Origin of the sequence: Streptomyces sp. NPDC051576, assembly GCF_040681835.1 — a bacterium.
Lineage (GTDB): Bacteria > Actinomycetota > Actinomycetes > Streptomycetales > Streptomycetaceae > Streptomyces.
In genome coordinates, this window is the sequence record NZ_JBFAZO010000007.1 from 399,090 (window position 1) to 455,148 (window position 56,059).

At 70.1% G+C, this 56,059-nt stretch carries 50 protein-coding genes and 4 pseudogenes (1 of these 54 running past the window's edge); 23 read left to right on the plus strand and 31 right to left on the minus strand.

Features of this window, described 5'->3' with window-relative positions; genetic code table 11:
- A protein-coding gene (locus AB0M63_RS25045) for an ATP-binding protein (protein WP_355911578.1) crosses the window boundary here: on the minus strand, positions 1-199 show its 5' end (the start). It extends 350 nt beyond the left edge of the window; the window shows 199 of its 549 coding nt (coding positions 1-199); its start codon is at positions 197-199; its stop codon lies beyond the left edge, outside the window.
- A gap of 215 nt (positions 200-414) precedes the next feature.
- On the opposite strand from AB0M63_RS25045, the gene AB0M63_RS25050 reads away from it, so the two are divergent.
- From AB0M63_RS25050 to AB0M63_RS25060, 3 genes are all read left to right on the plus strand, one after another.
- A complete protein-coding gene (locus AB0M63_RS25050) occupies positions 415-666 on the plus strand; it encodes a DUF397 domain-containing protein (RefSeq protein ID WP_355911581.1) in 252 nt (83 codons plus the stop codon).
- 159 nt (positions 667-825) lie between these two features.
- Positions 826-1,731, plus strand: coding sequence for a helix-turn-helix transcriptional regulator (locus tag AB0M63_RS25055; protein ID WP_366020954.1), 906 nt, complete (start codon positions 826-828; stop codon positions 1,729-1,731).
- 34 nt (positions 1,732-1,765) lie between these two features.
- Positions 1,766-3,109: an amidase family protein gene (locus tag AB0M63_RS25060; protein WP_366020955.1), complete on the plus strand. Its 1,344-nt coding sequence runs from the start codon at positions 1,766-1,768 to the stop codon at positions 3,107-3,109.
- Here AB0M63_RS25060 and AB0M63_RS25065 read toward each other — a convergent pair.
- Positions 3,106-3,588 (minus strand): GNAT family N-acetyltransferase, encoded by a 483-nt coding sequence (locus AB0M63_RS25065; RefSeq protein WP_366020956.1) that lies wholly within the window; start codon positions 3,586-3,588, stop codon positions 3,106-3,108. The genes AB0M63_RS25060 and AB0M63_RS25065 overlap by 4 nt on opposite strands.
- Positions 3,589-3,643: 55 nt before the next feature.
- On the minus strand, positions 3,644-3,817 hold the full coding sequence (locus tag AB0M63_RS25070; RefSeq protein ID WP_019068289.1) for a hypothetical protein: 174 nt from the start codon (positions 3,815-3,817) through the stop codon (positions 3,644-3,646).
- 321 nt (positions 3,818-4,138) lie between these two features.
- On the opposite strand from AB0M63_RS25070, the gene AB0M63_RS25075 reads away from it, so the two are divergent.
- From AB0M63_RS25075 to AB0M63_RS25085, 3 genes are read left to right on the plus strand one after another with little or no spacing between them, the layout of a single operon-like run.
- Positions 4,139-4,294: a hypothetical protein gene (locus AB0M63_RS25075; RefSeq protein WP_366020957.1), complete on the plus strand. Its 156-nt coding sequence runs from the start codon at positions 4,139-4,141 to the stop codon at positions 4,292-4,294.
- A gap of 3 nt (positions 4,295-4,297) precedes the next feature.
- A complete protein-coding gene (locus tag AB0M63_RS25080; protein WP_366020958.1) occupies positions 4,298-4,873 on the plus strand; it encodes an HD domain-containing protein in 576 nt (191 codons plus the stop codon).
- Positions 4,874-4,898: 25 nt separating this feature from the next.
- Entirely contained in the window at positions 4,899-5,702 is an 804-nt protein-coding gene (locus tag AB0M63_RS25085; protein WP_366020959.1) for an SDR family oxidoreductase, read from the plus strand.
- A gap of 8 nt (positions 5,703-5,710) precedes the next feature.
- Here AB0M63_RS25085 and AB0M63_RS25090 read toward each other — a convergent pair whose 3' ends face one another.
- The 8 genes from AB0M63_RS25090 to AB0M63_RS25125 form a co-directional block, all read right to left on the minus strand.
- Positions 5,711-5,944: a hypothetical protein gene (locus AB0M63_RS25090; protein ID WP_366020960.1), complete on the minus strand. Its 234-nt coding sequence runs from the start codon at positions 5,942-5,944 to the stop codon at positions 5,711-5,713.
- Positions 5,945-6,016: 72 nt separating this feature from the next.
- A complete protein-coding gene (locus AB0M63_RS25095; RefSeq protein ID WP_366020961.1) occupies positions 6,017-7,510 on the minus strand; it encodes an SDR family NAD(P)-dependent oxidoreductase in 1,494 nt (497 codons plus the stop codon).
- A 104-nt stretch (positions 7,511-7,614) separates the two neighbouring features.
- Positions 7,615-8,940: a wax ester/triacylglycerol synthase family O-acyltransferase gene (locus AB0M63_RS25100; protein WP_366020962.1), complete on the minus strand. Its 1,326-nt coding sequence runs from the start codon at positions 8,938-8,940 to the stop codon at positions 7,615-7,617.
- Positions 8,941-9,095: 155 nt separating this feature from the next.
- Positions 9,096-11,411, minus strand: coding sequence for a GH92 family glycosyl hydrolase (locus AB0M63_RS25105; protein WP_366020963.1), 2,316 nt, complete (start codon positions 11,409-11,411; stop codon positions 9,096-9,098).
- 17 nt (positions 11,412-11,428) lie between these two features.
- Positions 11,429-14,044, minus strand: a complete 2,616-nt coding sequence (locus tag AB0M63_RS25110; RefSeq protein ID WP_366020964.1) for a PA14 domain-containing protein — start codon at positions 14,042-14,044, stop codon at positions 11,429-11,431.
- A 132-nt stretch (positions 14,045-14,176) separates the two neighbouring features.
- Positions 14,177-15,397, minus strand: a complete 1,221-nt coding sequence (glgC, locus tag AB0M63_RS25115; protein ID WP_355911617.1) for a glucose-1-phosphate adenylyltransferase — start codon at positions 15,395-15,397, stop codon at positions 14,177-14,179.
- 51 nt (positions 15,398-15,448) lie between these two features.
- Positions 15,449-16,600, minus strand: coding sequence for a glycogen synthase (glgA, locus tag AB0M63_RS25120; RefSeq protein ID WP_366020965.1), 1,152 nt, complete (start codon positions 16,598-16,600; stop codon positions 15,449-15,451).
- 39 nt (positions 16,601-16,639) lie between these two features.
- Positions 16,640-17,395: a (2Fe-2S)-binding protein gene (locus AB0M63_RS25125; RefSeq protein ID WP_366021022.1), complete on the minus strand. Its 756-nt coding sequence runs from the start codon at positions 17,393-17,395 to the stop codon at positions 16,640-16,642.
- Between the two features lie 209 nt (positions 17,396-17,604).
- Here AB0M63_RS25125 and AB0M63_RS25130 point away from each other — a divergent pair, with 209 nt between their 5' ends.
- Complete coding sequence (locus AB0M63_RS25130; RefSeq protein ID WP_366020966.1) at positions 17,605-18,765, plus strand: DMT family transporter; 1,161 nt, start codon at positions 17,605-17,607, stop codon at positions 18,763-18,765.
- On the opposite strand, the gene AB0M63_RS25135 is transcribed toward AB0M63_RS25130, so the two are convergent.
- Entirely contained in the window at positions 18,755-19,969 is a 1,215-nt protein-coding gene (locus tag AB0M63_RS25135; RefSeq protein ID WP_366020967.1) for a transglycosylase family protein, read from the minus strand. The genes AB0M63_RS25130 and AB0M63_RS25135 overlap by 11 nt on opposite strands.
- Positions 19,970-20,143: 174 nt before the next feature.
- Between AB0M63_RS25135 and gndA the strand changes: the two genes are divergently transcribed.
- Positions 20,144-21,583, plus strand: a complete 1,440-nt coding sequence (gndA, locus tag AB0M63_RS25140; RefSeq protein ID WP_355911629.1) for an NADP-dependent phosphogluconate dehydrogenase — start codon at positions 20,144-20,146, stop codon at positions 21,581-21,583.
- 39 nt (positions 21,584-21,622) lie between these two features.
- Here the strand turns inward: gndA and AB0M63_RS25145 are convergent, their stop codons facing one another.
- The 3 genes from AB0M63_RS25145 to panD all read right to left on the minus strand — a co-directional run bounded on the left by AB0M63_RS25145 (position 21,623) and on the right by panD (position 23,149).
- Positions 21,623-21,976, minus strand: a complete 354-nt coding sequence (locus AB0M63_RS25145) for a VOC family protein (RefSeq protein ID WP_355911632.1) — start codon at positions 21,974-21,976, stop codon at positions 21,623-21,625.
- A gap of 385 nt (positions 21,977-22,361) precedes the next feature.
- The gene (locus AB0M63_RS25150; RefSeq protein WP_355911635.1) at positions 22,362-22,706 is read right to left on the minus strand and encodes a GNAT family N-acetyltransferase; all 345 of its coding nucleotides are present in this window, start codon (positions 22,704-22,706) and stop codon (positions 22,362-22,364) included.
- 8 nt (positions 22,707-22,714) lie between these two features.
- On the minus strand, positions 22,715-23,149 hold the full coding sequence (panD, locus tag AB0M63_RS25155; RefSeq protein WP_355911638.1) for an aspartate 1-decarboxylase: 435 nt from the start codon (positions 23,147-23,149) through the stop codon (positions 22,715-22,717).
- A gap of 621 nt (positions 23,150-23,770) precedes the next feature.
- On the opposite strand from panD, the pseudogene AB0M63_RS25160 reads away from it, so the two are divergent.
- Together AB0M63_RS25160 and AB0M63_RS25165 are read left to right on the plus strand one after the other, a co-directional pair.
- Positions 23,771-23,857: pseudogene (locus AB0M63_RS25160) on the plus strand (transposase family protein); the annotation flags it as partial.
- 348 nt (positions 23,858-24,205) lie between these two features.
- Positions 24,206-24,541: a cupin domain-containing protein gene (locus tag AB0M63_RS25165; RefSeq protein ID WP_366020968.1), complete on the plus strand. Its 336-nt coding sequence runs from the start codon at positions 24,206-24,208 to the stop codon at positions 24,539-24,541.
- A gap of 3 nt (positions 24,542-24,544) precedes the next feature.
- Here the strand turns inward: AB0M63_RS25165 and AB0M63_RS25170 are convergent, their stop codons facing one another.
- From AB0M63_RS25170 to AB0M63_RS25180, 3 genes are all read right to left on the minus strand, one after another.
- Positions 24,545-25,039: a transposase gene (locus AB0M63_RS25170; protein ID WP_366020969.1), complete on the minus strand. Its 495-nt coding sequence runs from the start codon at positions 25,037-25,039 to the stop codon at positions 24,545-24,547.
- 59 nt (positions 25,040-25,098) lie between these two features.
- Positions 25,099-25,317 (minus strand): transposase, encoded by a 219-nt coding sequence (locus AB0M63_RS25175; RefSeq protein ID WP_366020970.1) that lies wholly within the window; start codon positions 25,315-25,317, stop codon positions 25,099-25,101.
- A 102-nt stretch (positions 25,318-25,419) separates the two neighbouring features.
- On the minus strand, positions 25,420-26,043 hold the full coding sequence (locus AB0M63_RS25180) for a Crp/Fnr family transcriptional regulator (protein WP_355911648.1): 624 nt from the start codon (positions 26,041-26,043) through the stop codon (positions 25,420-25,422).
- A 101-nt stretch (positions 26,044-26,144) separates the two neighbouring features.
- On the opposite strand from AB0M63_RS25180, the gene AB0M63_RS25185 reads away from it, so the two are divergent.
- Complete coding sequence (locus tag AB0M63_RS25185; RefSeq protein WP_366020971.1) at positions 26,145-26,429, plus strand: YciI family protein; 285 nt, start codon at positions 26,145-26,147, stop codon at positions 26,427-26,429.
- Here AB0M63_RS25185 and AB0M63_RS25190 read toward each other — a convergent pair.
- Together AB0M63_RS25190 and AB0M63_RS25195 are read right to left on the minus strand one after the other, a co-directional pair.
- Positions 26,420-26,787 (minus strand): annotated as a pseudogene (locus AB0M63_RS25190) (IS701 family transposase); the annotation flags it as partial. The gene AB0M63_RS25185 and the pseudogene AB0M63_RS25190 sit on opposite strands and share 10 nt — an antisense overlap.
- Before the next feature lie 65 nt (positions 26,788-26,852).
- A complete protein-coding gene (locus AB0M63_RS25195; RefSeq protein ID WP_366021023.1) occupies positions 26,853-27,098 on the minus strand; it encodes a hypothetical protein in 246 nt (81 codons plus the stop codon).
- A 524-nt stretch (positions 27,099-27,622) separates the two neighbouring features.
- On the opposite strand from AB0M63_RS25195, the gene AB0M63_RS25200 reads away from it, so the two are divergent.
- The 3 genes and pseudogenes from AB0M63_RS25200 (at position 27,623) to AB0M63_RS25210 (ending at position 30,129) form a co-directional block, all read left to right on the plus strand.
- A complete protein-coding gene (locus AB0M63_RS25200; RefSeq protein ID WP_366020972.1) occupies positions 27,623-28,381 on the plus strand; it encodes a hypothetical protein in 759 nt (252 codons plus the stop codon).
- Positions 28,382-29,112: 731 nt separating this feature from the next.
- Entirely contained in the window at positions 29,113-29,589 is a 477-nt protein-coding gene (locus AB0M63_RS25205) for a winged helix-turn-helix domain-containing protein (protein ID WP_366020973.1), read from the plus strand.
- Positions 29,586-30,129: pseudogene (locus tag AB0M63_RS25210) on the plus strand (transposase). The gene AB0M63_RS25205 and the pseudogene AB0M63_RS25210 overlap by 4 nt, the downstream one beginning before the upstream one ends.
- Before the next feature lie 68 nt (positions 30,130-30,197).
- Here the strand turns inward: AB0M63_RS25210 and AB0M63_RS25215 are convergent.
- Complete coding sequence (locus AB0M63_RS25215; protein ID WP_355911660.1) at positions 30,198-30,878, minus strand: HAD-IA family hydrolase; 681 nt, start codon at positions 30,876-30,878, stop codon at positions 30,198-30,200.
- A 321-nt stretch (positions 30,879-31,199) separates the two neighbouring features.
- Here AB0M63_RS25215 and AB0M63_RS25220 point away from each other — a divergent pair.
- Positions 31,200-31,548, plus strand: a pseudogene (locus AB0M63_RS25220) (transposase family protein); the annotation flags it as partial.
- Between the two features lie 474 nt (positions 31,549-32,022).
- Complete coding sequence (locus tag AB0M63_RS25225; protein ID WP_355911663.1) at positions 32,023-33,474, plus strand: cytosine permease; 1,452 nt, start codon at positions 32,023-32,025, stop codon at positions 33,472-33,474.
- A gap of 324 nt (positions 33,475-33,798) precedes the next feature.
- On the opposite strand, the gene AB0M63_RS25230 is transcribed toward AB0M63_RS25225, so the two are convergent.
- Positions 33,799-35,676: an ABC transporter ATP-binding protein gene (locus tag AB0M63_RS25230; RefSeq protein WP_355911838.1), complete on the minus strand. Its 1,878-nt coding sequence runs from the start codon at positions 35,674-35,676 to the stop codon at positions 33,799-33,801.
- Between the two features lie 173 nt (positions 35,677-35,849).
- Between AB0M63_RS25230 and AB0M63_RS25235 the strand changes: the two genes are divergently transcribed.
- Positions 35,850-36,782 carry a lysylphosphatidylglycerol synthase transmembrane domain-containing protein gene (locus AB0M63_RS25235; protein WP_355911666.1) on the plus strand — a complete coding sequence of 311 codons (933 nt, stop codon included), beginning with the start codon at positions 35,850-35,852 and terminating at the stop codon, positions 36,780-36,782.
- 213 nt (positions 36,783-36,995) lie between these two features.
- Positions 36,996-38,093, plus strand: a complete 1,098-nt coding sequence (locus tag AB0M63_RS25240) for a mechanosensitive ion channel family protein (protein ID WP_355911669.1) — start codon at positions 36,996-36,998, stop codon at positions 38,091-38,093.
- Positions 38,094-38,126: 33 nt separating this feature from the next.
- Here the strand turns inward: AB0M63_RS25240 and AB0M63_RS25245 are convergent, their stop codons facing one another.
- On the minus strand, positions 38,127-39,671 hold the full coding sequence (locus AB0M63_RS25245; RefSeq protein ID WP_366020974.1) for a M1 family metallopeptidase: 1,545 nt from the start codon (positions 39,669-39,671) through the stop codon (positions 38,127-38,129).
- A gap of 211 nt (positions 39,672-39,882) precedes the next feature.
- Here AB0M63_RS25245 and AB0M63_RS25250 point away from each other — a divergent pair, with 211 nt between their 5' ends.
- Positions 39,883-42,102 (plus strand): NADP-dependent isocitrate dehydrogenase, encoded by a 2,220-nt coding sequence (locus tag AB0M63_RS25250; RefSeq protein ID WP_366020975.1) that lies wholly within the window; start codon positions 39,883-39,885, stop codon positions 42,100-42,102.
- 86 nt (positions 42,103-42,188) lie between these two features.
- On the opposite strand, the gene AB0M63_RS25255 is transcribed toward AB0M63_RS25250, so the two are convergent.
- Complete coding sequence (locus AB0M63_RS25255) at positions 42,189-42,530, minus strand: DUF5713 family protein (RefSeq protein ID WP_366020976.1); 342 nt, start codon at positions 42,528-42,530, stop codon at positions 42,189-42,191.
- Between the two features lie 83 nt (positions 42,531-42,613).
- Between AB0M63_RS25255 and AB0M63_RS25260 the strand changes: the two genes are divergently transcribed.
- Both AB0M63_RS25260 and AB0M63_RS25265 read left to right on the plus strand, forming a co-directional pair.
- The gene (locus AB0M63_RS25260) at positions 42,614-43,414 is read left to right on the plus strand and encodes an N-formylglutamate amidohydrolase (protein ID WP_366020977.1); all 801 of its coding nucleotides are present in this window, start codon (positions 42,614-42,616) and stop codon (positions 43,412-43,414) included.
- A 58-nt stretch (positions 43,415-43,472) separates the two neighbouring features.
- Positions 43,473-44,696, plus strand: a complete 1,224-nt coding sequence (locus tag AB0M63_RS25265; protein WP_355911683.1) for a cytochrome P450 — start codon at positions 43,473-43,475, stop codon at positions 44,694-44,696.
- Between the two features lie 3 nt (positions 44,697-44,699).
- Here the strand turns inward: AB0M63_RS25265 and AB0M63_RS25270 are convergent, their stop codons facing one another.
- From AB0M63_RS25270 to AB0M63_RS25280, 3 genes are read right to left on the minus strand one after another with little or no spacing between them, the layout of a single operon-like run.
- Complete coding sequence (locus AB0M63_RS25270; RefSeq protein WP_355911685.1) at positions 44,700-45,224, minus strand: hypothetical protein; 525 nt, start codon at positions 45,222-45,224, stop codon at positions 44,700-44,702.
- Positions 45,225-45,229: 5 nt separating this feature from the next.
- On the minus strand, positions 45,230-45,868 hold the full coding sequence (locus tag AB0M63_RS25275) for a sigma-70 family RNA polymerase sigma factor (RefSeq protein WP_355911688.1): 639 nt from the start codon (positions 45,866-45,868) through the stop codon (positions 45,230-45,232).
- Positions 45,865-47,301: a S8/S53 family peptidase gene (locus tag AB0M63_RS25280; RefSeq protein ID WP_355911691.1), complete on the minus strand. Its 1,437-nt coding sequence runs from the start codon at positions 47,299-47,301 to the stop codon at positions 45,865-45,867. The genes AB0M63_RS25275 and AB0M63_RS25280 overlap by 4 nt, the downstream gene beginning before the upstream one ends.
- A 109-nt stretch (positions 47,302-47,410) precedes the next feature.
- Here AB0M63_RS25280 and AB0M63_RS25285 point away from each other — a divergent pair, with 109 nt between their 5' ends.
- On the plus strand, positions 47,411-50,014 hold the full coding sequence (locus AB0M63_RS25285; protein WP_366020978.1) for a CHAT domain-containing tetratricopeptide repeat protein: 2,604 nt from the start codon (positions 47,411-47,413) through the stop codon (positions 50,012-50,014).
- 257 nt (positions 50,015-50,271) lie between these two features.
- On the opposite strand, the gene AB0M63_RS25290 is transcribed toward AB0M63_RS25285, so the two are convergent.
- Positions 50,272-52,149, minus strand: a complete 1,878-nt coding sequence (locus AB0M63_RS25290; RefSeq protein ID WP_366020979.1) for a LuxR family transcriptional regulator — start codon at positions 52,147-52,149, stop codon at positions 50,272-50,274.
- Positions 52,150-52,470: 321 nt separating this feature from the next.
- A complete protein-coding gene (locus AB0M63_RS25295) occupies positions 52,471-52,920 on the minus strand; it encodes a GNAT family N-acetyltransferase (protein WP_355911700.1) in 450 nt (149 codons plus the stop codon).
- 48 nt (positions 52,921-52,968) lie between these two features.
- Here AB0M63_RS25295 and AB0M63_RS25300 point away from each other — a divergent pair, with 48 nt between their 5' ends.
- Entirely contained in the window at positions 52,969-53,343 is a 375-nt protein-coding gene (locus AB0M63_RS25300) for a hypothetical protein (protein ID WP_366020980.1), read from the plus strand.
- 16 nt (positions 53,344-53,359) lie between these two features.
- On the opposite strand, the gene AB0M63_RS25305 is transcribed toward AB0M63_RS25300, so the two are convergent.
- Together AB0M63_RS25305 and AB0M63_RS25310 are read right to left on the minus strand one after the other, a co-directional pair.
- Positions 53,360-54,733, minus strand: coding sequence for an NtaA/DmoA family FMN-dependent monooxygenase (locus tag AB0M63_RS25305; RefSeq protein ID WP_366020981.1), 1,374 nt, complete (start codon positions 54,731-54,733; stop codon positions 53,360-53,362).
- 19 nt (positions 54,734-54,752) lie between these two features.
- Positions 54,753-55,979: an LLM class flavin-dependent oxidoreductase gene (locus AB0M63_RS25310; protein ID WP_366020982.1), complete on the minus strand. Its 1,227-nt coding sequence runs from the start codon at positions 55,977-55,979 to the stop codon at positions 54,753-54,755.
- Positions 55,980-56,059 lie beyond the last annotated feature (80 nt).

A 56,059-nucleotide genomic window follows, 5' to 3' on the forward strand; every position in this document is an offset into this window, starting at 1 on the left:
CATGGGCCGATTGAGGCATCGGCGGCACGACGAGGACGGAACAGAGCGCCGGGTCGCGCCCGTCCCCGACGACGGGGACCCGCGTGACGGTCTGCCCCAGCTCGGGCCGGCCCACCTCGTCGACGGCCCGGCACAGCCACTCCCAAGTCCCCTCGACCCGCAGGGTGTTGGCCGGTCGTACGACTTGCTCTGCGGACATCGCGACCCCTGAGACCCCATGGGAAGAGAACAACTGCGCGCACTGCACCTGTCCGGAGCATCGTCCTCCGTCTGCCCCCGCGAACGCAAGTGCATCGGCAATTACCGCTGCAATTGCAGACGATCTTGCGAGCGGTCTCCCCCGGGGCTATCGTCCTCCACATCACCAAGGGGTGCAATTGAAGCTGCAATTGCATCCGATCTTCCGGGGGAGCGATGAGGCCTCAGATCAAGCACGCGAACGGCATGGCGGCCACCCTGTTGAGCGGCGCGGAGTGGCGCAAGAGCCACCACAGCAACCCCGAGGGCAACTGCGTCGAGTTGGCCGCGCTCTCCGACGGCCACATCGCCGTGCGCAACTCGCGCCATCCCGAAGGTCCGGCGCTCGTCTACACCAGCGCCGAGATCTCCGCGTTCGTCCGCGGTGTGAAGGACGGCGACTTCGACGGCCTACTCCCCGGCCGCTGAGGTCAGGCAAGCCCGCGGATGGCCGGAAGACGCCGGACACAGGCCGGCGTCTTCCGGTCCCTTCACTCCCCGCAGTTATCCGGAACCTCGGTGCTACGATCCTCTTTTGAGTCCCGAAAACTTGCGGACGGTATCGGCGCGACCGCCGAGGGGATGAACATGACTTCAGCTCAACCGGAACACGCGCCCTCGGGTTCGGACGTACTGAGCCTTCAGCGCGGTGGTCCGACAGTCCAGCGCATCATGCTGGGCACCCGCCTGCGCCGCCTGCGCGAGTCTCTCAACATCACGCGTGACACGGCAGCTTCGGCGATACGCGCCTCGGACGCCAAGCTGTGCCGTATGGAACTGGGCCGCGTCGGCTTCAAGGAGCGCGATGTCGCGGACCTGTTGACGCTGTACGGCCTCCATGAGCCCGACGTACGCCAGGACTTCCTGGACTCGGTCCGCCGCGCCAACGAACCCGGCTGGTGGCGCGACTACGGTGATGTCTTCCCCAACTGGTTCGAGCAGCACCTGGGGCTGGAGGAAGCCACCTCCCTCATCCGTACGTACGAAGTCCAGTTCATCCCGGGCCTGTTGCAGACCGCCGCGTACGCCGAAGCCGTCGTCCGGCTCGGTCGCCCGGTCGACATGCCGGACTCGGTCCGGCGCCGCGTCGAACTCCGCATGATCCGGCAGGAGTTGCTCACCAGGCCGGACGGGCCGAAGCTGTGGTTCGTGGTGGACGAGGCGGCGCTGCGCCGTCCGCTGGGCGGAGCGGCGGTGATGCGTGAGCAGCTCCGGCACCTGATCGAGGCGGCTGCCCACCCGAACATCACGGTTCAGGTGCTGCCGTTCGAGGTGGGTGGCCATGCGGCGGCCGGCGGTCCGATCACCGTGATGCGCTTCCCGGTCCCGGACCTGCCGGACGTCGTCTATCTCGAACAGCTCACCAGCGCCCTGTACTTGGACAAGCAGGAAGAGGTCGACCACTACCTCGCGGTCATGGACCGGCTGAGCCTCGTCGCCTCACCGGGCCCCGAGTCGGTGGCCTTCCTGGAGAAGCTCCTCAAGGACATGTGAGGTCCCAGTGGAGGAGGCTCGAAGGAGCGCGCCCGTGACCGACTGGGTCGGCCGTACCGCCGCCGAGATCTCCGCCGCCGTACGCGAGAAGCGGGTAACGCCGCGTGAGGTGGTGGCCGCGCATCTCGCCCGGATCGAGCGGCTCGACGGGCGGATCGGCGCGTTCCGGGTGGTGCGGGCCGAGGCGGCGCTCGCGGAGGCCGACGAGGTGGGAGCCCGCGCCGATCTGGCCGAACTCCCGCTGGCGGGTGTGCCGTTGGCCGTGAAGGACAACCTCGCCGTGACGGGCGAGTCCAACCGGGTCGGCTCCGCCGCGACCCCGGACACCCCGGCCGACCACGACCATGACACCGTGGCCCGGCTGCGGGCGGCGGGTGCGGTGGTCGTGGGTCTCACGAACGTACCGGAGCTGTGCGTCTTCGGTACGACCGAGGGCGTGCACGGCATCTCCCGCAACCCGTGGGACACCACCCGCACCGCGGGCGGTTCCTCGGGCGGCAGCGCGGCGGCGGTCGCGGCCGGGATGGTGCCGATCGCGCTCGGCAACGACGGCATGGGCTCACTGCGCATCCCGGCGGCCAACTGCGGCCTGGTCACGATCAAGCCGGGGTTCGGGGTCGTCCCGGCGGGCATCGGCGACGGCGACTGGTTCGGAATGTCCGAGAACGGCCCCCTCGCGACGACCGTCGAGGATGCCCGGCTGATGTTTTCGGTCATCGCTGACACCGAGGTCGTACGGCCGGACGCGCCCGTTTCGCGGAAGGTCGCCGTGTCCGTGCGCAGCCCGCTCGCCGGAGTAGCCGTCAGCAAGCCGTATACGACCGCCGTGCGGGAGGCGGCCGGGCTGCTGGCCGGGGCCGGTCACGCACTGCACCGCGCCGATCCGCCGTATCCGCTGTCGCTGAGCACCACCTCGCTGGCGCACTGGACTGCGGGCACCTCGGTGGACGCGGCGGGATTCGATCCGCGGAGGCTGACGCGGCGGACGCGGGTGCACGCGGCCATCGGGCGCCGGTTCGTGAAGAGCGTCCGCACGGGGACGAGCCGGGAGCGGCTGCGGGAGCGCCTCACGCCGTTCTTCGCCGAGCACGACATCCTGCTGACGGCGGCGCTGGCCCGCCGTTCCCCCAAGGCCGGGCCGTGGCACGAGCGGGGCTGGCTGCGCAATGTGCTGGCCAACACCAACTACTCGCCGATGACTCCCCCGTGGAACCTCACCGGCTGGCCCGCGATGTCGGTCCCGTTCGGCACCCTTCCCTCGGGCGCGCCCTGCGCCGTACAGCTCGTGGGCCGGCCGGGTTCGGAGGCCGCACTGCTGGAGCTGGCGGCGGAGCTGGAGAGGCTGCGGCCCTGGCAGCGGACCGCGCCGCTCGACTAGAGGGCGCGGTACATGATGTGCAGGCCGACGCGTCCGTCCCGGGGATGGTCGAAGGCGTCCGGCACCGTGCCCAGGATCGTGAAGCCGAGGGAGAGCCAGAGCCTGACGGCGGGGTTGGTCTCGACGACCGCGTTGAAGACCATGCCCCGGAAGCCCTGGTCGCGGGCCTCGGTGAGGATGTGTTCGGCGAGGGCGCGGCCGATGCCGCGGCCGCCGTGGTCGGGGTCGACCATGAAGCCGGCGTTGGCGACGCGGTCGGCGGGGCCGCCGTAGTTGGGGGTGACGAAGGCGGAGCCGACGACGGTTCCGGTCTCGTCCTCGGCGACGTACACCCGCTTGGGTGAACTCGTCCACAGGGCCCGGGCCGCCTCTTCGGAGGTGTCCCGGGCCCAGGTGTAGGTGTCGCCGGCGGCGACGATCCGGTGCCAGAAAGGCCAGATCCGCGGCCAGTCGTCGGCCGCGGCTTCTCTGATCAGCATGGGCGTGATTTTCACACGCCCATGCTGTCGGCGATCGCGATGGGTCCCGTGGGCGTCAGTCCACGCTGGGCAGGATGTGGGGCTCGGCGAGGTCGTCCTCGTAGCCCGCGAGACGGATGGGGGCCGAGCGGGCCCACACGGCCAGGCTGCCGAGCTCGTCGGACCGGTGGCCCGCACGCTCCGTGGGTTCCTTGGGGCGTTGCTCGCGATTCGTCTTCTCCGGTGTCACCGCGCACTCCTTATGTGTCGGGTCACCCTCGGGGCGTACCAGCCATGCTCCGGTCCGGTACCTGAAGCCCGCTCGGGTGTGGGTTGAAGGCAGTTCGGACGCGGTGGCGCCGGTTACTCGTGTGAGAGCAGGCCGTTGTGACCGGCTTGTCCCGGGACGGACCATGGGTGTGGGTGGGACCCCTTGTCGCTGTCCGTCTGCCTCAGGTTAACCAAATGAGCGGGCCGCCGCTCGATGGGGCTGAAAACATGGGGTAACCATTGCAAGTCTCCCCGTGTTCTTCAGCCATGACCTGAACCGGTTTGTTACATCATGCGCGGTTTGGCAGCCCCCCGCACGGCCTACCTGTCCGTACGCACGAGCGAGAACATGACCTACGTCACTGATGGCGTCGCGCAGTTCAGGTCCCGTTGGCTGAGTCGCAAGCTCGCCATGATCTCCTGGCGTTCCGCACGGGCCGGCTCGCGGGAGGACTGACGCATGGAATTGCGCAGCGTCGAGGAGCTGATGGATCTGCTGTACGCGTGCCGGGGTGCCTGGGACACTCCTGACCGCAGCGGTGATCCGGTCGATCTGCACGACCACGCGCTGCAGACGGCCGCGCTGCTGCGCCGAAGTCGCCCCGCCGACAAGGAACTCCAGATCGCCGGCCTGGTCCACGACATCGGGCATCTCCTTCAGCCCGGCGACGATGCCGGGCACGCCGACCACGCGGCGGACGCGGTGCACGCCCTGCTCGGCGAGCGGGTCGCCCGCCTCGTCCGGCTGCACGTGCCCGCGAAGCGCTACCTGGCCGCCGCGGCGCCGGGCCACGATCTGTCCGCACAGAGCACGCTGACGCTCCGGGCGCAGGGCGGCGCGATGTCCCGCGACGAGGCAGCGGCCTTCGAGCGCGATCCCCTCGCGGACGACGCGATCACCCTGCGCCAGGCCGACGACGCGGCCAAGGTCGTCGGCCTCGACGCCGGGGTCCTGGAGGACTGGCGGACGGTGCTCGGCATCGTGGCAGCCCGGAACTCCCGACTGCCCAACTCCCGCCTGGGGGCTGTCGACTGACGGCCCGTCATGAGATCGTACGGCGATGACGTCGTCGTACGGTCTACGAGGTCGGGGCGTCCTGGTCACCGGGGGCACGCGCGGGATCGGGCGCGCGGTCGCCGAGGCGTTCGCCGGGGCCGGGGCGCTGGTGTGCGTGAGTGCGCGGGACGCCGGTGAAGTGGCGCGTGCCGCCGAGGAGTTGGGCGGTGTCGGTCTGGCCGGGGATGTCGCCGACCCCGATCATCTGCGGGAGTTGACCGAGTGCGCGCTGCGCGCCTTCGGGCGGATCGACGTGGTCGTCAACAACGCGGCGACGAACCAGCCGTACGGCCCGCTGATGGAGGCCGATCCGGACGTGTGGCGGACGGCGTTCACCGTGAACGTGGAGACGCCGCTGCGGCTGGTGCAGTGCGTGTGGCGGGCGTGGATGCGGGAGCACGGCGGTGCGGTGGTCAATGTCTGCACGGAGGGCGCCGGGCATGTCGGGCCGAACGTGGGTGCTTACGGGACCAGCAAGGCCGCCCTGCTGCATCTCACGCGGCAGCTCGCGGGTGAACTCGCGCCGGGGGTGCGGGTCAACTCCGTCTCCCCCGGTCTCGTCCGCACCGGGATGGCGCGGTTCGTGTGGGAGCCGGGCGAGGCGGAGGTGGCCGCCGGGCTGCCGCTCGGCCGGATCGGGGAACCTGCCGACATCGCACGGGCCGTGCTGTGGCTGGCCTCCGACCGGGCCGAGTGGATCACCGGGGCGGATCTGCTGGTGGACGGCGGGACGCGGGTGCGGGCGGCGTACACGTCGGGCGGGTACGCCGTCCACGACCGGCTGAGATCGTCCGCGCCGCCCTCATGACGGCTGTCTCACGGGAACAGGGCGATCCCCACGAGGATCAGCAGGACGATTCCGGCGACCAGTGCGACGGTGGCCCAGGTGCCGCGGTGCCTAACCGTGGTCCTGGATCCGCCGCCGCGCGGGCGGTCCTCCGGCAGTACGGGGTGCGCCGGACGGTCACTCGCGTAGAAGTCGTCGTCGGTCGGGTAGTGGTTGCGCGGGTCGTTGAAGGCCCTGGGATCAACGCCGTGTGAACTGGCCATGGCAACTCCTCGCGCGGTGCTCACCAGGGCCGGGGCCCGACCGGCGCCGGGCCGCCCGTCCGGGGTGGTGGGTCACCACTTCCCGGGCGCGTAGTCCTTCAGGAAGACGCCGTACAGGTCCTCGCCCTGCTCGCCGCGCACAATCGGATCGTAAACCCGGGCCGCCCCGTCGACCAGGTCGAGCGGTGCGTGGAAGCCCTCCTCGGCCAGCCTGAGCTTGTCGTAGTGGGGGCGTTCGTCGGTGATCCAGCCGGTGTCGACCGAGGTCATGAGGATGCCGTCGCTCTGGAACATCTCCTGGCCGCTGGTCCGGGTCACCATGTTCATCGCGGCCTTGGCGGCGTTGGTGTTCGGGTGCCCGGCGCCCTTGTAGCCGCGGCCGAAGACGCCCTCCATCGCCGAGACGTTGACGATGTACGAGCGCCCGCTCGCGGCGGCCTTTGCGGCGGCGGCCATGGCCGGGCGGAGCTTGCTGATCAGGATGAACGGCGCCGTGTAGTTGCAGAGCTGGGTCTCAAGGAGTTCCACCGGGGAGATCTGCTCGATGGTCTGCACCCACGTGTTGGTGTCGACGACGTCGGGGACCAGGCCGCCGGCGTCGATGGCGGTGCCGTCGAGGTGCCGGGCGACGCTGGCGTTGCCCGCGACCAGGGCGAGGTCGACGACCTGCTGGGCGTCGAGGCCGCTGATGCCGACGGGGAGGGCGGCAAGGCCGTCGACCGCGCCGGAGCCGAACGCGCCGATGACGTGGTGGGCGGGGAGTTCCCCGGCGGGCAGCGGCGCGCTCTCGCCGTCGACGAGGGCGGCGTAGGCGGAGGGCAGCCGGCGTACGGTCTGGGTCGCGTTGTTGATGAGGACGTCGAGCGGGCCCGCCTCGGCGATCTGGTCGGCGAGGGCCACGGCCTGGGCAGGGTCGCGCAGGTCGATGCCGACGACCTCCAGGCGGTGCAGCCAGTCCGCGGAGTCGTCCATGGCCTTGAAGCGGCGGATGGCGTCCTTCGGGAACCGGGTGGTGATCGTGGTGTGGGCGCCGTCGCGCAGCAGCCGGAGCGCGATGTACATCCCGATCTTGGCCCGGCCGCCGGTGAGCAGGGCGCGCTTGCCGGTGAGGTCGGCGTGGACGTCGCGCTTCTCGCGGTTCAGGCGGGCGCAGTCGGGACAGAGCTGGTGGTAGAAGTAGTCGACCTCGACGTACCGGGTCTTGCAGGTGTAGCAGGAGCGCGGGCGCTGGAGTATCCCGGCGATCCTCCCCTCCTCCGTCACCGACGACGGCAGAAGGCCCTCGGTCTCGTCGTCGATGCGCTGCGCCGAGCCGGTCGCGGTGGACTCGGTGACGGCCTTGTCGTGCGCGGTCTTCGCGGCCCGGCGGTCCTGGCGGCGGCGCTGCTTGACTGTGCGATAGACGCCCGCGGTGGCCCGGCGCACGGCGATCGCGTCGGGGTGGTCGACGTCGATCTTCTCCAGCTCATCGAGCACGGAGAGGCAGACGGCCAGCCGCTCGGGGTCGATGCCGGGCCCGTACACGACCTCGTCCGGGGTCATGGAGCCGTCCTCTGTCACCGTCATCGCGCTGCCGTTTCCTTGGGTCGACCGCGGCGGCGCTCCGATCGCGCGGCCGTCGAACAGGGAATTTTACGGAGCGCCGGGCCGCAGCACCAAACCCGTGATCGTCAGGCCTCGCAAGCGGTGATCAGCGTCTCCACCTCCTCGGTCAGGGCACGGGCGAACCGATCCAGATCCGGTACGGCCTCCGCGTCGGCCACGAGCCCGTAGTGGACATGCCCGCGGAAGGTGGAGATTGCCACCGCGAGGGACTGCCCGCGGGCCAGCGGGGCGAACGGGAAGACCGCGGTGACCGGGTTGCCACCGAGCTTCAGACCGATGCCGGGCAGCGGGACGCTGGTGACCAGGATGTCGAACCAGAGCCGGGCGGCCTGCGCGGCGAGGGGCCCGCCGAGCCGGTGGCCGATGGCCGGTACGTGGTCGGCGAGCAGGGCGACGGCGCCCGCGCCCCGGTTGGGGCCCGCGTCCTTGTTGCGGTCCATGGCGGTGCGCACCGAGTCGAGCCGGGCGAGCGGGTCCGGGTCGTCGACGGGCAGCCGTATCAGGTAGCCGGAGAGCCGGTTGCCCTGTGGCTGCGCGCCGCGCGGACGGCGTTTGGAGACGGGGATCAGGGCGCGGGGCGCGACGCCCTCGCTGCCGTCGCCGCGTTCGTCGAGCCAGCGGCGCAGGGCGCCCGCGACGACCGCGATGAGCACGTCGTTGACGGTGCCGCCGACGGTCTTGCGGACGCGGTGCACGTCGTCGAGGTCGACGACGACTCCGGCGGTACGGCGGGTTCCCGAGGGGTCGGAGGTGAGCGCCAACGACGTACGCACGTCGAGGGTGGAGCGGGCGACGGACGCCCCGATGTCGAGGGCCCGGCCGACGTCCGACAGGGCGCCCCGGAGCAGCCCGGGCAGCTTGCGCACATCGGGCAGGAGACCGCGCGCGGGCTCCTCGGGGCGCGGGCGCCGCTCGGGCATGTCCATCGGGTCGAGGATGGCGGCGGCGAGCGTCAGCGCCCGCAGTCCGTCGGCCAGGGCGTGGTGGAACTTGAACAGCACGGCGAAGGAGACGCCGTCCTCGCCGGGCAGCACATGGGCTTCCCACGGGGGCCGGCCGCGCTCCAGCGGGCGTTCCATGAGTCGGCCCGCGACCTCCTGGAAGTCGGCGGTCGGGGCGTGCAGTCGGACGTGGTGGAGCGGGTCGAAGTCGGGGTCGGTCTCGCGGACGGCGCTCCCGAAGGACAGGGACAGCGGCTGCCACACGTCCCGGATGCGCATCCGCAGCCCGGGGACGGCGGCGGCACGGGCGGCGAGCAGGTCGGCGGCGTGGGCTCCCGCGGTCGGCGAGTGGGCCGAGAAGACGCCGAGTGCGCCCAGGTGCATCGGGTTCCGGTCGGACTCGATGTTCCAGAACGCCAGGTCGAGAGGAGCGAGCAGGTCGGAAGTCAAAGGCTTGCCTCGCGTCGACTAGGGGTGAGAAAGCAGTCAAGCGCCGACAAGCGATTACGGTCAAGTACGATCAAGCTACGCACAGTTAACAGCAGATTACGTCTGGCCCCTGTCCCACCCCTCTGGGAGGGGTGGGACTCCAGCGGCGCCTGAGGTCACTTCAGTGCCGGTGGCGCCGCCTGGGGTGACGTACCCCACTCAGACGGGTGCGGGCCGACCGTGAAGTCGATCGACCGTACGGACCGCAGCAGGCCGGTCGTCAGATAGGTGCGGTCGTAGGACGCCCCGTCCGTCCGGGCCGCCTGGATGTAGCGGTCGCCGGCCGAGGTGCCGGGCGCCTTGATGGTCAGGGCGCCGTGCGGGTAGTAGCGGCGGTCCAGCGTCAGGTCGACGCGGTCGAAGACAGGGGTGGACAGGCCCCAGGTGTCGTAGCCGGGCTGGACCGGGAAGATCCCGATCGACGACAGCACGTTCCAGGCGGACATGGTGCCGAGGTCGTCGTTGCCGGTCATCCCGGTCGGGCCGTCCGTGAACAGGGTCAGCGCGGCATGCACGACGTCGGTCGTCTTCCAGGGCTGTCCGGTCGACAGATAGGTGTACGGGGCGATCAGGTCGGGCTCGTTCTGCGGGTTGTACTTGTCCGCGTTGTAGTAGTCGTACGGCCCGTTGACCCACACCTCACGGGCCGTCTTCGCCGGGTCGGCGAGCAGTTGGCCGTAGGCGAAGAAGGAGTCGAGCCGGGCGTTGGCCGCCGACTGGCCGCCGATGAGGTCGACCATGCCGGGCAGGTCCTGCGGGACCAGCCACTGGTACTGCCAGGACGTGCCCTCGTGGAAGCCCTCGCTCTGCGCCGGGTCGGCGGGACCGACGAAGGCGCCGGAGGCGTCGCGGGCGCGGAAGAAGCCGGTCGAGGGGTCGAAGATGTTGCGGTAGCTCTGTGCGCGGGCGGCATAGCGGGCGGCGTCCGCGCCGTGTCCCAGGTCGCGGGCCATCTGCGCGAGCATCGCGTCGGAGAGGGCGTACTCCAGGGTGGCCGAGGCCCCGTGGTCGTAGTCGGAGTCACCGGGTTTCGCGTGCGGGCGGTCCTTGATGTACGGCGCGAAGCCGCCTGCGATGTACTCCGTGTTCGCCTCCCGGCCCACGGCGGCCGAGTCGGTGGGCGGTACGCCGTCGGCGTTCTGCTTCAACGCCCGGTAGGCGCGCTCCTCGTAGCCCTTGAGGAGCCCCTGCTGATAGGCGTTCGTCAGGAACGGGGTGACCGGATCGCCGGTCATGATGTTCGTCTCGACCGTGCCGTAGCCCCACTTGGGCAGCCAGCCGCTCTCCTCGTCGATCCTGATCACCGAGATGGCCATGTCGCGGGCCTCGCGGGGTGCGAGCAGGGCGAGGAGCTGGGACTGGGTGCGGTAGGTGTCCCACAGGGACCAGTTCTGGTAGTAGGTGAAGCCCCGCGCGCGGTGGACCTTCTGGTCCCAGCCGGTGTAGCGGCCGTCGGCGTCGCTGCCGATGTTCGGCGCGAGGAAGGACCGGTAGAGGGAGGAGTAGAAGGTCCGGCGCAGAGTGTCGGAGCCGCCCTGGGCGCGGACGTCGTCGAGCCGGTCCTCCCAGGCCTGTTGGGCGCGATGGCGTACCGCGTCGAAGGAACGCCCGCCCTCCGCACGGAGGTTGACGGCCGCGCCGTGCGCGTCGACGTAGGAGAGTGCGGTGGTCGCCTCGACCGTACGGTCCTTCGTCGTGTCGAAGCGGACGTACGCGCCGCCGCTCCCGCTCCTCGAACCGGCCGTCACCGTCGAGCCGTTCCAGGTGCCGTAGGTGGTGAAGGGGCGGTCGAAGTGGGTGATCGTGTAGACGGTGTAGGGCTTGGTGTCCTGGCAGAAGCCGCGGCCGGTGATGGTGGTCCGCACCGTCCGGTTGTCGAGGACCTCCACCTTCGAGGCGACCCCGCTGTGCAGCGATTGGGCCGCGTTGAGCAGGACGTTGGCCTTGTCGGTGGCCGGGAAGGTGTAGCGCTGCACGCCGGTGCGCGCGCTGGCCGTCAGTTCGGCCTCGATGCCGGTCTTCAGGCCGACCTGGTAGTAGCCGGGGCTCGCGTGCTCGTCGTCGTGGCTGAACTCGGCCGCGTACTGGGCGTAGTCCGTCTGCGTCACGTCACCGGTCGTCGGCAGGACCGGCAGATCACCGCCGAGTCCGCAGCCCACGCCGGAGAGATGCACGAGGGAGAAGCCGCGGATGTGGTTCTGCGCGTAGTCGTACCCGGTGTTGTGGCCGGTGTCCGGCGAGAACTGCACCATGCCGAAGGGCACGGCGGCGCCGGGGTAGGTGTTGCCGTCGTTCTCGGTACCGATGAACGGGTTGACCAGATCGGTGAGCCGGCTGTCGGCCGAGGCGTGGGCGGTGGCGGGGACGGCGAACAGCGCGGACACTGCCACCGCCCCCGCCATGCACAGGCGCAGGCGCCGGGTCCATCTCATGGGTCCTCCAAGGGAGTTCAGGTGGTGGGGCACCCTGCGGGAGTCGCTCGCGAGGCATCACGGATGAGGGCCTGCTGAGCCGCCCTCACCCGTTGCGCGTCGGGCTTGAGCACGCGCCGGTCGTAGGTCATGAGCCCGTTCAACTCGCCCTCGACGTCCGAGATCTGTGTGTAGATCGCCCCGTTGCTCCCCTGGCAGGTCAGGGCGTGCACCTCGGCGAGCTTGGTGAGGTAGTCGTCGGTGTAGGCGGCCGGGTCGACGTCGACGTACGACTGCTGGACCGACCAGGCGTGTCCCGGCACAGCGAGGCCTAGGCCGCCGTACTCGCCGCTGACCAGGGCGCGTTGACCGTCGGGATGCGGTGGCAGGGCGGGGCTGGGATAGCCGTGCTCGTCGATGACGTCGCCGGTGCCGCCGTCCACGCCGAGGTTGATGCCGGACATGCTGTTGACGAGCCGCGTGGGGTCCCAGGCCTTGGCCTGGTCGGCGATGCGGGCCTCGTCGTACTGGCCCCAACCCTCGTTGAACGTCACCCACATGACGACCGACGGGCTGCTGATGTGCTCGTCGATCATCTGCTTCATCTCGCGCTCGTACTCGGCCCGGGCCGCGGGCGAGGGATCCACCCCGGCGATCATCGCGGGCATGTCCTGCCACACCATGAGGCCCAGCCGGTCGGCCCAGTAGAACCAGCGGTCGGGCTCGACCTTGATGTGCTTGCGCACCGCGTTGAAGCCCAACTCCTTGTGGACCTTGAGGTCATGGGCGAGTGCCGCGTCGGTCGGCGCGGTGTAGAGGCCGTCCGGCCAGAAGCCCTGGTCGAGGGTGGCCATCATGAAGACCGGCTTGCCGTTGAGGACCGTGCGCGGGATGCCGTTCACCTTCTCGACGGCGATCGAGCGCATCCCGAAGTAGCTGCCTACGCGGTCCTTGCCGACGGTGACCTTCAGGTCGTAGAGGAAGGGGTCGTCGGGCGACCAGAGATGAGGAGCGCGCAGGGTCAGGGTGAGGGGGCCGCCGGTGCTGCCGTGCGCGGTGGCGACCTCGCGCTTTCCGTCGTACGCCGTCGCCGTGATCGGTACGCCGTCCCGAACTCCCCGTGCCTCGACGGTGAGTTGGCTCCTGGCCACGTCGGGGGTCAGCTTGAGGGAGCCCACGTGGTCGGTCGCCACGGGCTCCATCCAGACCGTCTGCCAGATGCCCGAGGTCGGGGTGTACCAGATACCGCTCGGGTCGAGGCGCTGCTTGCCGAGGGGCGGGTTCTCGCCATCGACCGCATCGGTGGGGTCATAGACGCCGACGATCAGTTCCTGGGTGCGGCCGGGCTTGAGGGCGTCGGTCACATCGGCGCTGAACTTGTCGTAGCCGCCCTGGTGTTCGGTGACCTTCGTGCCGTTGACGTAGACCTCGGCGCGCCAGTCGACGGCGCCGAAGTTGAGCATCAGGCGCTTGCCGGAGCCGATCCGCCAGTCGGCGGGGACGGTGAAGGTGCGGCGGTACCACATACGGTCCTCGTGCCGTTCGAGGCCGGAGAGCTGGGACTCGACGGGGTACGGGACGAGGATCCGCTCGGCCAACGTCTTCCCCACGGGCGGCTGTTCGCCGGCGGTGGCCGCCGCGAACTGCCAACTCCCGTTGAGGTTGCGCCAGTCGGTGCGGGTGAGCTGGGGGCGCGGGTATTCGGGGAGCGCGTTGTGGGGGCTCACCTGGTCCGCCCACTGGGTGCGCAGTTCGTACGTCGAGTGGTTCGGGCCGGTGCTCCAGAACGCGTTGATAACGTTCCCATCGGCCGCGGTGAGGCCGGCTTCGCCGTCGTAGCGGATGTCGGCGGTGCCGGGGGCGGTGCCCGTCTTGTTGCCCACGACCGGCTCGGTGAGCGGGACGATCAGGGTGCGCGGGTCGGCCGGGTCCAACTCGGCTGTGCCCAATGGCCACTTGGCACCGCCGATCACCGCTTCGAGGTGGTCGGTCAGGTCGGCCGGGGGCGCGGAGAGGGGCTGGGCGAAGGCGAGTTCCAGGGTGCGGCCGGTGGTGGTGACCGTGGCGGCGAGGGCGCCGTCGTAGTCGAATCCGTCGGGGAGGCGGAAGGCCGACTGCGGGATCGCGACCTTGGTGCCGCCGGGTTCGGTCCAGCGGAGGTGGAGGTTGGAGCCGCCGTAGTGCTCGAAGTACTCGACCTTGATGTCGTAGGCCGTACCGGCGGTCAACTCGACGGGGGCGGAGGTCTGTTCGTGGTCCCAGTCGTCGACCCAGTGGTCGATGGCGAGCTGTCCGCCGATCCACAGGCGGAAGCCGTTGTCTCCGGTGATCGAGAAGGTGTGGGGGCCGGACTTCGTCGGGACGATCTTCCCGGTCCAGCGGACGCTGACGTCGTCCGACCGGCCGGTGGTGAAGGCGAGCCGGGGCTCCAGGTTGCCGAAGTCGAGGTTCGGGTCGAAGCCGGTGGCCTTGAGGTCGGCGAAGTCGAAGGCGCCGGGGGCGGACTGGGTGTAGTACTCGCTCTTCAGGCCGTGGATCTCGACGGGGTCGTCGGCGGCGGCCGCGTTGGCGGTGGGGACGGCGGCCAGGCCTGCGATGCCGAGTGCCAGCGCGAGCAGTAACGCGAGTCGGTCTCTGAGTCGTCTGATGCGCACGGAACCTCCATAACAACGTTGTCATGGGCAGCAGTTGGCATGACAACACGGATTCCGCATTCCGTCCAGGGACATGACAAAGCCCCGGTGCGGTCGGGAAGGACCGAGCGGCACCGGGGCCATGTACGGCCGTTACGTGACCAGTTGGCCCTTCCCGAGCGCGATGACGCCGTCCCTGGAGACGGTGTACAGCTCGGCGTCCCGCTCCGGGTTGACCCCGATCGTCGCGCCCGGTGGAACCTCGACGTTCTTGTCCAGGACGGCGCCCCGGACCACCGCGCCCCGCCCGATGTGGACGTTGTCGTGCAGGATCGAGCCCTGGACGACGGCTCCCGGGTCGACGACCACGCCCGGGGAGAGCACCGAGCGGGTGACCTGGCCGCGGATGAGACACCCGGAGCTGATGATCGACTCGCTGGCCATGCCGCCGGCGTTGAAGCGGGCCGGGGAGAGCTGGCCGGAGTGGGTGTAGATGGGCCAGTTGCGGTTGTAGAGGTTGAAGGCGGGGCGCTCGGCGATGAGGTCCATGTGGGCGTCGTAGTAGGCGTCCAGGGTGCCGACGTCCCGCCAGTAGCCCTGGTCGCGGGTGGTCTCGCCGGGGACGTGGTTGGCGCTGAAGTCGTAGAGCGCGGCCTCGCCCCGGTCGGTGAGCGCGGGCAGGATCGAACCGCCCATGTCGTGCACCGAGTCGAGGTCCTCGGCGTCCCGCTGGAGGGCTTCTATGAGGGCCTTGGTGGTGAAGATGTAGTTGCCCATCGAGGCGTAGACGCACTCCGGGTCGTCGACCAGACCCGGCGGGTCGGTCGGCTTCTCCAGGAAGCGCTCGACCGTCTGGCCGTCCGAGCCCGGGGTGATCACGCCGAACTGCGAGGACTCCGCGCGCGGGACGCGGATTCCGGCCACTGTGACGCCCGCGCCGCTCTCGATGTGCTGGGCGAGCATCTGCCGCGGGTCCATGCGGTACACGTGGTCGGCGCCGAACACCGCGACGTACTCGGGCCGTTCGTCGTAGATCAGGTTCAGGGACTGCAGGATCGCGTCCGCGCTGCCGAGGTACCAGCGCGGGCCGAGGCGCTGCTGGGCCGGGACCGGGGTGACGTAGTTGCCCAGCAGGCTGGACATCCGCCAGGTGGTGGTGATGTGGCGGTCGAGGGAGTGCGACTTGTACTGCGTGAGGACGCAGATGCGCAGGACGTCGGCGTTGACGAGGTTGGACAGCACGAAGTCCACGAGACGGTACGTCCCGCCGAACGTGACCGCCGGTTTGGCGCGGTCCGCGGTCAGGGGCATCAGCCGCTTGCCCTCACCGCCCGCGAGTACGATTCCGAGCACCGAAGGACCACCACGACGCATGGCCGCTCCCCTCACCCTGGTTGATCCCAGCCTGCCCCTGAGCAGCGCACACTAAGCCTGTTCGAGGATCTCCGCGTAGAGCCGCGCGGTGCGCAGCGCCACGGCGTCCCAGCCGAACTCGCCCACCGCGCGCTCGCGTCCGGCCTCGCCCATGCGTTTCGCAGTCTCCGGGTCGGCGAGTACGGAGTCGAGGGCCGACGTCAGGTTCTCCTCGAAGTTTTCCTCGATGGACACCAGAAGTCCGGTCTCGCCGTCCGCGACCACCTCGGGGATGCCCCCGACCCGCGAGGCGACCACGGCCGTACCGCAGGCCATCGCCTCCAGGTTGACGATCCCCAGGGGCTCGTACACCGAGGGGCAGGCGAAGACGGTGGCGTGCGTGAGGAGCTGGATGACCTCCGGGCGGGGCAGCATCTGCGGGATCCAGTGGACGCCCGCGCGGACCCGGCTCAGCTCCTCGAAGAGCTCGCGGAACTCCCGGTCGATCTCCGGGGTGTCGGGCGCGCCCGCGCACAGGACGACCTGTGCGGCCGGGTCGATGTTCCGGACCGCGCGCAGCAGATGGGGCACGCCCTTCTGGCGGGTGATGCGGCCGACGAACAGCACGTAGGGGCGGTCGGGGTCGATGCCGAGCCGGGTGAGGACGTCCGTGCCGTGGTCGGGGCGGTAGAGCGTGGTGTCGATGCCGTTGTGGATGACCCGCACCCGGGCGGGGTCCAGCGCCGGGTAGCAGGTGAGGATGTCCTCGCGCATGGCTCCCGATACGGCGATCACCGCGTCGGCGGCCTCGATCGCGGTGCGCTCGGCCCAGTTGGAGAGGGCGTATCCGCCGCCGAGTTGTTCGGCCTTCCAGGGGCGCAGCGGCTCCAGCGAGTGGGCGGTCAGCACGTGCGGGACGCCGTGGAGGAGCTTGGCGAAGTGGCCGGCGAGGTTGGCGTACCAGGTGTGGGAGTGGACGAGTTCACGGCCTTCGAGGGCGGCGGCCATGGAGAGGTCCACGGAGAAGGTGCGCAGGGCGTCGTTGGCGCCGTCGAGGGTGGGCCAGGAACGATGGCGCATGACGCCGTCGGTGCGGCCCTCGCCCCAGCAGTGCACGTCCAGGTCGACCAGGGGCCTCAACTCCCGGGCGAGGAACTCCACATGGACGCCCGCGCCGCCGTACACATCCGGCGGGTACTCCCGGGTCAGCAGTCCCACTCGCACCCGAAACCCCTTGTTCTCGGTGGCTGATTGACCTCATGGTCACCCAGAAGCGGCGTTCGGGGAAGGGCCGGGCGGTTGTGTGAAGCAGCAGTCCCCGCAGACCCCGCCGCCGGGAACCCGGTAGTAGAGGCAGCAACTGCGGCGCCTGAAGGCGGTGCCGGTGAGGGTTCCGGTGCCCGCGAGGAGGGGGTGGGTGAGGAGTTCGGCGGTGAGCACACGCGCGCGTGTGGCCACTTCCGTACGGCCACGCGCGCGTGCCCACCGGTCCAGTTCCCGGGCCGCGCCGGCCAGCGCGGAGGCCGCGTTGCCCCACAGCAGGCCGGCGGACATGCGGTGGTGGGCGACCAGGGCTGCGGTCAGCGGTTCGAGGTGGCCGTGCAGCACGGTGTCCGCGAGGGCGGTGGCGTCGGCGGGCAGCGGGCGGACCTCGGCCAGCCACAGGTCGTCCGGCGCGCCGCTGTCGGCATCCCAGTGCAGCAGCCCCGGGTCGAGGTCCGGCATCCGGTCGTAGAGGACGGCGCAGCCGAGCGCCGTCGACCACAGCCGGGCCGCGAGCGCCTGCTGGGCGATCGACGCGGCAACGCGCGGCTCAGGGGCCCGGAGACGCTCCGCGACGACATGGACACGAAAAGTCAGCGGATGTCGGTAAACATCCGACGCGGGGTTTTCGTAGATCCACGCAAGCGTCGGCAGCGGTCCCTCCGGTGCCGCGCCCGTGCGTAGTACGAAGAAGCCTCCGAGGGCGCGGAGCGCGGCGAGTTCGGGGTCGAGGTCCACGAACAGCAGTAGTACCAAGGCTTCCAGGGGTTTCCCCGAGGGGGTGTCCACCCGTGTCACCCACCCTGGGGAGGACAGGGTCCGTTTCGTACTCCATCGGCAGTACTACCCAATGGGTGCTCAGGTACGACGACGGGAAGAACATCGCACGGCATCGTGTTCTGTATGAAAGCCGACCGTTCGCCGCGTGGTGCCAGAGGCGCCCGCCTGACGCAGAGGAGCTGCCGATGAGCGCCCTCGCGTTGTCCATCGTGCTGTCGCTCGTCTCCGCCGTGGCCTACGCGGGTGGAGCGATCGTGCAGGAGCGCGTCGCGGTCTCCTCTCCCGAGCAGGAGTACGCGCCGCTGCGCCGCCCGAGCTGGTGGGCGGCGGTCGCGTTGAACGGTACCGGCGGTCTGCTGCACGTGGTCGCGCTGGCCTACGGCCCGCTGAGCCTGGTGCAGCCGCTGGGAGCGCTGACGATCGTGTTCGCGCTGCCGATGGCGGCCCTGTTCGTCGGCCGCAAGGCCGGTTCCACCGCCTGGCGCGGCGCCATCATGGCGACGATCGGTCTCGCGGGTCTGCTGTCCCTGGTCGGCGCGTCCGACGCGCAGTCGCTGAGCACCGCCCAGCGGGTGTCCGTGGCCGTGTTCACCGGCGCGGTGGTCGCGACCCTGATGGTCGCGGGCCGCGCGGCCCACCGGCACCCGGCGGTGCGCAGCGTGCTGCTGGCGACCGCGTCCGGCATAGCGTTCGGCATGTCCTCGGTGTTCACCAAGACGGTGGCGGTCGACTGGGACAACGGCGCGGTGTCCGCGACCGACATCCCCTTCCTGGCCGTGATAGCCGTCTTCGCCGTGGCCGGTCTGATGCTGTCGCAGGCGTCCTACCGTGGCGCGGGCTTGGCGGCTCCGCTGGCGGTGCTGACGGTCGTGAACCCGGTGGTGGCGGCCGCGGTCGGCATCACGATGTTCGGTGAGACCTTCCGCTACGGCACGACGGGCACCCTGCTCGCCCTGAGCGCCGGAGTGGTCGCCGCGGGCGGCCTGATCCTGCTGACCACGGAGCGGCTGCAGAGCGAGAGCGCGCCGTCCCGGTCGGCCGACGCCACGGCGCCGAGCCTCCCCGTCGCGCCGTCGCCCATCGAGGAGTTGCTCGATGTCCTCCCTGGACAGCCCGTCGACGTGAGCGCGGACGTCGACATGCCGGGCGTGGACATCATCACGGCCGCCGCGCAGGGCGACGAGATCCTCGTCCCGGCCCAGGGGGCGATCCCGGCCGGCGAGGGTTACGAGGCCCTGGAACCGGCCTCGGTCGCCGAGACACCCGGCTACTTCGGCCCGTTCCACGCCGGCCTGTACGTGATGATGCCGGTGCCCGACCGGCACCGTATGCGCGTCAAATCCTGACGCCGCCGGCCCGCAGATAGGCGAGCGGGTCGATGTCGGTACCGAATCCGGGCCCCGTCCGCACCTCGAAGTGCAGATGCGGGCCCGTGGTGTTGCCCGTGGACCCGGAGCGCCCTATGCGCTGCCCGGCACCGATGGACTGGCCGTCGCGCACCGAGATCGCGGACAGGTGCGCGTACTGCGAGTAGCGCCCGTCGGCGTGCCGGATCACCACCTGGTAGCCGTACGACCCCGCCCAGCCGGCCTCGACGACGGTTCCGTTCTCGATGGCCTTCACCGAAGTGCCGGTGGGGACAAGGAAGTCGACGCCGGTGTGGTAGCCCTTCGACCAGGAGGAACCCGTCGCGTGGTACGCGGTGCCGATGGGGGCGTTCACCGGGGCGACGAGGGAGTGACTGGTCGTCTTCTTCTTGGTGGCCTTCTCGGTGGTGTCCGAAGAGGCCTTCTTCGTCGTGGACTTGGTGGTCGGCTTCGTCGTGGCGCGGGTCGCCGTGGCGGCCTTGGCGTGCAGGCTCAGCCGCTGGCCGGGGATGATCAGGTCCGGGTCGGCGCCGACGGTCGTGCGGTTCGCGGCGTAGAGCCCGTGCCAGCCGCCGTCGACGCGTTCGGTGTCGGCTATCCCGGAGAGGGTGTCGCCGCGCACGACCGTGTACATCTCGGCGGTGCCCGCGCGGGACTGCGGTGTGGTCTGCGGCTGGACGTCCTTCACGGACCGCTTGGCGGTCTGCGTCCTGGTGTCCTCGGCTTTGGTCCTGGCCTGTGTCTTGGTCTTGCCGGTCGTCTTGGTGCCGCCGACGTGGATGTCGGGAGCGCTGCCGCCCCGGGTGAGCCCGGCGCGCACCGAGCACACCGGCCAGGCGCCGGGGCCCTGTCCCTTGAGCACCTTCTCCGCGACGGCGATCTGCTGGTCCCGGGTGGCCAGATCCGCGCGTCGCGCGTACGCCGTGCCGCCGTAGGCCTCCCAGGTGGACTGGGTGAACTGGAGCCCGCCGTAATACCCGTTGCCGGTGTTGATGCTCCAGTCGCCGCTCGACTCGCAGGCGGCGACCTTGTTCCAGGTGCTCACATCGGCCGCCTGGGCACTGCCGGCGCCGGCGCCGACGAGGGGGATGGCGATGCCCGCGCCGCCCGCCGTGACCGTGAGCAGCGAGGAACGGTTGATCCTGTTCGGCTGATACCGGCGGTGCCGACCGCGTACGGCCATGGAGAATCCCCCATCGACATATGTCAGAAGGGCCAAAAGTAAGGGCCCCGAACAGGCCATGACAAGACGGCAACCGGCCTCCCTGAGGCTGAGGATGGTCGGTGCGGCAATACTGGCCGGGCACGACCGGTACCACCGATGTCAGGACCTTCCTGATCCTTAGGAGCCAACCGAATGAGCACTTCAGCGCAGATCGGCGTCACGGGTCTCGCGGTCATGGGCCGCAACCTCGCCCGCAACTTCGCCCGCAACGGCTATACGGTCGCCGTGCACAACCGGACGGCGTCCCGCACGCACGCCCTGGTGGAGGAGTTCGGCGGCGAGGGCGACTTCATCGCGGCGGAGACGGCCAAGGACTTCGTGGCGGCGCTGGAGCGACCGCGCCGCCTGGTCATCATGGTCAAGGCCGGTGAGCCGACGGACGCGGTGATCCAGGAGTTCGCCCCGCTCCTCGAACCCGGCGACATGATCATCGACGGCGGCAACGCGCACTTCGCGGACACCCGGCGCCGGGAGCGCGACCTGCGCGAACAGGGCATCCACTTCGTCGGCATGGGCGTCTCCGGCGGCGAGGAGGGCGCGCTGCACGGGCCGAGCATCATGCCGGGTGGCCCGAAGGAGTCGTACGACTCGCTCGGTCCGATGCTGGAGAAGATCTCCGCGAAGGCGGCGGACGGGGCGCCCTGCGTAACCCATGTGGGCCCCGACGGCGCCGGGCACTTCGTGAAGATGGTGCACAACGGCATCGAGTACGCCGACATGCAATTGATCGGCGAGGCGTACCAACTGCTGCGCGATGTCGCCGGGTACTCCCCCGCGCAGATCGCGGAGATCTTCCGCACCTGGAACACGGGGCGGCTGGACTCGTATCTGATCGAGATCACCGCCGAGGTGCTGTCCCACGTGGACGCGGCCACGGGCAAGCCCTTCGTGGACGTCGTCGTGGACCAGGCGGAGCAGAAGGGCACCGGCCGCTGGACGGTCCAGATCGCCCTCGACCTCGGTGTCCCGGTCTCGGGCATCGCCGAGGCGGTCTTCGCCCGCTCGCTCTCCGGGCACGCGGCGCTGCGCGAGGCCTCGCGCGGGCTGGCCGGGCCGACGGCGGCGCCGCTGGGCGAGGCGGAGGCGGCGGCCTTCGCGGACCGGGTGGAGCAGGCGCTGTACGCGTCGAAGATCGTGTCGTACACGCAGGGCTTCCACGAGATCGCGGCGGGCAGCGAGGAGTACGACTGGAACGTCGACCTCGGCGCGGTCTCCTCGATCTGGCGCGGCGGCTGCATCATCCGCGCGGCCTTCCTCGACCGCATCCGGGCCGCGTACGACGCCCGCGCGGACCTGCCGAGCCTGCTGTCCGACGAGACGTTCGCGCAGGAGATCGCGGCGGCGCAGGACGACTGGCGGGAGGTCGTGATCGCGGCGACCCGCCAGGGTGTTCCGACGCCGGGCTTCTCCGCGGCCCTCGCCTACTACGACGCACTGCGTGCCGAGCGGCTGCCCGCGGCACTCACACAGGGGCAGCGGGACTTCTTCGGGGCGCACACCTACCGGCGGGTGGACCAGGACGGTTCCTTCCACACCCTCTGGGGCGGAGACCGCTCGGAGGTCTCGGGCTGACCCCGCCCGCCGTGCCGAGCCCGCCTGCCGGAGAACCGGTCAGGCGGGCTGCCACAGTTCGATGCGGTTGCCCTCGGGATCGGTGACCCAGCCGAACCGGCCGACGCCGTCCATCTCCTGGGTCTCCCCGGCGACGTCCGCGCCCTTGGCGCGCAACTGCGCGAGCATCGCGTCGAGGTCGCGGACCCGGAAGTTGAGCATGGTCTGCTGGGTGCGGGACCCGAAGTAGTCGGTCCCGGACTCGAAGGCCGCGAACACCGTCGGCCCTGCTTCCTGCTGCCAGAGGCCGTGCTCGTCGGCGTCCAGGCCCAGGCAGTCGCGGTACCACGCGCTCAGGGCCACCGGGTCGCCGGCGCGCATGAAGTGTCCGCCGATTCCAACCACACGTTCCATGCGGCCATCCTGCCAGCACGGGTGACCGGGGCCTCGGTCTCAGGTGAGGGGCGGCCCCGGCTCCGGGCTCGGTACCGGCTCGGGCCCGGGTGGGATCGGGGACGGACCGGGCTCCGGCGTGGGGCTTGGGTTCGGCGGGGTGGGAGCGGGGTTCGGCGGTGGTGTGGGCAGGGGTGCCGGGGGCTCGGGGGGCGGGCCCGGTGTCGGACCCGGTGGTACGGGGTCGGGGTACGGGTTCGTCATCGTGTCCTCCAGCCAGTGGGTATGTCGGCTCTGGACTACTCCCCCGCCTACCCGGCAGTGGCGCCGCCACTCACCCGGGTGGGCTCACCCAGCAGCTCCTCGTCGAACCGGTACCGGTGTCCTGCCGGTACCGGTGTCCGCGCTAGAAGCGACCGGGATGCGCCGTGAGCCACTCCGTCGCCGCGCGCAGCAGCTCGGGGTCGGCGGCCGGGGCCTCGTCGGGGTGGCGAGCCGCCCACTTGACGACGTACGGGCACAGCGGGGCGACGACGATCCCCTCGCGGGCCGCGATGCCGTACAGCTCGCGGGCCAGTGAACCGGCGATGCCCTTTCCCTCGTGGGCCGGTTCCACGATCGTGTGCACCGGGACGAGGGCGCGCTCGGGGGATTCGAGGACGAAGTACTCGATGTGGCCTACGACTTCGCCGTCGCCGATCGCCTCCAGGCGGCCCGCCGCCCGGTCGTCGCGGATCTCGGTCTCGCTCATGGGCATCCTCACTGGTGCGATGGTCGGGTCCCGACGGCCTGCGGGCTGCGCGCCTGCTCCGAACCCGGCACCGGCTCGGAGGGGTCGGCGCCCAGGCCCACGATCGCGTTGGCGTGGTCCACGTGCACGACCCGGGGCCGCAGCGCCCGCGCCTCGGCGTCGGACACCTGAGCGTAACTGATGATGATCACCAGGTCCCCGGGGTGCACGAGGTGGGCGGCGGCCCCGTTGATCCCGATGACACCCGTGCCTCGCGCACCCTCGATGACGTACGTCTCCAGGCGGGCGCCGTTGGTGATGTCGACGATGTGGACCAGCTCGCCGGGCAGCAGGTCGGCGGCGTCCAGCAGGTCGGCGTCGATGGTGACGGAGCCGACGTAGTGCAGGTCGGCCTGGGTGACGGTGGCACGGTGGATCTTGGACTTGAACATGGTGCGCAGCATCGGAGTCTCCCGGAATTCGGCTCCCTGCCCGCGTTTTTGCAGGTCAAGGGCTGTTTCCTCACCCTACAACGAGTCGCATGTGCGGGCAGCTTTCCCCGAGATTTTCAGGACTCATACTGACCACTTGCCGACTTTCCTGACGCTTCGTCAGGTAGCTGAAGGGGCTTCCCCCACCCTCGCGGACCCCAACACAACAACGACCCAAGCCTACGCAGCACCATCGGAAAAGCATCCGTGATCACCGCCACACGGACGGCCTGAACGATAGTTAGGCGCTCGACTGGAAGTCGGGCCGCGTGCTGCCAATGGGTCAGCTCTCTTCATTCCAACTCGCAGGAAGAGGAGGTACCCAAAATTCGAGGAAACCTGGGCGCGCGACACGGCGGGGCACCATATTGCTGGATCGCGGCTCAGCCAAACACTCCAACGTCTGAACTGACCCAGCGGAGAGCGCGAACGCCACCGCCGTAGGGCTCAGGCCAGCCCCAAGGAGCCATCTTGCCCGTAGAACTGCTCAACATGTCCACGAGCTGGGTCTACAGGGAGGCATCGAAACTGGGCTTGAACGGCTACAAGCTCGGCCGAGGCAGGAACTCGAAGATCCTCTACAAGCGCGCCGAGGTCGCAACGTACTGGCGAACGAATCTGGCGTCACAGCAGGTGGCATCGCTGTTCGGGGTCTCGAAATCGGCTGCCGCCCGCGCCCTCGCTGGCCAGTCACCCGCGCAAGGACACCGTCCGCCTCGTCCTACGTCGTCGGAGGCACCCTGGTGCCCCAACAACCTCCGTCCCCTGTCAAGTGCTTCGGTCTTCGCCTTCATCACCGGAGGGCGGGATGCCGTCAAGCCCGCCCTCACGGAGATGACCGGCCACACCCCTTGAGCGCAAAACTCGCACCTGATACTCCAGGCGTAGATCGTGATCTGGCTGGTCGGCCCGCCGCATCCGCACCATGACGAGCTCCGGCGCTACTGGTGCGGCTCCTCGCCGCGGGCCCTTAGAACTCGTAATAGGATTACGGGTGTTGAGCTCCGGACGCAGGACTAGGCTCCCGCCATGGAGATCATCAAGGGCGCGGGCGTGTGGGTGCACCCCGGCGAAGCGGGCAATGACTGGGTCGAGCAGCTGCGGACGTCGGACTTGTCGGTAGGGACGTACTGCATCCCGGCCGGCGGGCGTGACCCACAGAGCCCGCACGCCGAGGACGAGATCTATGTCGTCACCGCAGGGCGCGCCAAGATCGCAACACCAGGCCGGACGGACGAGGTGGGTCCTGGAACGGTGATCTTCGTGCCGGCGGGTGAGAAGCATCGATTCACGGAAGTAGCCGAGGACCTGGTGCTGCTCGTGGTGTTCGGACCCGCGTTCGGCTCGCGCACGCCCAAGTCTTAGCGATCAAAGGGTGGCTTTCCTCAGCCGCCGCCAGCAAGTCAGGCCGCAGGCCAACGAGGAGAAGGCGTCCTGGAGTTCGGAGCGTCGTTCCCAGCGCACGGCCAGGCGTTTGAACTGGTGGAGCAGGGCGAAGGTCCGCTCCACGACGTAGCGGAGCTTGCCCAGGCCCTTGATGTTCGGGGCGCCCTTACGGGAGATCACCGGCAGGAGCCGGCGGCACCGCGGCTCACGGCGCACGGCCAGGGAGTCGTACGCCTTGTCACCCAGAACGGACTCGGGGCGCCGTCGAGGCCGTCCGGCGACGGGCGGGATGCCGTCGACGAGGTCGAGGGTCTGGGTGATGTCGTTGACGTCGGCGGCGGTCGTGATGACGTGGAACGCGGTATCGCGTCCGTCGCAGATCAGGTGGTGTTTGCTGCCCGTCTTCCGGCGGTCGACCTGCGACGGACCAGTCGCGGCTCCCCCTTTTTCGCGCGGACGTGGGAACCGTCCACGCACGCGCGGGTCCAGTCGAGTTCGCCAGCCGCGTGCAGTTCCGAGAGCAGGGCGCAGTGCAGTTACTCGAAGACGCCGGCCTTCTGCCAGCGGTCCAGGCGGCGCCGGCAGGTCTGTCCGGAGCCGAACCCCAGCTCCAAGGGCAGGAGCTGCCAGGCAATGTCCTGTCTGCAGGACGTACAGGATGCCCTGCAGACACAGTCGGTCCGGTACCGGATTCGGCCCTGGCGACCGCTCGGGCCAGGGCGGCAGCAGCGGTCCGATCCGTGCCCACAAGTCATGGTCCACGATCCACGGCCGAGTCGTCACACAAGACGAACGGCCGAATCATCGCAACGGTCGCGCCCGACCGGGGCACGACAGCAAGATCCTGTTACGAGCTCTTAGCCGTGGGTTCGCAATTCGAGGAGCTCCGGGGCGAGGATGGCGATCGTTTGGCGATTGACCTCGATCAAGCCTTCCCGGCGGAGCCGGGATAGTGCACGGTTGACCGTCACCCTGGTGACACCCAGGAGGTCGGCCAAGACCTGCTGCGTGCCTGGCAGGGCGATGCTTCCCTTTGCATCTGATGCGGCCTCGTTGAGCAGCCAGGCCGCCAGTCTGGCCTCTGCGGGCAGTGTCGCAGTGATGGTGATCTTTTCCTGGTGACTTCTGGCTTGGCCGGCAAGAACGCGCAGTACATGCCTACGCACAGAAGGCACATCGTCGACTACGGTCAGGAAGCGGTCACGCGGCAGGGCCCGTACCGAACACGGTGTGAGCGCGGTGAGTGTGGCGGTGTGTCCGTGACCATCGATCACGGCGACCTTGTCGAGCGCGCAAGGGCCGACCCACTCGCCGAAGCGGACGACCCGACCCGAACGCGTGGTCGCGGTGGCAGCCACCCGACCACGCAGCAGCAGCACAAGATGCGACGCCGGATCACCTGCATTACGCAGCGCGTGTCCGGCTGGGTGGCCGCGTGCAAGCGAATCGTCCCAGAGGGTGCGTAACTGCTTGTCCGACAACCCGGCCAACAGTGGAACCCCGCTCAGTGAGCGCCACCCCGCTGCAGCTGCAGTATCAGCTGATACAGACTCTGGCATCCTCAGAACCTACCCTCGAGCGCATGCTGATCGTCGAACTTGCATTCACCGCCACATCAGAGCGGCTCGCGGCGCGTCCCGCGCATCGTGTATTCCTCCAGCGCCTTCATGACGAGGGCCGTCTCGTCGCCGCAGGTCCGTGGGCAGACGACACCGGTGCGCTACTTGCCTTCGATACGGAACGTGGGGAGCTGGAGCGCCTACTTGAAACCGATCCGTACTACCGCACACCCGGAGTCGAGGTGCTCAGCGTCCGCGAGTGGGCGCCGGTGGTCGGTCAGGGACGGCTGATTCACGATCACGCCTGAGCGGCGGCTAGTCGCCGGTAGTGGCTGTGCCTCGCGCGGGCTTGGTGGCGGCGTCGCCAGTCGGACCAGCCGAGCCGGTGGGCTGCGCCGTGGGCCGGCCGGACGACGAGCGTGATGAACAGGCGCTGGATCTCGTTGCAGGACAGCGGGACCAGGTCGGCCGTTTGCGGACGGCGGGTGTGTTCGTCGGCGCGGACGACGGCGAGGAAGGCGTCGGCGAGCATGGCGAGGGTGACCCAGCGGGTCCAGGAGGGGTAGCGGCGGACCTGGTGCTCATCGAGACCGGCCGGCCCTTCTCGGTCTGGAAAGTCTCTTCCACCCGCCATCTGGATCCGGCGACCCGTACCAGCTCGGTCAGTGGCACCGGCCGGGTTGCGAAGCAGCGGTAGTAGGCGAGCTCGCCGGTGGCGCGGTTGCGGCGGATCAGCATCTGGTGGTGGCCCTGGCCGGCGTCGGCCAGGTGCCCGCCGCCGTCATCGCGCAGACCACCACGGCCAGCAGCAAGGACAGCCGGTAACGCACGCCGCTGACCTCACGCGGATCGGTGATCCGCTCCAACTCGACGACCAGTGTGCCTACTTGAGCCAGGTCGGCAGGCTGGTGAAGCGAACCCGAAGAGGGCGCGGGACAGGCCGGAGCAGCGACAGGTGTTGATGGAGGAACGACCACGGCACCTTCGTGGATCTTGATGCGTAGAGAACTCCGTGATCCACCGGTGCCGTGTTCACCAGCTTCCCTGGCCCGCCGCCAGCACCAACCACCCCACATCCGGACGCGTCAGGCACACGCCGCGGCCCTGCTGGAGCACTTGGCCGAGCATAGCTGTCGAGTACATGCATTCCTCCTCCATTCCCACCTTTTGGGCACCTTATTTTGGTCAATTCGAATTCCCAAGCCTCGCATGATCACCCTCCCCGGTATGATCCACAAGAATTCAACAAACATCGAGGTGAAAGCAAATGAGAAGCACCATCCCAAATTGGTGTGGCTTAGTAGTGGCCGTAGTGGCCGCGTTCTCATTCCTCGGCGCGCCCGCGAATGCAGCGGAGAGCAAGGCCTCATGGACAATAACCGCCGGCTCTCTCGACAGCTCACCCGGCACCCTTGTCACGAAGGGGGCAACCTCAGTAAATCGGAGCGCGTCCGCGACGACAGTGGGGGCTTGCACAGAGTCGGCCAGTACGTCGGTCGGTGTGGCCTACACGGCTGAAACCCCGGGCTACCTCACTGCCGTCAACTGGGTGGGCGGCGCCACCGTCGAGTGCACTCCTGCAATGCTGGAGATCGAGTACTCACAGTGGGTGACCGACCCGGAGGGAGTTTCCCACTGGATCGCTACCGGCGACTGCGTAGAATGTTCATCCCTAGCGGCGGTCGATGCCGGATATTCCTGCGTTCAGGACGTGAGCGATTGCTCAGGTGTCTGGTTGCTGACGAAAGAGTCCACGTACCTCGCCCCACCCGGCACTACTTGGACGTCCGCGACTTCCGGATGCACGATCAGCGGCCAAACTGCCGTCTGCGAGAAAACGGTGACCGCAGGTACGGCATACCTGTTCAACGGTAGCCAACCAACTCGCTGTACAGACACGGTGACAAGTGGTTGCGTAAAACTGCCGTCCGACATGCAAGCCATGCCACATCTGACCCAGAAGTCAATCGATGACATTTACGACATTCATTACACCGGCGACGGCACCACGGCGGCGGCCGACAAGAGCACATTCCTCACGGGTACCACCGAGTCCAAACTTCAGAAAATCCTCCAGTACGGACTCGACGACAATACTAGTTCGTGGGTTCTCAATGACGACGGGTACTACCAGAAGCAGTTCACCTACACAGATTACGTGGGGTCCACTTCTCAACTGAACGGTTCCTACCTCACTCAAAACGTTCTCGTTTCCGTGAGTAAGATCAGCGGCGACGTGATCACCATGTTTCCGCAATAACACAGTACGGGCGTTGGATCACGCCGTACAGGGCGATGTGGCCCGCGGCAGCAGGGTCGAACCATTGGGCGGGTAGGCGAAAGTAAGCAGAGTGCCCACCCGCCGGCATCGAGCTCAGCCGTCACGTCCGGCGGTGGCTGAGCTCGACGGACGGAAACGGACGGCAGAAATAGACCCGTCCGAGCCGGACGGGCAGAATAGCGCAGGGGAATCAACTGCCCCTAGGGCCCACTGGTCAATTTGAAAGGTCGCTACCAAGGGGGATACATGGGACTCGGAATCTACATTCAAGATCGACGAGGCAGGCAGCTGGGATACATCCCAGATATTGGGGATGAATTTCGGAGAGTCGCAACCTCCGGACCTCCGGACAGTATCCGGCGAGGCGTGATGATCCATGGAAACACTACCTTCAACAGGCTCCAGCTCATGCGACTTGTAGACGAGCTGGAGAGCCTTGAGGGACCCCACGGGCCCGTGACGCAGCAAGTGATCGAAGCGGCACGAATGGCCGCAGATCAATCGAATTACCTACACATCGTGGGAGATTGAGAATTTTTTGATCTATCAAGGCCGGTCAAGGAGAACCCGGAAGCCCTTACTGAGCTTCAAAACGTGGTGTCGGTATGGGCTGACGGTCCATGATCCCTGCGGTATGCCGACTGAATGAGGTATGCGCAGGGGGGGGCGGGCTGACCGGCGAACGGCGAGCCTTCCGGGAGAAGCTGAGGATGGAGGCGGCTGGGCGGTTCGCCGTGGGCGAGGAGAACGCGGTCATCGCGCACGACCTGCGGGTCAGCGTCCGGTCGGTGCAGCGCTGGCGCAGGACCTGGGCCCAGGACGGGCCGAGAGCCCTGGCCTCGAAGGGACCTGCGTCATTGCCGTTGCTCAGTGACGAGCTGTTCGCTGTGCTGGAGCAGGAGCTGGCCAAGGGGCCGGTGGCGCACGGCTGGCCGGATCAGACCTGGACCCTGTCACGGATCAAAACTCTCATCGGCCGTCGGTTCCACGAGAGCTACACCGTGCAGGGTGTTGCCGCGCTCCTCAAGCGGCATGGCTGGAGCTGCCAGGTGCCCGCCCGCCGGGCGGTGGAGCGCGACGATGCGGCGGTGGCCAGCTGGGGGAAGGAGACCTGGCCGAGCGTGGAAGGACCGTGGCGGTGCTCGGGGCCTGGCTCGTCTCCGAGGACGAGGCTGGATTCTCGATGACGCCGCCGACAGCCCGCACCTGGTCCCGCCGCGGCCGCACTCCCGTCGTGCGCGTGCGGGGCCGCTCACGCCGCCGCCCTGGCCTGCTACAAACCCGGCGAACACTCCCGCCTGATCTACCGGCGCTGCCCGGACGTGCGGCCTGACGGACGCAAGAGCTTCTCCTGGAAGGACTACCGCGACCTGATCCAGACCGCCCACCAGCAGCTCGGCGGCCCGATCGTGCTGGTCTGGGACAACCTGAACACCCACCTGACGGCCGGGATGCGCCGCTACATCGCCGAACGGGACTGGCTCACCGTCTACCAACTCCCGCCCTACGCACCAGATCTCAACCCGGTCGAAGGCATCTGGTGGGTGCTGCGGCGCACTGCCACGGCCAATCGCGCCTTCGCTGACCCGCACGACCTGATCACCGCCGTCCGGCGGGGCCTACGCCAGCTCCAGTACCGCCACGACGTCCTCGACGGCTGCCTCACCGGAACCGGACTCGTGCTCGCCCCACCATGCCGACAACCCGCAGTCAAAGTCAGTAGCTGAGCGGCGGTGTGCCGGCAGCACCGGCCGCCGCCCGTCGGCACACCGCCTGACGACCGTGCTGGACCGCATCAGAAGAGGTCCAGCAACTCCACCAGGGACACGACGGAAGGCACTTCCGAAGGAGCCGAGTCCCGACAGACCGCGCGCCCCTCATATCCGAGTGTGATCGCGGCGGCGACCAGACTCGGATCGTCGTCGACGAACAGGCATTGCGCGGGAGCGAGATTCAGCGCGCTGCTGGCGTGGTGGTACATACGAGGGTCAGGCTTCCTGCAGCCGAGTTCGAAGGAGATCGCGTACGCCTCGAAGAACTCCCCGATCCCCAGCGCCGCGTGCCCGTCGGCCAGTCCTGGCCAGGCATCCGAGACCACCGCCATCCGCACGCCCCGCTGGCTCAGCTCCCGCAGGGTTTCCATGACGTCCGGATAGATCTCCAAGATCGTGGTCACGGGGACTTCACGGCCCAGGTCGGCGAGGAGCTGAGGTGTCGGGTCCAAGCCGAGGTGGCGGAGCATCACCCGGTGGTAGTCGTCGTAGTCGGGCGTCGAGGACGAGGCGGCGAAGAACCGGTCGCCGGCGGCGATGGCCGCCGCAAACTGTTCCGGCGTGATCGCGGGGTGGTGGGCGAGGACGGTCTCCTCGAAGTCCACCCGGGGGTTCCACCGTCCGCCGACCGGCCGGATCAGCACGCCGCCTGAGTCGAAGAGAACAGCGCGGAGATCCTCAGGAGAGGATGGTTGTGTCGTCACCCACCCAGTCTGGGGAGCGGACGCCCCGCTGGTCGACCTCTATGCCGTCGGACACGAGCAACCACGCCCGGCTCGGCCCGAACGACCTCACGAATTCAGGTTCAGTAGTTGGACGGAAGCACCTTACGGCTCGCCGGGGAACAAGCCGTGGCCTCCGGCTGTGGGACTCGATGTTCTGGTATGGGGAGTGCGGAGACGCCGATCCCCCCAGGGCTCGCGTTTGCCTGGATCGCCCCGGCCTGGACTGGTTGATCATGCTGGCGTGCCCCGGAAACAGGTGAACACGGCACCGGTGGATCATGGAGTTCTCTACGCTTCAAGATCCACGAGGATGCCGCGTCCGTTCCTTCATCATCCACTGCCACCGCTCCGGCCTCTCCGGCACCCCGCTTGGAAGCCCTCGGATCGGGTGACACACGGGACCGGGTCCGCAGCCTGATAGCCCAGTTCGAGTCGGTCACCGATCCTCGCGGGGCGTGCGGGGTGCCGGTCTCGAGTCTCGTCGCTGCTGGCCGTTGCGGTCTGTGCGATGACCCCGGCGGGCCATGACTCCATCACCGCGGCAGCGGAGTGGTGCAGGCGCGCCGCCAGCCGGCCGGCGGATGGAACGGACCGTCGCCGAGGACGGTCCGAACGTGGGCAGCGAGCTGCTGGGCGGAGCTATGTGCGGTCACAGGCAGGTGATGATGTCACGCGTCGGGCAATCCAGGGATGCGAACCTGGATCTGGGTGATCGAGCGCAAGCTCTCCGGGAATTCTCAGGTCGCAGTCCTTGAAGAACGACCCCATACCGCGGGCGAGCTGGTGAGCCGGCGAGCCATGTATCGGTCCTTCCGGGTCACAGCCGGGCATCCGGCCAGATCCGACCGTGGTGGCCCCTGGGTCAGCGAGTCGAGACCCTACCGGGCTCCATGCTGACCATTTACTGACCTGGACGCGCCCATGATGTCTCTGACCTGCACAGATGACCAAGCGTTAAATCTTGGACTTGAACATGGTGCGCAGCATCGGAGTCTCCCGGAATTCGGCTCCCTGCCCGCGGCCGCGGGTCAAGGGCGTTCTTCACAGTATCCGGCGCGGTTGCGGCGGTCCCTGCGGGGGATAAATGTGGCCACAGAGGCTGGATCAGCACCTGGGAGGCGCCGTGACCACCGCTTCAGAGCCCCGGGTGTCCGGGCTGGAGATACGTTCCATCGACTATGTCCCCCTCGACGAGCGGCACGGCAAGCTGTGGCACCTGGGCCCACTGTGGTTCATGTCGAACGCGCAGATCGCCACGCTGGCCGTCGGCCTGATCAGCATCACCGAGGGCGGCAACCTCATCTGGTCGCTCATCGCGATCGTCACGGGCACTCTGCTCGGAACGTTCTTCATGGCCTTCCACTCGGCCCAGGGACCGCAACTGGGGCTGCCGCAGATGATCCAGTCGCGGCCCCAGTTCGGTTATGTCGGCGCCCTGTTGGTGTGGCTGTTCGCCTATGTGCAGTACGCGGGGTTCAACGTCTTCAACACGATCCTGGCCGGCGAGGCCCTGCACACCACGGTGCACGGCGGCACCAAGATGTGGGTGGCCGTGGTCACCGCGGTCGGCTTCGTGATCGCGCTGGTGGGCTACGACGTCATTCACAAGGCGGAGCAGTTCCTCACGTACACCTTCCTGGTCGTCTTCGGGATCTTCACCGTGGGTGTGCTGGCGACCCTGCACTACCCGGCCGGCTCCTTCGACCTCGGCGGGTTCTCCTGGACGCCGTTCCTCGCGCAGTTCGGCGTGGTCGCCGGCTACCAGATCAGCTGGGCGATCTACGTCTCGGACTACTCGCGCTACCTCCCGCCGGACGTGACCGTCCGCAAGACCTTCTACTGGACCTACTTCGGCTCGGCGCTCGGCGGGGTCTGGCTGATGACGCTGGGCGCGCTGCTCGCCGCCTGGGCGGGCAAGGATTTCGACACGATCCGCTCGATCAACGCGGCGGGCGACAAGGTGTTCAGCGGCTTCGGCGCGATCGTGCTCCTCTTCGCCACTCTGGGCCTGGTCTCGGTGACCGCGCTGAACATGTACGGCGGTTCGCTGACCCTGATCAGCGCGATCGACTCGTTCAAGAGGGTCCGACCGACCGTGGGCGTACGGGTGTTGACGATCGGGCTGACGGCGGTGCTGTCCCTGGTCGGCGCGCTGGCCGCGACCGCCGACTTCCTCACCAACTTCAACAACTTCCTGCTGCTGGTGCTCTATCTGTTCATCCCGTGGACCGCGGTCAACCTGATGGACTACTACGTGGTGCGCCGCGGCCACTACGCGATCGCCGAGATCTTCAACCCGCGCGGGATCTACGGCCGTTGGGGCTGGCACGGCATCATCTCCTACCTGGTGGGCTTCGGCGTGATGGTGCCGTTCTTCTCCGTCGGCACTCTCTACGTCGGGCCCATCGCCCACGCCATGGACGGCGCCGACCTCTCCCTGTTCGTCGGGCTGCCGGTCGCCGGGCTCCTGTACTGGTGGCTGAGCCGCTCGATCGACGTGGAGGCCGAGATCCGGGTGGCCGAGGCGGAGGCGGTGGAGTTGGAGAAGGCGGCGCACGAGCACCGCGAGCCCTGAGGCCGGGGGCCCTTGGCCCTGTCCGGCGGACCGTGCCGGAGACGCGGGACTTGGGCTCGCCGACGCGCGGCGTTGCTGTCGGTCGCCGAGGCTCCGCGTCGCCTCCCTGCTCCGCCTTGTACCTAGACGCGCCAAGGCCAGCTCGCCTGCGCCGATTCGCGTCTGCCGCTGTCCGCCGACCCGATCCGCCGGACAGGCCCAAGGTCGTGTCCGCAAAGTCCCGCCGGGCGCGCCGAGAGCACGCACCGACTGCGACATCAGCCGCTTCCGCGGCGGGCGCGCGGCCCGCCCTGCGGGCGGACGACGGGACTTTGCGGACACGACCTAGCCGACCACGTCCGGCACCGCCTGCTTCTCGAACTGCGTGCGGTACAGCTCGGCGTACCGACCGCCGGCGGCGAGGAGTTCGTCGTGCGTGCCGCGTTCCACGATCCGGCCCGCCTCGACGACCAGGATCTGGTCGGCGGTGCGCACGGTGGACAGCCGGTGGGCGATCACCACGGCCGTCCGGTTCTGCAAGGCCTCGGTGAGGGCCTCCTGGACGGCGGCCTCCGAGGTGTTGTCCAGGTGGGCGGTGGCCTCGTCGAGGATGACGACGCGCTGGCGGGCCAGCAACAGGCGGGCGATGGTGAGGCGTTGGCGCTCGCCGCCGGAGAGCCGGTAGCCGCGTTCGCCGACGACGGTGTCCAGGCCGTCGGGTAGGGACCGTACGAGATCGTCGAGGCGGGAGCGGCGCAGCGCGTCCCACAACTCTTCCTCGGTCGCGGCGGGCCTGGCGAGCAGCAGGTTGGCGCGGACCGAGTCGTGGAAGAGGTGGCCGTCCTGGGTGACCATGCCGAGGGTGGCCCGCAGGGAGGTGGCGGTGAGGTCGCGGACGTCGACGCCACCGACGCGTACGGCGCCTTCGTCGACGTCGTAGAGCCGGGGCAGGAGTTGGGCGATGGTCGACTTGCCGGCGCCCGAGGAGCCGACCAGGGCTACGGTCTCGCCGGGTTCGGCGCGGAAGGAGATGCCGTGCAGGACCTCGGTGCCGCCGCGGGTGTCGAGGGAGGCGACCTCTTCGAGTGAGGCGAGGGAGACCTTGTCGGCGGAGGGGTAGGCGAAGCGGACCTCGTCGAACTCGACCGCGACCGGACCTTCGGGTACCTCGCGGGCGTCGGGTTTCTCCTCGATGAGGGGCTTCAGGTCGAGGACCTCGAAGACGCGCTCGAAGCTGACGAGGGCGCTCATCACCTCCACGCGGGCCCCGGCGAGAGCGGTGAGCGGGGCGTAGAGGCGGGTCAGGAGCAGCGCGAGCGAGACGACGGCGCCGGGTTCCAGGCTGCCGTGCAGGGCGAACCAGCCGCCGAGGCCGTAGACGAGGGCGAGGGCCAGGGCGGAGACGAGGGTCAGGGAGGTGATGAACACCGACTGCGCGGTGGCCGTGCGGACGCCGATGTCCCGTACTCGGCCCGCCCGTTCGGCGAACTGCACGGACTCGTCGTCGGGGCGGCCGAAGAGTTTGACGAGGGTGGCGCCGGGGGCGGAGAAGCGTTCGGTCATACGGGTGCTCATCGCCGCGTTGAGGGTGGCCGCCTCGCGCTGCATGCGGGCCATCCGGCTCCCCATACGGCGGGCCGGGATCACGAACACCGGCAGCAGGACGAGGGCGAGCAGGGTGATCTGCCAGGACAGGGTGAGCATGACGGCCAGGGTGAGCAGCAGGGTGACGAAGTTGCTGACCACTCCGGACAGCGTGTTGCTGAAGGCCCGCTGTGCGCCGATGACGTCGTTGTTGAGCCGGGAGACGAGCGCTCCCGTGCGGGTGCGGGTGAAGAAGGCGACCGGCATCCGCTGCACATGATCGAACACGGCCGTCCGCAGATCGAGGATGAGCCCCTCGCCGAGCGCCGAGGAGAGTCGGCGGCCGAGAATGCCGAGCGCCGCCTCCGCGACCGCGATCAGGGCGATGAGCAGGGCGAGACGTACGACGGTGCGGTCGTCGCCGCCCGAGACGATCGCGTCGACGACGTGCCCGGCGAGCACGGGGGTGGCGACGGCGAGCAGCGCGGTCACCACCCCGAGCAGGACGAACCGGGCGATCGGGCGGCGGTGCGGTCGCGCGAACGCGGCGATGCGACGCAGGGTGGCGCGGGCCAGCGGCCGGCGTTCCTGTTCGGCGGTCATGACGCTGTGCAGTTGCATCCAGGCCGTGCTCTCCATGCTCATGAGGAGAAGGTAGGACCTCAAGCGGCGTTGAGGTCAATGTCCGCGGAACATCCCTGAGCAAGAGCGCACGTAGGACCGCCTGCAAGACCGCATGTAAGGCCGCTGGTAAGGAACTGTCCCCACGTCGGCAACCCGCAGTTGTCGTGGCATGGAGAACCTCCAGGGATGTGAGACACATCCGCGTGCGGCAGATCCTGTGCCTGCTTCCGTTGCTCCTGGTCACCGTCGTCGCCGTCCAGCACCGGTCCGTGCTCGTCGAGGGCTTCGGCCATCTGCGGTCGGCGGAGTGGCCCTGGCTGGTGGCGGCGGCCGGTGCCACCTGTCTGACCTGGGTCGCGGCCGCGTTCACCCGGCAGGGTGCCGTGGTCGAACGACTGCCCGCGCGGCGGCTGTTGGCGACGCAGTTCGCCGCGGGCGCGGCCAACCACCTGCTGCCCACGGGGCTCGGCGCGGGGGCGGTGAACCTGCGGTTCCTGACGGTGTGCGGGATACCGCTGGCCCGTTCGTCGGCCGCGCTGGCGCTGTTCCTGCTCGCGGAGTCGATAGCCCGGCTGACACTGCTCACCGGGCTGCTGATCGCCTTCCCGGACGCCCTGCGCCTGGGAACTCTCCTTCCTGCGGGGGCTGTTGGCCCGCTGCTCCTGATCCTCGGAGCCCTGCTGTGCGCGGCGGTCCTGGTTCTCGTCCTGGTACGGCGGCTGCGGACGGCCGCCTTTTCGTTCCTGCGTACGGCGTTGCGCGAGGCCCGCTCCGTGCACACGCGGCCGGTCCGGGCGCTCGCGCTGTGGGGCGGTTCGCTGGCGTTCCCCGCGCTGCAGGCGGCCGGACTGGTGGCGGTGGGTGAGGCGTTGAACCTGCCGGTGCCGCCCGCGCAGATGGCGCTCGCCTATCTGGCGGCGACGGTCGCGGTCGCGCTGGTGCCCACGCCAGGCGGGATCGGCTCGGTGGAGGCCGCGCTGATCGTGGCGCTGGTCGCGGCGGGCGGCCCGGTGGCGGTGGCGACAGCGGTGGTGCTGGCCTACCGGATCATCACCGTCTGGATCCCCATCATTCCGGGGGCGTTGACCCTCGGCGCACTGGTTCGGCTGAGAGTCATCTGAGCCGTAGATCCACTCGAACATCTCTGTGATGTCGCGTCAGCCCTGGCCGGGGCATCGGCCAGGGTGAGTTCGGTGTCGACCGTCCGGACACGGGACCCGGCTGTGCGAACTCCGGCGTGCGCAGGGCCCGGACCAGGTACGGACCACCGGCTCGGATACGGCAGGATGAGCGGTCGCACGTCAAGCAATGCCCGCAATTCAAGCAGGTGACCGATGAACCGCACGCCGACCCTGGACGACTTCATGCTCGCCGGAATCGCCCTGGCCTCCGGCCTGTTGGCGGCATTCCTGCTGCGCGTCCTGCTGCGCTGGCTCGGCAAGCACGCCGACCGCACCCGCTGGAGCGGCGACGACGTGGTCGTGGACGCGCTACGGACCGTGGTGCCGTGGTCGGCGATCGCCGGCGGCGCGGCGATCGCGGGGGCGGTGCTGCCGCTGACGCGCACGGTCCAGCACCAGGTGGACCAGACCCTCCAGGTGCTGGTCATCCTCGCGGTGACGGTGACGGCGGCCCGGGTGATCGCCGGTCTGGTCCGGGCGGTCACCAACTCCCGTTCCGGCGTTGCCGGTTCGGCCACGATCTTCGTCAACATCACCCGGATACTGGTCCTGGCCATCGGCTTCCTGGTGATGCTGCAGACCCTGGGCATCTCGATAGCGCCGCTGCTCACCGCCCTGGGTGTCGGCGGTCTCGCCGTCGCGCTCGCGCTCCAGGACACCCTCGCCAACCTCTTCGCGGGCATCCACATCCTCGCGTCGAAGACCGTGCAGCCCGGCGACTACATCCGGCTGAGCAGCGGCGAGGAGGGCTATGTCGAGGACATCAACTGGCGTCAGACGACGGTCCGGGCGCTCTCCAACAACCTCGTCGTCATACCGAACGGCCAGCTCGCCAAGACGAACATGACCAACTTCATGCGTCCCGAGCAGCAGTTGACGATCCTGGTGCAGGTCGGCGTCGGCTACGACAGCGACCTGGAGCAGGTCGAGCGGGTGACCATGGAGGTCATCGCCGAGGTCATGACCGACATCACCGGCGCGGTCCCGGAGCACGAACCGGCGATCCGCTTCCACACCTTCGGCGACTCGCGGATCGGCTTCACGGTGATCCTGGGGGTCGGCGAGTTCAGCGACCAGTTCCGCATCAAGCACGAGTTCATCAAGCGCCTGCACAAGCGGTACCGCGAGGAGGGCATCCGCATCCCGGCGCCCGCCCGCACGGTCGCGCTGCAACAGGGCGCGGTGGTGATACCTCAACAGCGGGACGGGGCCGACGAGCCGGGCGAAGTACGCTCCACCCGGCTCGACTGACCGGCCAAAGAGCTCACTGACAGGGCAAAGGCCTTACAGCGTCGCCGAGTTGTCGCGGTGGTGTCCGCCGGTCCGGCTGTGCGGGACGGCGAGGGACGGGTTCACCGGCGTCACCGTCCAGTCCGGATGACCGGGCATGCGTGGCGTCGCCGTACCGTAGAGCCAGTCCCGCAGGAAGCCGGACAGGTCCTGGCGGGCGGCCTTCGACGCGACGGCGATGTAGTCCTCCGTCGTCGCCGAGGAGTCGCGGTACCGGGCGAGGAAGGCGCGTTCGGCGGCGTGGAAGGTGTCCTCGCCGATGAGTTGGCGCAGCGCGTACAGGACGAGGACGCCGCCCAGGTAGCGCTGGTCGTCGAAGAGGTCGGCCGCGTTCGGGGCGGCGACCGGTCCGGAGTCGTGGCGCCACTGGTCGCCGCGGGCGTAGGTGTCCTTCATCCGGGCTTCCATCGTGGTCATGCCGAGGGAGTCGGGCCAGCCGCGCTCGTAGCGGTAGAGCAGCCCGTAGAAGTCGGCGTGGCCCTCGTTCAGCCACAGGTCTGCCCAGGTGGCGGGGCTGACGCTGTTGCCGAACCAGGAGTGGACCAGCTCGTGCATCATGTGCGAGCCGATCCTGCTCTCCTCCTGGAGCAGGAAGTTCGGCTTGTAGAGCGTGAGGGTCTGGGTCTCAAGTCCCGTGAAGTCGAAGGCGTCCGGGTCGTCGGAGTTGCAGGGCAGCAGTCCGTACGTCTCGAAGGGGAAAGCCCCGAGCCGCCGCTCCAGCCAGTCGATCTGTCCCGGGGTGAGCGCGAGCGCCGGTTCCAGGGCGGCGGCGCGCGCGGTGGGCACGATGTCCCGCAGTGGCAGTCCGTGCGGGCCGCGGCGCTCCTTGACGACGTAGTCGCCGACCGTGATCTGCGCCAGCTCGGTCGCCATCGGCGAGCGCGACTCGTACGTGTAGGCCGTCCGGCCGCCCGAGAGGTTCTCGGTGCACACCAGCTTGCCGTTCGCGACCCCGCGCAGTTCGTCCGGGACGGTGATGCGGAACGTGAAGTCGGCCTTGTCGCTGGGGTGGTCGTTGCAGGGAAAGACGGTGTGCGCCAGGTTGGGCTGGCCGCACACCGCGAAACCGTCCGGGGTGACGACCCAGCCGCCGGTGGGGGCGGCGGCTCGGCTCGGGTCGGCGGAGTACTCCACGCGGACGGTGACCCGGGCCCGCGCCGGGAGCGTCCCGGCGGGAGTGATCCGCAGCTTCTCGCCGGCCTGCTCGAATCCGGCGCTGCGGCCCTGGACGCGGACGGCCCGGATGTCGAGGCCGAGGGCGTCGAGGGAGAACCGGGTCAGGGCTTCGGTCGGACGCAGTTCTGCCGTGACCGTGCCGTCGACGAGCCCGGTCGTCGGGTCGTAGGCGAGGTCGAGGTGGTAGGAGAGGACGCGGTAGCCGTCGTTGCCGAGGCCCGGGTACACCGGGTCGCCGAGGGTCTCCGCGCCCTCGCCGCCGCTCCCCCGTCCGGCCGCGAGGGCCGGGGAACCCACGGTCAGCGCCGTGGCCGTACCGATCAGGGCGGCCACGGGGGCCGTCACTCTGGCGCGATATCTCATGATCCTCTTTCGCTCGGGCGGCCGGGTGGTCGGCTCCGGCCGTCGGTCGGTGAAGGTGATCCGCCTCTTACTGACCGCCGGCCCGGACGATCGGTTGCCCTTGATCGACGCACGGGTGTTCGCGCGGTGGGGACGGACCGCTGTCGAGTGGGGCCGGATCACGAGATATCTTGATGTCGAGCAATGTTGCAGACGTGGAGCGGAGCACCCGGTGACTGACTCGACCATCATCTATACGCACACTGACGAGGCCCCGGCCCTGGCGACGTATTCCTTCCTGCCGGTGGTCCAGGCGTACGCCTCGCAGGCGGGTGTCGCCGTGACCACGCGGGACATCTCGCTGGCCGGGCGCATCATCGCCGTGTTCCCGGAGTACCTCACCGAGGACCAGCGGATCCCGGACGCCCTGCACGAACTGGGCGAACTGGCGAAGACGCCCGAGGCCAACATCATCAAGCTGCCGAACATCTCGGCGTCCATCCCGCAGCTCAAGGCCGCCGTCGCCGAGCTGCAGGCGCAGGGCTACGCGCTGCCGAACTACCCGGACGACCCGAAGACCGACGAGGAGCGGGACATCCAGTCCCGCTACGACAAGGTCAAGGGCTCCGCGGTGAACCCGGTGCTGCGCGAGGGCAACTCCGACCGGCGCGCCCCCGCCTCGGTCAAGAACTACGCGAAGACCCACCCGCACCGCATGGGCGCCTGGACCCCCGAGTCCAAGACGAACGTGGCGACGATGGGCGAGAACGACTTCCGCTCCACCGAGAAGTCCGTGACGATCACCGAGGCCGGTGCGCTGCGCATCGAGCTGGTCGCCGAGGACGGCACCACCACCGTGCTGCGCGAGTCCGTACCCGTCCTCAAGGACGAGGTCGTCGACGCCTCCGTGCTGCACGTGGCCGAGCTGCGGGAGTTCCTCACCGCGCAGATCGCCCGCGCCAAGGCCGAGGACGTCCTGTTCTCCGTGCACCTCAAGGCCACGATGATGAAGGTCTCCGACCCGATCATCTTCGGCCACGTGGTCCGCGCCTTCTTCCCGAAGACCTTCGAGCAGTACGGCGCCACGCTCGCCGCGGCCGGTCTCTCCCCGAACGACGGTCTCGGCGGCATCCTCAAGGGCCTCGCCGCGCTGCCCGAGGGCGACGCGATCAAGGCCTCCTTCGACGCGGAGATCGCCGAGGGCCCCGCGCTCGCGATGGTCGACTCCGACAAGGGCATCACCAACCTGCATGTGCCGTCCGACGTGATCGTGGACGCCTCGATGCCGGCCATGATCCGCACCTCCGGCCACATGTGGGGCCCGGACGGCGCCGAGGCCGACACCCTCGCGGTGCTCCCGGACTCCTCCTACTCCGGCGTCTACCAGGCCGTCCTCGACGACTGCCGCGCCAACGGCGCCTACGACCCCTCCACCATGGGCTCGGTGCCGAACGTCGGCCTGATGGCGCAGAAGGCCGAGGAGTACGGCTCCCACGACAAGACCTTCGAGGTCGCGGCGGCCGGTACGGTCCGCCTCGTCGACCAGGCGGGCAATACCGTCCTGGAGCAGCCGGTCGCCAAGGGCGACATCTTCCGCGCCTGCCAGACCAAGGACGCCCCCATCAAGGACTGGGTGAAGCTGGCCGTCACGCGGGCCCGCGCCACCGGCAACCCGGCGGTGTTCTGGCTCGACGAGACCCGCGCGCACGACGCCCAGCTCATCAAGAAGGTCGAGGCGTACCTGCCGGAGCACGACACCGAGGGCCTGGACATCCGTGTCCTCGCCCCGGTCGAGGCGACCAAGCTGTCGGTGGAGCGCATCCGCCGCGGCGAGGACACCATCTCGGTGACCGGCAACGTGCTGCGTGACTACCTGACCGACCTGTTCCCCATCCTGGAGCTGGGCACCAGCGCCAAGATGCTGTCGGTCGTCCCGCTGATGGCGGGCGGCGGCCTCTTCGAGACGGGCGCCGGCGGCTCCGCGCCGAAGCACGTCCAGCAGCTCGTCAAGGAGAACTACCTGCGCTGGGACTCGCTCGGTGAGTTCTTCGCGCTGGTCCCCTCCCTGGAGCAGTACGCGACGTTCACCGGCAACACCCGCGCCAAGGTTCTCGCCGACACCCTCGACCGCGCCACGGCGACCTTCCTCAACGAGGACAAGTCCCCGACCCGTCGCGTCGGCGGCATCGACAACCGCGGCAGCCACTTCTACCTGTCCCTGTACTGGGCGCAGGAGCTGGCCGCGCAGACCGACGACGCGGACCTCGCGAAGGCCTTCGCCCCGCTCGCCGAGACCCTCGCGGGCGCCGAGCAGAAGATCGTCGAGGAACTCCTCGCGGTCCAGGGCAGCCCGGCCGAGATCGGCGGCTACTACCAGCCCGACCCGGCCAAGGCCGCCAAGGTCATGCGCCCGTCGACGACGTGGAACGAGGCGCTGGCGTCCCTGAGCTGACGCGGACTCCGCGAGTCACTCCGCCCCGGCCGGGATCTCTCCGGCCGGGGCGGCCGCGTTCCCGGCCGCGCGCGACAGGCGGCAGGTCACCAGTCCCGTACGGCGATCAGCTCCTCGACGTCCGCGTCCGCGAACCCGTACGCGTTGGCCACGAACCAGAAGTCCTCGGCTATCTCCTCGCGCGCCACGGTCTCGATCTCGCTGCCCGCCGCCTCGAAGTCGTCCTGGAGGGCGTTGAACTCCTCGGTGGCGACCTCCGTGAGCGCGTACACCGCGGCCAAGTCGGTGGGCCGCTCCGTCTCGATGCGCTCGCACAGCCGCAGCAGGATCGCCTTGCCGAGATCCACGACGTGGTCGGGGTAGTAGTCGGACCGGTACAGCCCGCGCAGGAACGCGTGCTCGGTGATCTTCTCGTTGCTGACGGGCATGCTGCTGCTCCCCCGGGCCGTGATCGTCGTAGCCGATACCTTGATCCTGCACCACGCCACTGACAACGCCCCCGGGAGCCGCCTTGTCCCCCACCGCGCCGTCCTTCGAGCTGCTGCCCGGCGCCGCCGACTCCCCCGTGATCCTCCATGTGCCGCACTCCGCACGGGAGATACCGGCCGACGTCCGCGCGGACATCCTGCTGGACAATCCGGCGCTGGAGCGCGAGTTGGACCACATCACCGACAGCCACACGGCCCGGATCGCCGCCGAGGCGGTACGCGCGTGTGCCCTCGCGCCGTGGCGGTACGTGAACCGGCTGTCGCGGCTGGTCGTCGACCCGGAGCGGTTCCCGGACGAGCGGGAGGAGATGCTCGCCGTGGGCATGGGCGCGGTCTACACCCGCACCACGCACCGCGACGAGCTACGGGCCACAGGCCACGACCCCGAGCCGCTGGTCGACCGCTACTTCCGCCCGTACGCCCGGGCGATGACGGAGGCGGTCGCCGACCGGCTGGCCGCGACCGGCCGGGCCGTCGTCATCGACCTGCACTCCTACCCGACCGCCCCGCTTCCCTACGAACTGCACGGCACCGGCCCCCGCCCTCCCGTCTGTCTGGGCACCGACGCCTTCCACACCTCTCCCTCGCTGCTGGCGGCGGCGCGCGAGGCGTTCGCGGGATGCGGGGAGGTCGGTGTCGACAGCCCCTTCATCGGTACGTACGTCCCGCTGGAGTTCTACGGGAAGGAGCCGGCCGTCGGCGCGCTGATGGTGGAGTTGCGCCGGGACACGTACATGGCGGAGCCCGGCGGCCCGGCGACCGGCCCCGATGTCGCCCGGATCGCCGAGGCGCTGGCGGCGCTCGTGGCCGCCGTGACGGACTGACCTCCGCCTGGAGCACTCCCGCAGGACAGGCGGCCGGGGGCGTACGAGGGTGGACAGCATGACCGAGGAGACCACCACGCTGACCGGCCAGGCCCCGCCCCCCGTCCGGGACTGGCCCCCGCTCGACCTGACCGGGACGGAGTTCGACCCGGTGCTCGCGGAGCTGATGCGCGAGGGCCCGCTGAACCGGATCCGGCTGCCGCACGGCGAGGGCTGGGCGTGGCTGGCCACCCGCTACGACGACGTGAAGATGATCACCAACGATCCGCGGTTCGGCCGCGCCGAGGTGACCACCCGTCAAGTCACGCGCATGGCCCCGCACTTCAAGCCGCGCCCGGGTTCCCTGGCCTTCGCCGACCAGCCCGACCACAACCGGCTGCGCAAGCCGGTCGCCGGCGCGTTCACGGTCGGCGCGATGAAGCGGCTACGGCCACGAGCGCAGTCGCTGCTCGACGCGCTGGTCGACGGGGTGCTGGCCGACGGGCCCCCGGCGGACCTGATCGAGCGAGTCCTCGAACCGTTCCCGCTCGCGGTGGTCAGCGAGGTCATGGGCGTGCCCGAGGAGGACCGGGAACGGGTGCACTCCTGGACGCGGCAGATCATCTCCACGTCCGGCGGCGCCGAGGCCGCCGACCGTGCCAAGAACGGCATGTACGCGTGGATCACCGACACCATCCGCGCCCGCGCCGAGAGCGACGGCACCGACGTGTACTCGCTGCTGGGCACCGCCGTGGCCCGCGGCGACATCAGCGAGGAGGAGGCAGCCGGCCTCGCGGGCCCCCTCCAGATCGGCGGTGAGGCGGTCACCCACAACTGCGGCCAGATGCTGTACCTGATGCTCACCCGGCCCGAACTGCTGGAACGGCTGCGCGCCCAACCCGAGTCACGGGAAGCCGCGTTGGACGAACTCCTGCGGTACATCCCGCACCGCTCCTCGGTGGGGCTGGCCCGGATCGCCCTGGAGGACGTCGAGTTGCACGGGCAGCGCATCAGCGCGGGCGATCCGGTCTACGTCTCCTATCTCGCCGCCAACCGCGACCCGGCCGTCTTCCCCGACCCGGACCGCATCGACGTCGACCGCGAACCCAACCCTCACCAGGCCTTCGGCAACGGCGCGCACTACTGCACCGGTGCCGTGCTGGCCCGCCTCCAGACCGAACTCCTCGTCGACACCCTGCTGGACCGGCTGCCCGGACTCCAACTCGCCGTCCCCGCCGAGGAGATCGTCTGGCGCCGCAAGACCATGATCCGGGGACCGCAGACCCTGCCGGTCACCTGGTAGGCCTCACGCCCGCAGCCACTCCGTGACGACCACCTCTCCACCGGCCCGCAGCCGTAGCGCGAACGGGCCGGTCGGGGGCACGTCGCTGGTGAAGCGGCCCAGGCCGTCGGCCGTGAGGGCGGTGGGCCGCAGGGCCTGCGGGCCGGTCAGGACCTCGATGCCGGCCGGCTGGGGCGGCATCAACTGACCGATCAGGCCCTCGCTCGTCACCTCCACGTCGACGGTCAGGTCGCCCGCCGTGAAGGTCAGCATGCGGGGCACGTCCGTGATCCCTCTGACCGGGATCGCGTCGACCAGGGAGTCGAAGGTCAGCTCCGCGAGCCGGGCGTCGAGGTCGTACAAGGCGTAGGCGTCCAGGGCGAGTTGGCGCAGTTCGACGGGGACCGGGTCCAGGATGGCGGCCGCCTGCCGCAGCTCCTCCTCCAGGAGTCCGTCGTCGAATCCGTCGCCGGGCTCCTCGTCCGGCTCCTCGTCGTCGAAGGGCTCCTGGCCGAACGCGTCGAACGCGTCGGGACCGTCGTCGTACATGCCGTTCACACCGCCCCCCGGGCGTCCAGTCGGGCCCGCAGTCGGCGCAGACAGCGCTGGCGCATGGGGCCGATGCTGCCGACGGCGATGCCCAGGCCGGCGGACACATCCTGATAGCTGGGCGGCGGCGAGGCCATCAGAACCCGCAGCAACTGCCTGCACCGTTCGCCCAGTTCCTCGAACTCCTGCCACACCCGGCGGATGCGCTCGGCGTCGGAGGCGGCCTCCTCCGAGTCGATCAGCGACTGTTCGGGCGTGCGCTCCTCGCTGATCCGGTCGAGGACCTGGGGATCGTCCGTGGGCATCAGCCGCTTGAGGCTTTTGATCACCTTCAGGCACTCGTTGCGCGCGGTGCTGGCCAGCCAGGAGCCGGCCTTCTCCGGTTCGCGGATCCGCCGCAGATGCTGGGCGAAGCGGAACCACACCGTCTGGTAGACCTCGTGGGCGTCGGCGTCGGAGAGCCGGTGGGCGCGCACCACGGACCAGACCAGTGGGCTCAGCCCTTCCACGATCGCCTTCCAGGCCGCCGCGTCGCCGTCGACGGCGGACTCGACGAGCGCGCCGACTTGTGCACGGTCCACGGTCCCACCCCTCGTGTACGGCATGTCATCGTACGCCGTGGAAGGGACGGTTCCGGCCCTCATGCCGGAGGGGTGAGCGGCGCGACGGGCACCGGGCGCCAGGTGGGCGGGCGCAGCGCCGGTACATGCGCCCCGCGTACTTCGGCGTACTCGGTGTTGGCGGTGAGGAGTTGCCTGCGGGCGGCGCGGGCGTCGGTCTCCTTGTTGGCCGTCATGAAGGCGGCGACCATGCCGACGGCGACGGGTGTCGCGAACGAGGTGCCGCTCCACTGCGCGAGCCCCGCGAACGACACCTGGTCCGGCGTGCCCGGTTCCGTCTCCCCCGCCTGGCTCAACACACCGGCGTGCTGCGGCGATTGGCAGGTGCAGGAGTAGGTGAAGCCGAAGCGGCAGGCGTCGTACGTGGTGTGCTGGTAGGTGTACGGCGTGGGTGCGACGAAGCCGGTGAGCGGGCCGACGAGGCGCTCGCCGGGGGCGTAGGCCTTGACCCAGGCGCCGTGGTTGCTGAAGCAGGCGCCGAACTCGCCGTCGCTGCGCAGCGCTCCGACGGACAGGACGACGTCCTCGTAGTCGGGCAGGTCGGCGTAGGCGGCGGGCCAGAAGGGCGTGGCGCTGGCGTTGTTGCCGGCCGCGGCCACCAACAGGGTGCGCTGTCCCCGGAGTTCCCGCATGAAGCCCTCGATGCCGAGGAGTCCGTCGGTGCGGCCGTTGGAGGTGCCGGCGGAGAGGCTGATGACGTCGGGCCAGCCGTGCTGGTCGACGGCGGCGAACAGGGCCTCGCCGAACTCGGATTCGAGGATCGCGCCGGCGTCGTTGAGGGTGTTGCGGACCGTCACTTCGGTGTTGGGCGAGACGGCCGCGACGAGCCCGGCGATGAAGGTGCCGTGGCCGACGTACTGCTGGAGCACTCCGGCGCTGTCGGTCTCGCTGATCTGGGGGTCGCCCTGGACGTGGGCCAGCAGCGGGTACGACTGGTAGTCGTGCATGAGGCCGGTGTCGATGACGAGGACACCGACGGCCGTGTCGGCGTCGTAACCGGCTTCCTCGGCTGCCGGGTTGGCGCCCTCGGTGAGCGCGACGGGCACCGGCTCGTCGCCGGGGCAGGCGTTCACCGCGATCGACACCACGTGGTTGCGGCTGACGAGCCGGCGTCCGGCACGTCCTTCCGGTTCGCGCAGGGAGCGCAGCGCGTTCGCCACGGCGTGGTCGCCGCGCCGGTCGCCCTGGCCCGGGTCGCCGACCTGGATGCGGGTGATGCCGGACCGGTTGGTCTCGGGGCCCGCGCGGCGCACGGAGTCCGCGGTGAGGCCGGTGGTCTCGGTGAAGTGCGTGCGTACGGTGTCCTCGACGAGACGGGCCTCCTCGCCGTCGCGGGCGAGCACGACGCCCTTCTCGTAGAAGAACTCGGCGGAGTCGTCCGGCCCCATCGCGAGCGGGATGTCGGGCATCGAGCGCTGGATCTGGTCGAACTGCTCGTGGAATCGCTGTGGTGCCATGGCGGGTCCTCCCCCTGAGGCGGCGTTCGTCAGTCAGAGCCGCGGGACCGCTCCTTGATACAGCGCCAACCCTGTGTGGTGTGCACCGGGGACCACTACCATCCGAGGAGTGACAGCGGGAAGCGACTCGGTTCTCGACCTTCTGCCGATGGTGTTCGCGGCTCCGGGCGAGGCACTGGCCGGTGCGCGTGAGGTGCTCGACACCGATCCGACGCCGTTCCGGGCCTCCGTGGCCCATCACGCGATCGGCATGTGGCAGCGGGACTTCGGCGATCTGCGGCTCGCCCTGCACCATCTGCGGCGGGCCCGCGACCTGGCGGCCCGCGCGGATTCGGCGGACCGCGAGGCGGACGTCCTCGGCACGCTCGGAGTGGCGCTGGTGCACGCGGGCCGCACCCGGCAGGGCCTGGAGGCGTTCGAGCGGGGCATCGCCCGCGGCACCGGTCAGACCCGGGCGCGAGTCCTGTACCGGCGGGCCTACGTCTGGTGGGTGCTGGGCCGGCACAAGGAGGCCCTGGAGGACGTACGGCGGGCGATTCCCGTGCTGCGGCAGGTGGACGACGTGATCTGGACGGCGCGGGCGCTCACCCTGCGGGCGACCGTGCATCTGGCGCTCGGCGCGGTGGACCGGGCGGACGCCGACTTCACGGCGGCCGAGGTGCTGTGGGAGACCACCGGCCAGGAGCACGACAAGGCCGACGCGGTGGAGAGCCGGGGCCTGGCCAAGTTCCGCTCGGGCGACATCCCGGTCGCGCTCCAACTCCTCGACGAGGCGGAGGAGATGTACGCCAAGCTCACCACCCCGACGTTCATGCTCACCATCCGCCGCTGCGAGGTCCTGCTGAGCGCGGGGCTGGCCGCGGAGGCGCTGGCCCAGGCGGACACGGCGGTGGGGCTGCTCGACGGCATCGGCGGGCAGTCCACCCGCAAGGCGGAGCTGCTGCTCGTAGCCGCCCGGGCGGCACGGCTCGCGGACGATCCGCAGACGGCGATCGCGCGTGCGGCGGTGGCGGTACGGCTGTTCGCCGCGCAGCGGCGTACCTGGTGGGAGACGCATGCCCGACTGGTGCTGATCGAGGCCCGGTTGGCGGCCGGCCGGGCTTCGGGGCGGCTGGTGGCGGAGGCCGCAGCGGTGGCCGACCGGCTGGCCGGCTTCGGCTCGCCGTCCGCGCCCGAGGCCTCGCTGCTCGCGGGCCGGATCGCGCTGGCGCTGGGCTGGACTGCGGACGCGGAACGGCACTTGGCGGTGGCCGCCCGCAGCAGACGCGGTGGTCCGCCGCTGGCCCGGATGACCGGCTGGGCGGCACAGGCGCTGCGCGCGCGGGCCGCCGGTTCCGGTCGCGGGGTGCTGGAGGCCTGCCGGCGCGGGCTCGACGTTCTCGACGACCACCGTACGACCCTGGGCGCCTCGGAGTTGCGAGCCCGGGCGACCGCACAGGGCGCCGAACTCGCCGCGCTCGCCCAGCGCGCGAGCCTCGACGCGGGCGCCCCCCGGCGGCTGCTGGTGTGGAGCGAACGCTGGCGCGCGACCGCGCTGTCCACACCGCCCACCCGGCCGCCCGCCGACCCGGTCCTGCTCCGTGGCCTGACGGCGTTCCGCGAGATCGCCTCCCGCGCGGAGAAGGCCCGGATGGAAGGCCACCCGGTGCCGACCCTGGAACGCGAACAGCGGCGCCTGGAACGGGAGATACGCTCCCGCACCCACCACATGCGCGGCGACGCACCCGGCGAGGGCAACCGCTTCGACCCCTCCCGTCTCCTGGCCCGCCTCGGCGAGGGGCGGCTGGTGGAACTCGCCGTCGTCGACGGCCGCGTGCACGCCCTGCTGTGCGGCCAGGGCCGGGTGCGGCGCTTCGAGGCGGGCCTGCTCACAGAGGCGATGGCCGAGGCGGAACACGTCCAGGCGGGTCTACGGCGCCTGGCGCATCCCGGCGCGGACGCCAGACTCCCGCTGGTGGAGGCGGCGGGCCGACGCCTGGAGGAACTCCTCCTCGGAGAAGCGTCCGGGCACCTGGGCAGCGGCCCGGTGGTGGTCGTCCCGCCCGGCCGGCTCCACCGCGTCCCCTGGGCGTTGCTGCCCTCCCTGCGCGAGCGGGTGCTCAGCGTCTCGCCGTCGGCGGGCAGTTGGCTGCGCGCCCTGGACACCCGACCACCCCCCGGCGGCCGCCACGTTCTGGTGCGCGGGCCGGGCCTGGCGACCGGCGGCGCCGAGGTCCCCGACCTGGCCGACCAGTACGGCAGGCCCACGGTCCTGGAGCACGACGACGCGGAAGTCCCGCGCGTGCTGGCCGAGTTGGACGGCGCGACCCTGGCCCACATCGCCGCACACGGCACGTTCCGCGCGGACAGCCCGTTGTTCTCGTCCCTGCGCATGGCCGACGGCCCCCTGATCGTCCATGACTTCGAACGCCTCGCCCGCAGCCCGTACCGCATCATCCTGTCCAGTTGCGACACGGCACGGTTCGCCTCGGTCGGCGCGGACGAACTCCTCGGCCTGGTGACGGCGTTGCTCCCGCTGGGCACGGCGGGCGTGGTCGCCAGCAGCGCCCCCGTCAACGACGCCGCCGTGGTCCCCCTGATGCTCGCCCTCCACAAGGGCCTCAGCGCGGGCCTGTCCCTGGCGGAGGCCCTGCGCGACGCCCGGGCGGCGTTGCCGGGGGACGCGGTGCACCAGGCGACGGGGTGGGCGTTCACGGCGTTCGGGGCGGCTTGAGCGGGCGGGACGGGACAACGGGGGCACGGGCAGAGGGCGGGTGCCGGGACGGCGGGCAGGCCGGGTGGGGCGCGGCGATCAGCGCGGCGGCCGGCTCCTGTCGGGGCGGCGGCCTCGCAGGGGGGCCGTCCGGGACCAGTGCGGTCCGCCCGGCCCCGCTCAGCCCTCTGTATCCCGAAAGCGTGCCGCAGCGGCCCGCGAGCCCGCGAGCGGGTACCGGAGCCGGAGCCGTCAGGCCCCGGCCCGCCCTTCACTCCTCACGCCGGCTGCGCCGCCGGCAGTTCCACCAGCCACGGCAGTGCGGCGCGGTCGCTCGCGCCGAGGCGGGTGTAGGCGCTGTAGAGGTGGTTTCCGACGGTGCGGACGGAGAGGGTGAGGCGCTCGGCGATCTGCCGGTTGCTGAGGCCCGCGGCGGCGAGGGTGACGATCTGCCGCTGGCGGGCGGTGAGTTCACCGAGGACCAGGCCGGACAGCGCCGGGGTCCGGGCCCCCTGGCAGCGACGGGCGAGCGCGACGGCGCGGGTGCGGGACATACGGGCCGCGCGCGGGTCGCGGTGCGCCCGTACCGCCTGGGCGTGCGCCTCGGCCGCGAAGAGCAGGAACCCGCGCTGCTCCAGCTCCCCCGCCACCCGGTCCAGCGCGGGTCCGTCGCCGTCGACGAGCGCCTCGGCGTGCCGGGCGAGGACGGCCGGTCCGTCACCGGGCAGCCGGGCGAGCCGGCCGGCGACGCGTTCGGGAGCACCGAGGCGTACGGCGTCGTAGAGGACGTACGCGGCGGGCCTGCCGTCCTCCGAGGCGGTACCGCGTGGCTCCCCGTCCTCCCGCCACCGAGCGGCCGCGGTCTCCCGCGCCGCCTCCACATCGCCGCGTGCCGCCGCCAGCCAGCTCCCCGCGTCTCCTACGGCCTCCTCGCCGGCCGGTACCTCGCCCGACTGGGCGGCGGCCAGGGCGAGTTCGAGCTCGCACGCCGGGCTGCCCGAGGCCTCCCGCAGCCCTTCGCGCGCCCAGGCCGCCGCCTCGCGCAGCTCGCCCCGCAGCCGCGCGAAGCGCGCGCGTACGGCGGCGTACCCGGCCGGTACCGGCGCGCCCTCCGCGACCAGCCACTCCCCCACCGGCGTCGGCAGCGGTCGTACGTCGGTGCGGTCGATGCGGTCGGACAGCGCGCTCCGTTCGGCCGCGAGGGCCGGGGTGCACTGCTCGGGGGTGCGGGCCAGCCGTCGGGCCCTGAGCCGGCCTGCGGCGGCCCGCAGGGCGGGGCCGTGCAGGGGGTGGGTGAGGCGGACGGCGCCCAGGTCGTCGATGTCGATCAGGGCATCTGCTTCGAGGCGTTCGAGGAGGTCGAGGTCGAAGTCGTCCGTGGACGACGCCAACGGCTCGGCGAAGGCGAGGCGTTCGAGGCTCTCGCGCTCCAACACGTCGGTCCGGGCGAGGACTTGCGCGGTGCGTTCGCGGACCGTCGCGGTGACCGGCACTGGGCCGCGCCACGCCCATTCGTCGGCGTCCGTGGCCCGGGTGAGCTGCCCGGCCTGGCGCACCGCGCGGAACAGGTCGCGCAGCAGGCGCAGATCGCCCTGGCAGAGGCCGTACAGCCGGTTCACGGTGAGGGGTTCCAGCGGGCCGCCGGCGCCCGCCGCGAGCAACTGGGCCGTCTCGTCCCGGGGCAGCGGCTCCAGCGCGAGACGCGGCAGCAGCTCGCCCGTCCACAGCCGGGACACCGCGCCGGGCACGGGGGCGCCGTCGGCCACCACGACCACCAGGCGGGTACGGCCGTGGACGGCGAGCTGGTGGACGACGGCGGCCGAGGAGTCGTCGAGGAGATGGGCGTCGTCGACCACCAGGAGCCGTACGCCGGACAGGAGTTGGACCGCGCGGTGCAGGGAGACGCTCTCGGGCAGCAGGTGGGCGAACGCGGCGAAGGGCAGATGGCGGGTCTCGGGCGTCCCGGTGACCCTGGCGCAGTCGCCGCCCCGGACTGCCTCGGTGACCAGCCGCGTCTTGCCCCGGCCGGCCGGACCGGTGACCACGATGCCGTGCCGGCCGGTCGCCAACGACCCTCGGACCAGTTCGAGTTCGTCCTCCCGGCCGGTGAACGGCCAGGGCAGCTCCAGGGTCTTGGCGTCCTGTTCGAAAGTCATCACGCAGATATGAGTCCGACTACTCACCCCTGATACAGGGTGACTTGAGTAGCCCTCGACTCAGGCGCCCGGGAACGGTCACCGGCAGTCTGGTCGCACGCAACACTCAAGGTCCGGCTCGTCAAGGGCCGCCGCTGCTTCGTCCGTGTGCGCCTGTACTCCACCTGGGGGTCGGGGGACACCGCGGTGATGTGCTGGTGACAGCATGTGTACAGCCGCATGCGGGCGGACGACCACAGTCCGGCGCCGGGGGAAGCGGCCGGGGCTCGTAGCCTTCGGGGGAGGGATACGAGCCTCGGCCACGCCGCTGTGTCCCGCCGACTAGTGGGCTACCAGATCGCGGGTGAAGACGACACGGGGTCGGCCCGGGCCGTCGTAGTCCTCCACGACGCGCGCGTCGAAGCCGAGCGTGCGGTGGAAGGCGATCGAACCCTCGTTGGTGACCGAGGTGATCGCCTTGAGGCGGACCGCGCCCTGCCGTCCGGCTGCCTCGATGAACGCCGTGTACAGGCTCCGGCCGAGACCGGTGCCGCGCGCGTCGTCCCTGGTCGCCACGAGGTGTACGTATCCGGTGTGATCGGGCGTGACGAACCCGAAGAGGTATCCGCGGATGCCGTCCTCGGCGCGGGCGACCAGACAGGTGGACCCGAACTCCCGCACCAGCGCCGTGAGATGGAGCGCGCGAAGGTCACGCTCTCCCCAGTAGCGGGTGTGGTCCTCCAGAACCCGATGGAGGTCGGTGACGTCGGCGGACTCGATACGGACGGCCATGGCGTCGATCATGGCAGAGAGCCCGTCGACCCCGAAGAGGAGATGGACATGATCACGGGATATGTGCTCGGTGAAAGTCTGCGCCCCGGTGCTGTGTTCGCGCCACATGGACTGCGCATCCGCAAGGTGGAGCGGACCGATGTGTCGGCGAGTGCGGCGGCCGGGCAGCCCGGCGTCTGGACGCTCGTGGAGTGGGAGGCCGACGACGACGGCGCCGCGGGTGCGGTCGCCGAGGCGCTCGCCGCCGCTCTGGAGCCGGCCCTCGGCTGGTACGCCGATTTCACCGTGGGCGACGAGCGGGTGGTCGTCTTCGCCGGGAGGGTGTTCCGGTATCGGCGCGGTGACGAGGCCGGCCGCGCCGAAGCTGTCGCTTACGGGCGGTCGGTGGGGACTCCGGAGCATCAGCTCGACTGGGCGGACTGAACCCGCCTCCGTACGCTCACGACGCCGCGCGTTCGTCGCGGGCCTCGTCGGGGTGGGTGAGGCCGAGGTGGTCGCGGAGGGTCGGGCCCTCGTACTCGGTGCGGAAGACGCCCTGTTCCTGGAGGAGCGGGACCACCTTGTCGGCGAAGGGGTCAAGGCCGCTCGGGGTGATGTGCGGGACGAGGATGAAGCCGTCGCTGGCGTCGGCCTGCACGAAGTCGTTGATGGTCCGGGCGACCGTGGCCGGGGAGCCGATGAAGGCCTGCCGGTTGCCGGTCTCGATGACCAGGTCGCGGATCGACCACTTGTTGGCGGCGGCCAGCTCGCGCCACTCACGGGCGGTGGCCAACGGGTCGCGGTACATGCGCACTTGGGCGCGGCCCTTGGAGATGTGGTTGTCACTGACGTCCGGGTCGATGTCGGGGAGGGGGCCGTCCGGGTCGTAGGAGGACAGGTCGCGGTTCCAGACGAATTCGAGGTGCTTGATGGCGGTGGCGCCGCTGACCTGCCGGCGGCGCACCTCCTTCGCGAGGTCCTCGGCCTCGGCGTCGGTGTCACCGAGGACGAACGTGGCGGCCGGGAGGATCAGCAACTGGTCCGACCGGCGGCCGTACTTGGCGAGGCGGGACTTGACGTCGGTGTAGAAGGCCTGGCCCTGGTCGAGGGTGCTGTACCGGCTGAAGATGGCGTCGGCGGAGGAGGCGGCGAACTCGCGGCCCTCGTCGGAGTCGCCCGCCTGGAAGATCACCGGGCGACCCTGCGGCGAGCGCGGGACGTTGAACTGGCCGTGGATGTCGAAGTGTTGGCCCTGGTGGACGAAGGCTCCGGCCTTGGCGTCGCGCAGGAAGGTGCCGGTGTCCTGGTCGGCGGCGATCTCGTCGCCGTGCCAGGAGTCGAAGAGTTCGTTGGCGGTGGCCAGGAACTCCTTGGCCCTGGAGTAGCGCTCGTCCTGCGGCAGGAAGCCGCCGCGGCGGAAGTTCTCGCCGGTGAACGCGTCCCAGGAGGTCACCACGTTCCATGCCGCACGGCCGCCGGAGAGATGGTCGAGGCTGGCGAACTGGCGGGCCACCTCGTAGGGCTCGTTGAAGGTGGAGTTGATGGTGCCGGTCAGTCCGAGGTGGTCGGTGACGGCGGCGAGCGCGGCGAGGACCGTGAAGGTGTCGGGGCGGCCGACGACGTCCAAGTCGTATATTTTTCCGCCCTGTTCGCGCAGGCGCAGGCCCTCGGCGAGGAAGAGGAAGTCGAACTTGGCGCGTTCGGCGGTGCGGGCGAAGTGCGCGAAGGAGCTGAACTCGATGTGGCTGCCGGCCGCGGGGTCGCTCCACACCGTGGTGTTGTTGACGCCGGGGAAGTGGGCGGCCAGGTGGATCTGCTTCAGGGGCTTGCTCATGTCGTACGGTCCCTCCGGCTCAGGCGGTTGCCGCGGCGGCGTAGCGGTTGGCGGGGCGGGCGAGTCCCAGCAGCCCGCGCAGGGTGTCGGCCTCGTATGCGCGGCGGAAGGCGTTACGGCGCTGGAGTTCGGGGACCAGGCCCCGGGTGATCGCCGGGAGGTCGTGGCCGGCGACGGCGGGCCGCAGCCGGAAGCCGGTCAGCCCGGCCGACTGCAACTCCTGGAGGAGGTCCGCGAGTTGGGCGGCTGTACCGGCGAAGAGGCGGGCGTCGCTGGTGTACGGCTCCCCCGCGAGGGCGTCGAGGCGCTCGCGGCGGGCGACCGCCGCGGCCTCGTCGTCGTCGAGGAAGACCACGAGGTCGCCGAAGATGTGCAGCGGCTCGTCGGCGCGCCCCGCCGCGTCCTGTTCGGCGCGGATCTCCGCGACGATCGCCCGTGCCTCGTCGGCGTCGTGCGGGGTGACGTAGCCGACGTCGGTGGCGCGGGCCACCAGCCGGTACGGGACGGTCTGGTGGGCCAGGGAGCTGACGACCGGCTGGCCCTGCGGCGGCCGGGGGGTGATGGAGGGGCCCTTGACGCTGAAGTGGCGGCCCTCGAAGTCGATGTAGTGCAGCTTGTCTCGGTCGACGAAGCGGCCGGTGGCGGTGTCCCGGATCTCGGCGTCGTCCTCCCAGCTGTCCCAGAGGCGGCGCACGACCTCGATGTAGTCGGCGGCCTCGTCGAAGTGCTCGGCGAGCAGTTCCTGTCCGGCCGGGGTCCGCAGGCTCTCCAGGCTGATCGGCGGGAAGGTGCGCCGTCCGAAGTGGTCGGCCTCGTGCGGCCGGGCGGAGAGCTGCACCCGCACACCCGCGCGCCCCGCGCTGACGTAGTCGAGGGTGGCGATCGCCTTGGATATGTGGAACGGCTCCGTGTGCGTGGACACCACCGTCGGAACCAGGCCTATGTGGCTGGTGAGCGGGGCGATCCGGGCGGCGATCAGCACGGCGTCGAGGCGGCCGCGGACCTGGTCGGTGCGACCGTCCAACTCGCCATAGTGCGAGGACTGCAGGCCGAGACCGTCCTCGAAGGTCACGAAGTCGAGGAGGCCGCGCTCGGCCTCGGCGACCAGGTCGGCCCAGTACCCGGCGGTGAACAGGTCCCGGGGCCGGGCCACCGACTCGCGCCAGGAGGCCGGGTGCCAGCCGGTGCCGTCGAGGGCGACGGCGAGATGCAACGGGGACGAGGGAGAAGGGGAGGTCGATGACACGAGTGGGTGCCTTCCTGGAGGTCCGTACGAGATCGCCGGCCCATGGACATGGGGGCGCGGCGGCTGGGCAACGGCGTCAG

What these genes read in the sequence shown, in the direction of transcription:
- AB0M63_RS25090 (WP_366020960.1), bottom strand. Translation starts at nt 5,944, where the DNA reads ATGGCCAGTTCACACGGCGTTGATCCCAGGGCCTTCAACGACCCGCGC.
- AB0M63_RS25065 (WP_366020956.1), bottom strand. Translation starts at nt 3,588, where the DNA reads ATGCTGATCAGAGAAGCCGCGGCCGACGACTGGCCGCGGATCTGGCCT.
- AB0M63_RS25305 (WP_366020981.1), bottom strand. Translation starts at nt 54,733, where the DNA reads ATGAGCAAGCCCCTGAAGCAGATCCACCTGGCCGCCCACTTCCCCGGC.
- AB0M63_RS25055 (WP_366020954.1), top strand. Translation starts at nt 826, where the DNA reads ATGACTTCAGCTCAACCGGAACACGCGCCCTCGGGTTCGGACGTACTG.
- AB0M63_RS25145 (WP_355911632.1), bottom strand. Translation starts at nt 21,976, where the DNA reads ATGGAACGTGTGGTTGGAATCGGCGGACACTTCATGCGCGCCGGCGAC.
- AB0M63_RS25255 (WP_366020976.1), bottom strand. Translation starts at nt 42,530, where the DNA reads ATGCCCGTCAGCAACGAGAAGATCACCGAGCACGCGTTCCTGCGCGGG.
- AB0M63_RS25080 (WP_366020958.1), top strand. Translation starts at nt 4,298, where the DNA reads ATGGAATTGCGCAGCGTCGAGGAGCTGATGGATCTGCTGTACGCGTGC.
- AB0M63_RS25105 (WP_366020963.1), bottom strand. Translation starts at nt 11,411, where the DNA reads ATGAGATGGACCCGGCGCCTGCGCCTGTGCATGGCGGGGGCGGTGGCA.
- AB0M63_RS25295 (WP_355911700.1), bottom strand. Translation starts at nt 52,920, where the DNA reads ATGGCCGTCCGTATCGAGTCCGCCGACGTCACCGACCTCCATCGGGTT.
- AB0M63_RS25175 (WP_366020970.1), bottom strand. Translation starts at nt 25,317, where the DNA reads ATGACTTGTGGGCACGGATCGGACCGCTGCTGCCGCCCTGGCCCGAGC.
- AB0M63_RS25290 (WP_366020979.1), bottom strand. Translation starts at nt 52,149, where the DNA reads ATGACTTTCGAACAGGACGCCAAGACCCTGGAGCTGCCCTGGCCGTTC.
- glgC (WP_355911617.1), bottom strand. Translation starts at nt 15,397, where the DNA reads ATGCGTCGTGGTGGTCCTTCGGTGCTCGGAATCGTACTCGCGGGCGGT.
- panD (WP_355911638.1), bottom strand. Translation starts at nt 23,149, where the DNA reads ATGCTGCGCACCATGTTCAAGTCCAAGATCCACCGTGCCACCGTCACC.
- AB0M63_RS25085 (WP_366020959.1), top strand. Translation starts at nt 4,899, where the DNA reads ATGACGTCGTCGTACGGTCTACGAGGTCGGGGCGTCCTGGTCACCGGG.
- AB0M63_RS25150 (WP_355911635.1), bottom strand. Translation starts at nt 22,706, where the DNA reads ATGAGCGAGACCGAGATCCGCGACGACCGGGCGGCGGGCCGCCTGGAG.
- AB0M63_RS25265 (WP_355911683.1), top strand. Translation starts at nt 43,473, where the DNA reads ATGACCGAGGAGACCACCACGCTGACCGGCCAGGCCCCGCCCCCCGTC.
- AB0M63_RS25245 (WP_366020974.1), bottom strand. Translation starts at nt 39,671, where the DNA reads ATGAGATATCGCGCCAGAGTGACGGCCCCCGTGGCCGCCCTGATCGGT.
- AB0M63_RS25135 (WP_366020967.1), bottom strand. Translation starts at nt 19,969, where the DNA reads ATGGCCGTACGCGGTCGGCACCGCCGGTATCAGCCGAACAGGATCAAC.
- AB0M63_RS25165 (WP_366020968.1), top strand. Translation starts at nt 24,206, where the DNA reads ATGGAGATCATCAAGGGCGCGGGCGTGTGGGTGCACCCCGGCGAAGCG.
- AB0M63_RS25300 (WP_366020980.1), top strand. Translation starts at nt 52,969, where the DNA reads ATGATCACGGGATATGTGCTCGGTGAAAGTCTGCGCCCCGGTGCTGTG.
- gndA (WP_355911629.1), top strand. Translation starts at nt 20,144, where the DNA reads ATGAGCACTTCAGCGCAGATCGGCGTCACGGGTCTCGCGGTCATGGGC.
- AB0M63_RS25240 (WP_355911669.1), top strand. Translation starts at nt 36,996, where the DNA reads ATGAACCGCACGCCGACCCTGGACGACTTCATGCTCGCCGGAATCGCC.
- AB0M63_RS25130 (WP_366020966.1), top strand. Translation starts at nt 17,605, where the DNA reads ATGAGCGCCCTCGCGTTGTCCATCGTGCTGTCGCTCGTCTCCGCCGTG.
- AB0M63_RS25230 (WP_355911838.1), bottom strand. Translation starts at nt 35,676, where the DNA reads ATGGAGAGCACGGCCTGGATGCAACTGCACAGCGTCATGACCGCCGAA.
- AB0M63_RS25280 (WP_355911691.1), bottom strand. Translation starts at nt 47,301, where the DNA reads ATGGCACCACAGCGATTCCACGAGCAGTTCGACCAGATCCAGCGCTCG.
- AB0M63_RS25185 (WP_366020971.1), top strand. Translation starts at nt 26,145, where the DNA reads ATGCTGATCGTCGAACTTGCATTCACCGCCACATCAGAGCGGCTCGCG.
- AB0M63_RS25270 (WP_355911685.1), bottom strand. Translation starts at nt 45,224, where the DNA reads ATGTACGACGACGGTCCCGACGCGTTCGACGCGTTCGGCCAGGAGCCC.
- AB0M63_RS25205 (WP_366020973.1), top strand. Translation starts at nt 29,113, where the DNA reads ATGGAGGCGGCTGGGCGGTTCGCCGTGGGCGAGGAGAACGCGGTCATC.
- AB0M63_RS25275 (WP_355911688.1), bottom strand. Translation starts at nt 45,868, where the DNA reads ATGAGGGCCGGAACCGTCCCTTCCACGGCGTACGATGACATGCCGTAC.
- AB0M63_RS25050 (WP_355911581.1), top strand. Translation starts at nt 415, where the DNA reads ATGAGGCCTCAGATCAAGCACGCGAACGGCATGGCGGCCACCCTGTTG.
- AB0M63_RS25095 (WP_366020961.1), bottom strand. Translation starts at nt 7,510, where the DNA reads ATGACGGTGACAGAGGACGGCTCCATGACCCCGGACGAGGTCGTGTAC.